Source organism: Mesorhizobium sp. AA23 (assembly GCF_001672435.1).
Classification (GTDB): Bacteria; Pseudomonadota; Alphaproteobacteria; order Rhizobiales; family Rhizobiaceae; genus Mesorhizobium.
Genome location: NZ_LYTP01000012.1, coordinates 670,198 through 727,631, shown reverse-complemented (window position 1 = coordinate 727,631; position 57,434 = coordinate 670,198). Strand labels below are relative to the sequence as shown.

Below are 57,434 nucleotides of genomic sequence, written 5' to 3'. Positions count from 1 at the left end.
CTATAAGTCGCATGGCGGTCTGAGAGGCCTGCAGAACGCGGTCGCCATGGCGCCGGCGGACGTCGTGAACCAGGTGACCGAGTCCGGCCTGCGCGGCCGCGGCGGCGCAGGCTTCCCGACCGGCATCAAGTGGAAGACGGTTCTCGATACGAATTCCGAACGCAAATACATCGTCTGCAATGCCGACGAGGGCGACAGCGCCACCTTCGCCGACCGCATGATCATGGAGGGCGATCCCTTCGTGCTGATCGAAGGCATGGCGATCGCCGGCATCGCCACCGGCGCGACCAAGGGCTTCGTCTATATCCGCTCGGAATATCCGCATGCGGTGGCGACGATGAACAAGGCCGTGGCGATCGCCCGCAAGGCAGGCGTGCTCGGCGTCAATGTGCTTGGCTCGCCCAACGCCTTCGACATGGAAATCCGCGTCGGGGCCGGCGCCTATGTCTGCGGCGAAGAAACCTCGTTGCTCAACAGCTTGGAAGGCAAGCGCGGCGTGGTGCGCGCCAAGCCGCCGCTGCCGGCGATCCAAGGGTTGTTCGGCAAGCCGACGGTGATCAACAACGTGATCAGCCTGGCCTCCGTGCCGATCATCATGGACAAGGGCGCCGCCTACTACAAGGATTTCGGCATGGGCCGTTCGCGCGGCACGATCCCGATCCAGATCGCCGGCAACGTCAAGCATGGCGGCCTGTTCGAGACGGCCTTCGGCCTGACGCTGGGCGAAATCGTCGACGAGATCGGCGGCGGCACGGCTTCGGGCCGTTCGGTGAAGGCGGTGCAGGTCGGCGGCCCGCTCGGCGCCTATTTCCCACGCGCGCTTTTCGACACGCCGTTCGACTACGAGGCTTTTGCTGCCAAGGACGGGCTGATCGGCCATGCCGGCATAACCGTGTTCGACGACAGCGCCGACATGATGAAGCAGGCGCGCTTTGCCATGGAGTTCTGCGCCATCGAAAGCTGCGGCAAGTGCACGCCCTGCCGCATCGGCTCGACGCGCGGCATGGAGGTTCTGGACAAGGTCGCCGCGGGCATCGAGGCGGAGAAGAACCTCGCTCTGGTCACCGACCTCTGCAACACGATGAAGTTCGGATCGCTCTGCGCCCTGGGCGGCTTCACGCCCTACCCGGTAATGAGCTCGATCACGCATTTCCCCGAGGATTTCAAGCCGGCGCCGACGCGCGTGGCTGCCGAATAGGAGCTGGCAGATGAACATCAAAGCCGACTTCCCGACACTCATCGAAGAGATCGACTACGGAACGCCGGAGTCGAGAGCGGCGAAGCAGGTGACGCTGACCGTTGACGGGCAAAGCATCACCGTGCCGGAAGGCACCTCGATCATGCGCGCGGCTATGGAAGGCGGGGTCGAGATCCCGAAGCTCTGCGCCACCGACATGCTGGACTCTTTCGGCTCGTGCCGCGTCTGCCTGGTCGAGATCGACGGCCGCGGCGGCACGCCCGCATCCTGCACGACGCCGGTCGGCGAGGGCATGGTGGTGCGCACGCAGTCCGAGCGGCTCGATGCCATCCGCCGTGGCGTCATGGAACTCTACGTCTCCGACCATCCGACCGGCTGGAACGAGAAGGCCGGAACCGGCGCCAGCGAGTTCGACGCGGTTGCGGAGTCGGTCGGTCTGACCGAGAACCGCTACGGCGTCGAAGGCCGCAACCACGTCAAGGAAGAAGGCGGCGTGGCGCCCGGCCATGGCTCGCTGGCGGTCGACTACATCGCCCGCGATGAGTCCAACCCCTACTTCACCTATGATCCGGCGCAGTGCATCGTCTGCTCACGCTGCGTGCGCGCCTGCGAAGAGGTGCAGGGCACCTTCGCGCTGACCATCGAGGGCCGCGGCTTCGAGTCCCGCATGGTCGCCGGCATGCATGAGGATTTCATCGCTTCCGAATGCGTGTCCTGCGGCGCCTGCGTGCAGGCCTGCCCGACCGACGCATTGCGCGAGAAGACCGTGCTCGAGAAGGGCATGCCGGAGCGCTCGGCCGTCACGACCTGCGCCTATTGCGGCGTCGGCTGCTCGTTCAAGGCGGAAGTGAAGGGTGACGAAGTCATCCGCATGATGCCCTACAAGGACGGCAAGGCGAACCACGGCCATTCCTGCGTCAAAGGCCGTTTTGCCTATGGCTATGCCACCCACAAGGATCGGATCCTGTCGCCGATGATCCGGGAGAAGATCACCGATCCGTGGCGCGAGGTGAGTTGGGAAGAGGCGATCGCCCATACGGCAAAGGAATTCCGCCGCATCCAGTACCAGTACGGACGCGGCTCGATCGGCGGCATCACCTCCTCGCGCTGCACGAACGAGGAGACCTATCTCGTCCAGAAGCTGGTGCGGCAGGGCTTCCGCAACAACAATGTCGACACCTGCGCGCGCGTCTGCCATTCGCCGACCGGCTACGGCCTCGGCCAGACCTACGGCACCTCGGCCGGCACGCAGGACTTCGACTCGGTCGAATACACCGACGTTGCCGTCATCATCGGTGCCAATCCCGCTACGGCGCATCCGGTGTTCGCCTCGCGGCTGAAGAAGCGGCTGCGTGAGGGCGCCAAGCTGATCGTGCTCGACCCGCGCCGCACCGAGATGGTGAAGTCGGCGCATGTCGAGGCGGACTACCACCTGCCGCTGAAGCCCGGCACCAACGTCGCGGTGCTGACGGCGCTGGCCCACGTCATCGTCACCGAGGGCCTGTTCGACGAAGCCTTTATCCGCGAGCGCTGCGACTGGGCCGAGTTCCAGGACTGGGCGTCCTTCGTCGCCCTGCCGGATAACAGCCCCGAGACGGTCGGCAAGCTGTCCGGCGTCGATCCTGAAGCGATCCGGGGTGCCGCGCGCCTTTACGCCAAGGGCGGCAACGGCGCGATCTATTACGGCCTCGGCGTCACCGAGCACAGCCAAGGCTCGACCACGGTGATGGCGATCGCCAACCTCGCCATGGCCACCGGCAATATCGGCCGTCCGGGCGTCGGCGTGAACCCGCTGCGCGGCCAGAACAATGTCCAGGGCTCCTGCGACATGGGTTCCTTCCCGCATGAGCTGCCGGGCTATCGCCATATCTCCGGCGAAGCCGTGCGCGACATCTATGAGAGCCTGTGGGGCGTGAAGCTGGACGAGGAGCCCGGCCTGCGCATCCCCAACATGCTGGATGCCGCCGTCGACGGCTCATTCAAGGGCATCTACATCCAGGGCGAGGACATCCTGCAGTCCGACCCCGATACCAAGCATGTCGCCGCAGGGCTGGCCGCGATGGAATGCGTGGTGGTGCACGACCTCTTCCTCAATGAGACGGCAAACTACGCGCATGTCTTCCTGCCGGGCTCGACCTTCCTGGAGAAGGACGGCACCTTCACCAATGCCGAGCGCCGCATCAACATGGTGCGCAAGGTGCTGGAGCCGAAGGCGCGCTACGCCGACTGGGAGGCGACGCAGGAGCTCGCCCGCGCCATTGGGCTGGACTGGAACTACACGCACCCGTCTGAGATCATGGACGAGATCGCCAAGACCACGCCGAGCTTCGCCGGCGTCTCCTTCGAGCTGCTCGACCGTGTCGGATCGGTGCAGTGGCCCTGCAACCAGAAGGCACCGCTCGGCACGCCGATCATGCATGTCGACGGCTTCGTGCGCGGCAAGGGCAAGTTCATCCGCACCGAATATGTCGCGACGGACGAACGGACCGGCCCGCGCTACCCGCTGCTGCTCACCACCGGGCGTATCCTGTCGCAGTACAATGTCGGTGCGCAGACCAGGCGTACCGAAAACGTCGCCTGGCATGCCGAAGATCGGCTGGAGATCCATCCGCACGACGCCGAGAACCGCGGCATCCGCGAGGGCGACTGGGTGCGGCTGGCGAGCCGTTCGGGCGAGACCACCCTGCGCGCGCTGATCACCGACCGCGTGTCGCCCGGCGTCGTCTACACGACCTTCCACCACCCGGACACGCAAGCCAATGTGATCACGACCGACTTCTCGGACTGGGCGACCAATTGTCCGGAATACAAGGTCACCGCCGTGCAGGTGGCGCCATCCAACGGCCCGACCGAGTGGCAGAGGGACTATAACGAGCAGGCCAAGCAGAGCCGCCGCATCGCCCCGCTGGAAGCGGCGGAGTAGTCTTGGCCGCGCGCCGCAAAGCCACGACGCAAATCTCGCGGCTGGCGCGTCGTGCCGGCGGCACGGCGGTTGCGAACCGCATGGTGCCGGAGGAGACGCCGGTCGCGTTCTCCTATGCCGGCACCACCCATGCGGTGATGATGGCGAGCCCGGCCGATTTCGAGGATTTCGCGCTCGGCTTCTCGCTCACCGAAGGCATCGTTGCCGACCCGGCAGAGATCGAGGCGATCGAAGTCGAGGATCTCGGCGCCGGCATCGACATCCAGATCAAGCTGAAGGACCGGGCCAACACGCGCTTCCAGGCGCGACGGCGCCGGCTTGCCGGGCCGGTCGGCTGCGGCCTGTGCGGCATCGAATCCATCGAGGAAGCGATGCGGTCGGTCGACGCGGTCGGTTCGTCGAAGCTTACGCTCGACGCCGAAGACGTCACGCGTTCGGTCAAGCTGCTGTCGAAGCAGCAGCCGCTGCACACCGAGACCGGGGCGGTGCATGCTGCCGGCTTCTACGTTCCCGGCAAAGGTATCGTGATGGCGCGCGAGGATGTCGGCCGCCACAATGCGCTGGACAAGCTCGCCGGCGCGCTGGCCAAAGCCGGCATCGACGGCGCGAGCGGCGCCGTCGTGGTGACCTCGCGCGTGTCGGTTGAGATGGTGCAGAAAACAGCCGCCATCGGTGCCCCGGTCATCATGGCGGTTTCGGCGCCGACCGCGCTTGCCATCCGGACCGCCGAGTCCGCCGGCATGACGCTGGTAGCGCTGGTGCGCGGCGACGATTTCGATATTTTCACCCACCCCGAACGGGTGGCTTCCGGAGTTGCAAAGCATGTCGCATGACGAGGATCACATCGCCAGCACCAAGGAAAAGCTGGTGCGCATGGCCAATCAGATCGCCACCTTCTTCCATTCGAAGCCGCGCGAGGAAGGCATTACCGGCGTTGCCGAGCACATCAACAAATTCTGGGAGCCCAGGATGCGGCGGCAGTTCTTCGAGCTGCTGGACGGCGAACCGGAAGATTTCGACGAGCTGGTGATCGCCGCCTCCGCCAAGATCAAGCGTCCGCTAACGGCGGAGCAGGCCGACAAGAGCCTCGGTTACAGCAAGCCTGCGGAGGCCGAGGGCGCCATTCCGCCTAAGTAGGGCCTCGGGGCCGCATCGGCGCCAAAGGTCTTAGTATTTCCGCTCTCTAAAGTTTCGCTGCCGCAAGCCGGCTGCCTCTGCTATGGTTGACGACAGGAGATCGTCTGGCCGGGCGGGGTAGTTGCGTGAGGCCGATCGAGACCAGATATGCCCGTAGCGGGGACGTGCGGATCGCCTATCAGGTGGTCGGCCAAGGCTCGTTCGATCTCGTCTTCGTCCCCGGCTTTATCTCCAATCTCGACCTACAATGGGAAGACGAGGGTTACAGCCGCCTGCTGAAGCGGCTTTCGGCTTTCTCACGCCTGATTCTGTTCGACAAACGCGGCACCGGGCTTTCGGACCGAGTGGACAACCGTCATCTGCCCGGCCTGGAAACCCGCATGGATGACGTGCGCGCGGTGATGGACGCCACCGGCAGCGGCCGCGCGGCGATCCTCGGCGCTTCGGAAGGCGCACCGATGGCGATGCTGTTTGCCGCGACCTATCCGGAGCGGACGCGGGCACTCGTGCTCTATGGCGGTTATGCGCATTTCCACAAATGGGTAATGCCGCAGGAGCGCCTGGAAGCCTTCATCGAAATTGCCGAGACTTGCTGGGGCACCGGCGCGACCTTGCCCAATTTCGCGCCAGGCCGCGTGGATGACACGCATTTCGCCCGGTGGTGGGCACGGTTCGAACGGCTGTCGGCCGGCCCGACGGCCGCGGCAGCCCTTGCCCGCATGAATGCAGACATCGACGTGCGCGGCATTCTGTCCGCGATCAGCGCGCCGACGCTGCTGATCCATCGCTGCAATGACGCGCGCGTCGATCCGGAGGCCAGCCGCTTCCTTGCCAGGAAGATTCGCGGCGCCCGGCTTGCTGAGATACCCGGCCGCGACCATCCGATCTGGACCGGGGACGTCGACCGGGTGGCCGACCTGATCGAGGAGTGCCTGACCGGCCAGCCGGCGGTGGCCCACACCGAGCGGGTGCTTGCCGCGCTGCTGGTGACGCGCATCTTCGACACCGCCAAGCTGGGCGACCGCATGTGGAGCGAGCGCAGCCAACGCTTCCAGGAAACATGGCGGCTGCTGGTGGGCCGCCATGGTGGGCGGATTGCCGGCACGCATGGCGAATTGATGATCTCTCGTTTCGACGGGCCGGCGCGCGCCATACGCTGCGCTGCGGCGCTGCGCGATGCGGCGCAGCAGATCGGCGTGGCAAGCGGGCAAGGCGTGCATGTCGGCGAGATCGAAATGCGCGGCCAGCCGGTCGGCCTCACGGCGCGGGTGACCATGCAGCTCGCCACCCATGCCGGACCCGGCGACATCCTCGCCTCGCGGCTGGTCGCCGAACTGGCGATAGGCTCCGGCCTGCGTTTCATCGACGCCGGACTTGTCAGTCTCGACGAGCTGAGCGAGCCGCTGCCGGTGGTCCAGGCCACGTCTGAACAACATCTGGAACCGGCCTGCCGCTCCAGGCCCAGGGCCCTGCAGCCAGCAACACTGACGGCGCGGGAAAGCGAGGTGGTGAACCTGATTGCCGACGGCATGAGCAATGCGGCGATCGCCGCCGAGCTGAGGCTCAGCGAGCATACGGTCAAGCGGCACGTCGCCAACATATTGCTCAAGCTGGACCTGCCTTCGCGCGCTGCTGCGGCGGCCTTCTCGGCAAGGCACACTGGCCCGGACGGGCCATGAGTGCCATGGCGCTTTCGGGCGAAGCGAAAGGGGTGTCTCTAGGACTATGAATTCGTCCCATGCAGGCCAAGCGTCAGGTGGGCTCGTCAAGAAGCAGACCGACGACCTGTTCGCAGCCGCCATGGCCAGTTCGCAGTGAGAAGTCCCTGCCCGGCAGTAATCGTCGGACAGCGCTTCGGACATCTACCACCCAAGACGATGGGCACATGGAGGATGAAATGCTGACCAAGACAGTGGACGGCGCGGCGATCAAGAAAGCGATCGAGAGCCGTGACGGCAAGATGCTGGCGAGCTTCTACAATGACGATGCGCTGGTGCGGGTGATCGACCGCAACAACCCGCCGAGCAAGCCGCGCGAAATCCGCGGCCGCGCGGCGATCAGCACCTTCTGGGACGACATCTGCAGCCGAGCGATGACCCACAAGGTCGACGCCACGATCGCCGAGGGCGACAAAGTCGCCTTCACCCAGGCCTGCGCCTATCCCGACGGCACCAAGGTGTTCTGCGCCGCGATGCTCGAATTGAAGAACGGCCGCATCGCGCGGCAGACGGTCGTGCAGGCCTGGGACGAGTAGCTCAAGAACGGATTCATCTGCAAGACAGGGAGGAGAACCAAGATGTTCAGCGCCAGATGGCAGATCGACGCCAAGTTCGGTCACAAGCAGACCGCGCTCGAGCTGATGCGGAAATGGGAGCGCGAGATCGGCTCGCAGGTCGGGCTCGCCGACCTGAAATTCCAGCTCATGACCGGTTCAGTCGGCGCACGCGAAGCGACGATCGAGACCCACCACCAGGTCGAGAGCCTGGCCCAGTTGGAGGAGTTCTTCGCCAAGATCGCCAAGATCGAGGCGCACGCCAAATGGGGCAAGGAGCTGGAGCCCTATGTGGTGTCGGGCACCAGCCTGTGGAACATCTACCGCATCGTCGAGTAGCGGCCTGCGTGGCCGACCTCGCCCGTTGTGGGAGAGGTAGAGGGCTTACCCGTGCGCCACCATCACATGGCGGACGGCGGTGTAGTCCTCCAGCGCGTAGAGCGACATGTCCTTGCCGTAACCGGACTGCTTCAGGCCGCCATGCGGCATCTCGTTGGTGAGCATGAAGTGGGTGTTGATCCAGGTGCAGCCATATTGCAGCCGGGCCGCGGTCGTCATGGCGCGCGAGACGTCCCTGGTCCACACCGACGATGCGAGGCCGTAGTCGCTGTCATTCGCCCAGTTCACCGCCTCGTCGACCTCGGAGAACCGGGTGACCGAGACGACCGGGCCGAACACCTCGCGGCGCACGATCTCGTCTTCCTGCAACGCTCCGGCGACGACCGTCGGCTGGTAGTAGAAGCCGGAGCCCGCGCCCGGCTTGCCGCCGGTGGTGATCTCGATGTGCTTCAATTCCGAAGCGCGCTCGACGAAGCTCGACACGCGGTCGCGCTGGCGGCGCGAGATCAGCGGCCCGATCTCGTTCTCGGTGTCGTCGGGCAGATTGTATTTGATGGTCGACGCCGCCGAGGAGAGGTCGGCGACGAGCTTGTCGTAGATCTTCTTGCCGGCATAGATGCGGCAGGCGGCGGTGCAGTCCTGGCCGGCATTGTAGTAGCCGAAGGCGCGCAGGCCGTTGACGACTGCGCCGAGATCGGCATCGTCGAAGACGACGACCGGCGCCTTGCCGCCGAGCTCGAGATGCGTGCGCTTGACCGACTTGGCGGCCGCCTGCAGCACTTTCTTGCCGGTGGCGACGTCGCCGGTGATCGAGATCATGTTGACCTTGGGATGATTGATCAGCGTGTTGCCGACGCTGTCGCCGCGGCCGAGGACGACATTGACGACGCCCTCGGGCAGGATCTCCGACAGGATCCTCGCCAGCTTCAGCGCCGTCAGCGGCGTCTGCTCCGATGGCTTGAAGACGACGGTGTTGCCGCCGCCGATCGCCGGCGCCAGCTTCCAGGCCATCATCATCAGCGGATAGTTCCAGGGCGCGATGGAGGCGACAATGCCGATCGGATCGCGCCGCACCATCGAGGTGTGGCCGGGCAGATACTCGCCCGCGACCTGGCCTGGCATCGAGCGCACCGCGCCGGCGAAGAAGCGGTAGCAATCGACGATCGCCGGGATCTCGTCATTGAGCACGGCGTTGATCGGCTTGCCGCAATTCAGCGCCTCGAGCGCGGCGAACTCATTCGCTTCGGCCTCGACGCGATCGGCGATCTTCAGCAGATAGCCGGAGCGCTGCGCCGGCGTGGTGCGCGACCAATTGACGAACGCTTGTTCGGCGGCACTGACAGCCGCCTCGATCTGCGCCGGACTTGCTTCCGGCAGGTTGAGGATGGTCGCGCCGGTCTTCGGATTGAGGATCGGCTCCTCGATTTCGGTGCCCTTGTCGAATTTCGAGCCGATCAGCATCTGGGTGTCCATGGGGGTTTCTCCCTTCGCAGTAGCGAGTATGCGTGCAGCGAGTTGCGAATGGCGGGCAGGGTTCGCGATCGATTTTCCCTATTCGCTATTGGCTAATCCCTATTCGCTGTTTTCATTTGCCCGAGCCGGCGATCTGGTCGCCGTCGCGGGTCAGGTAATAGGCAAAGAGGATCGGCAGCAGCGTCACCAGCACGACGACCATGGCGACGACATTGGTGACCGGACGCTGCCGCGGTCGGATCAGCTCCTCCAGCATCCAGATCGGCACGGTCTGCTGCTGGCCGGCGGTGAAGGTGGTGACGATGACCTCGTCGAAGGACAGCGCGAAGGCCAACATGCCGCCGGCAAGCAGCGCGGTTGCGATGTTGGGCAGCACGATATGCCTAAACGTCTGAAAACCGTCGGCGCCGAGATCCATCGAGGCCTCGATCATCGAGCCTGAGGTGCGGCGAAAACGGGCGACGGCATTGTTGTAGACGACGACCACGCAGAAAGTGGCGTGGCCGAGCACGATCGTCCAGAACGAGAACGGGATGTCGGCGAGCGCAAAAGCCGAGCGCAGCGCGATGCCGGTGATGATGCCGGGCAGCGCGATCGGCAGGATGACGAGCAATGAAATCGCCTCGCGGCCGAAGAAGCGCGTCCGCGAAACCGCAGCGGCGCAGAGCGTGCCAAGAACCAGTGCGATTGCGGTCGAAATGGCGGCGACGCGGATCGACAGCGACAGCGCCTCCCAGACATCCGGCCTGTTCCAGGTGACGGCGAACCATTGCGTGGTCAAGCCGGGCGGCGGCCACACAAAACTCTTCTCTTCGGTGGTGAAGGCATAGACGAAGATCAAAAGGATCGGCAGGTGCAGGAAGAGCAGGCCGCAGGCGGCGGCGATCTTCAGCCCGAGCGGAGCGGATTGGCCGCGATCAGAGCGCATCGAAAGCTCCCATGCGCTTGGCGCCCCACAGATAGAAGCCCATGATGACGACGGGCACCACGGTGAAGGCGGCGGCTAAAGGAATATTGCCGGCGGTGCCTTGCTGCGAATAGACGGCCTGGCCGATGAACAGGCGCGAGGTGCCGATGATCTGCGGGATGATGTAGTCGCCCAATGTCAGCGAGAAGGTGAAGATCGAGCCAGCGACGATGCCCGGCAGCGCCAGCGGGAAGAGCACGTTGCGGAAGGTTTGGCCGGGCGAGGCGCCGAGATCGGACGAGGCCTCGACGAGGTTGCCGGGAACGCGTTCCAGCGCCGCCTGCACAGGCAGGATCATGAACGGCAGCCAGACATAGACGAAGACGATGAAGGTCCCGGTGAAGGAGACCGACAGCGAGTTGCCGCCGACGATCGGCAACGACAGCCAGGCATCGAGCAGCCACAGCAGGCCGAGCTTGCCTAACAGCCAGGTGAGAATGCCTTCCTTGGCGAGGATCAGCTTCCAGGCGTAGATCTTGACCAGATAGCTCGACCAGAGCGGCAGCATGACGCCGAGATAGAACAGCGCCTTCCAGCGGCCGCGCGCATAGCGCGCCGCGTAATAGGCGATGGGGAACGCGATGACCGCGGAGGCGAGCGTCACGAGCGCCGCCATCGTCACCGTGCGCAGGATGATGTCGAGATTGGCGCCCTGGAACAGGTCGCCATAGGTCTTCAGCGTGAACTCGCGGTTGATCAGGCCGGAGAACTCGTCGATCGAGAAAAAGCTCTGCAAAAGCAGCGCGAAAAGCGAGCCTATATAGACGATGCCCAGCCACAGAAGCGGCGGCAGCAGCATGAGCAGCAAGAGAAGTATCGGCCGGCGCCATAAGAGGTCGGAGAGCGCCCCGCGCATGCCGCCGTTGCCGGGCAGGATGGCGGGCACAGGCTTGGATTGAAGAGCGGCGATTGTCATCGAGCCGCACCGACGATCAGATCAACGGCGGCAAGGCCGAGATCCTTCACACCCAGCTCTGACCCGGCCATCTCCCCCGCGAGGAGGGAGGTCAGCAGCTCGTCTGCCCCGCCAGTTCTGCAACGCCGAAGATTGGCGAAGCGAGTGGCGACAGCCAATCTCCCCCCTTGCGCGGGAGATGTCCGGCAGGACAGAGGAGGGTGCTTTGCACAAACCGCAATCATGCCGACTCGTCCATCAGATGCAGGTGCTCGCGGTTGAAGGTGAGCATCACCGCCTCGCCTTCGGCAGGGAGCGCGGTCCCCGCGGGCACCATGGCATGCAGCCTCAGCCCATCGGCATCGAGCGCCAGCCTTGTGGTGGCGCCGAGATAGTTGGTCCCGACCAGACGCGCGGCAACGCCATCGCCGCTCGTGGCGCCCGATACGCGGATGGATTCAGGCCTGAGGCTGCCCCAGCGATGCTGGCCGGAATAGCGCTGCACGAAATCCGGCGGCAGCACGTTGGACGAGCCGACGAAATCGGCGACGAAGCGCGTCCTCGGCCGCTGGTAAATGTCCTCCGGCGTGCCGACCTGCATGATTCTGCCGTCGTTGAAGACGGCAACACGGTCGGCCATGGAAAGCGCTTCGCCCTGGTCGTGAGTGACGAAGACGAAGGTGATGCCGAGCACCTTCTGCAGCGACTTCAGTTCCTCCTGCATGTTCTCGCGCAGCTTGAGGTCAAGCGCGCCGAGCGGCTCGTCGAGCAGCAGCACCTTGGGCTGGTTGACGAGCGCCCGGGCAAGCGCGACGCGCTGTCGTTGGCCGCCGGAGAGTTGGCCGGGGCGCCGGGCCCCATAGCCCGGCAGGCGTACCAGCGAGAGCGCCTCTTCCGCCGCCTTCAGCCGTTCGACCCTGCCGACGCCCTTGACCATCAGCCCGTAAGCGACGTTGTCGAGCACGTTCAGATGCGGGAACAGCGCGTAGTCCTGGAATACGGTGTTGACGTTGCGGCGATAGGGCGGAACGCCTTCGGCCCGCTCGCCGAAGATGGAGATCGAGCCGGCCGTCGGCTGCTCGAAGCCGGCGATCAAACGCAGGCAGGTCGTCTTGCCGGAACCGGACGGCCCGAGCATGGCGAAGAACTCGCCCGGCGCGATGTCGAGATCGACCGCATCGACGGCGCGCACGCTGCCGAAATGGCGCGAGACTTGTTTGAAGGAAACGGCGGAGGTCATGATCTGTCCTGAAGGTTCAGGCTCTCAAATTCGGGCGTCTGTGCTGCCCCTCGTCCGCCTGCCGGCACCTTCTCCGCGTGAAAGACGGGAGAAGGGACAAACTCCAGCGCTGGCGCCCCCCTCTCCCCGTTCTTTACGGGGAGAGGGTAAGGGTGAGGGGCAGCGCCAACTTCTAAAGGCCAGGCGAACTCACCGCCCGCCGATGACGCCGATATAGTCCGACACCCAGCGGTAATAGGGCACGCACTTGTCATTCTGGCTGGCGCATTTCGAGATCGGCGTCTTCCAGAACTTGATCTTCTCGAAATTGTCGTAACCGTTGGTCTTGCAGCCCTCGTCGCCGAGCAGTTCATTGCCCTTGCAGGCGGCGGGCACGACCGGCAGCGAGCCGAACCAGGACGACACATCGCCCTGGACCTTGGGCGAGAGCGAGTGCTCGAGCCACATATAGGCGCAGTTCGGATGGGCGGCGTCGGCTTCCATCATGGTGGTGTCGGCCCAGCCGGTCACGCCCTCCTCCGGCACGGTCGAGGCGACCGGCTTCTTGGCGGCGATCAGCGTGTTCACCTGATACGGCCACGAGCCGGAGGCGACGACGCCTTCGTTCTGGAAATCGTCGACCTGGATCGCGGCGTCATGCCAGTAGCGGCCGACCAGGGTGCGCTGGGTGCGCAGCAGATCGAGCGCCGCCTTGTACTGGTCTTCGCTGAGCTCGTACGGATCCTTGATGCCCAGTTCCGGCTTGTGGAACATCAGATAGTTGGCGGCATCGGCAATATGGATCGGGCCGTCATAGGCCTGGACACGACCCTTGTTCGACTTGCCGTCGGGCAGCTTCATCTCCTCGAAAACGACGTTCCAGCTCTTGGGCGCTTCCTTGAAGACGGTGGTGTTGTACATCAAGATGTTCGGGCCCCACTGGTAGGGGACGCCGTAATGCACCTTGTCGACGGTGAACCAGGGCGCGTCCTTGAGACGGTCGTCGATCGTCTTCCAGCTCTTGATGAGGTCGGTGTTGATCGGCTGCACGCGCTTGCCGGCGACGAGGCGCAGCGAAGCATCACCAGAAGCCGTCACCAGGTCGAAGCCGCCCTCGTTCATCAGCGAGACCATCTCGTCCGACGTATTGGCGGTCTTGACGTTGACCTTGCAGCCGGTCTCCTTCTCGAAGGCAGACACCCAGTCGTAGTTCTTGTCGGTCTCGCCACGCTCGATATAGCCCGGCCAGGCGACGATATTCAGCTCGCCCTCGCCCTTGCCGACTTCCTTGACCTGGGCGATCGCCTGACCCGAGAAGGTCAGCGCAACCGTCAACGCCGTGCATGACTTCAGGAATGCATTCATCATCGATCTCCCATTTTGGCGCATGACCCCGAAACCGATCCGGTTTTCAACAAGGATCACACGCAAACCTGAACGCCAGAGTTCCCATCACCCCGGCAGCCGCGCTCCCGAGCGGCTTTGTTCCCTGAGCGAAAAGTGCTGTGAAAATTCCGGTTTCGCAAATCCATTTATCAGAAAGCCGATATCGGATTTTCCGATACTCTTTCCGACGCCATTCCGGACGGAAGGTTGCGGCGAAGTGGCCGAGCCCAACCGTTCACACTTTGCTGGAATCGCTCTGATCAGAGCCGCTGCCGGACCATGCGCTGCGACTGGGCAAGTCCGATAAAGTCGCGGGCAGCCTGCGGCAGGCTGGAACCGCGGCGCCAAACCATGCCGACCTGGACGACCGGAAGCGAGCCGGAGATATCGCGGGATTCGATGCGGTCGCCTTCCAGCGACCAGGGACGATAGACGAGATCTGGCAGCAGCGCCACGCCGGCGCCGGTGGCGACGAGGCTGCGCACGGCCTCGACGGAGCGGGTGCGGAAGGCGACATGCGGTCTCGCACCGAGCGCCGACAGCAGCTTGCCGGTGTTCTCCTCGATCTCGTCGACGGTCAGCATGATCAGCGGTTCGGAAGCGATGTCGCCGATCGAGATAATGTCGGCGCTGGCGAGCTTGTGGCTGAGCGGCAGCCAGAGCCGATAGGCCGAGACTTCGAGGATTTCCGACTGCAGCGCGGTGCGATCGCGCAAATTCGACGTGACCATGACGGCGATGTCGAGCTTGCCGCCGACCAGCAGATGCTCGAGATAGTCGCCATTGTCCTCGATCGCCGAGACTTCGACGCTTGGATAGGCGCGGCGGTAGCGAGCCAGCAGATCGGAGAGCACGTAGCCGGCAACAAGCGAGGTGACCCCGAGCTGCAGCCGCCCGCCCGCGGTGAGTTGATCGCCTAGGAAGGCGCGGCGCGCATCGGAAACGTCGGCCAGGATTTTCGTCGCGTGGCGCAGGAACTGGTGCCCCTTATGGGTGATGTTGAGGCCGCGCGGGTGGCGGTCGAACAGCTCGACGCCGAGATCGCTCTCCAGCTCCTTGATCGCTTCGGTGACCGAGGATTGCGAGATGGAGAGGTTCTGCGCGGCGCCCGAGACCGTGCCCTGCTCGGCGACGGCGACGAAGAACAGGAGCTGGCGGATGGTGAAGGCCATGTCCGACTAAACACCGGCGCGGCCGGGAAGGAAAGCCATTGGCCCTCCGGCGCTAGGCCGTCGCAATGCTGAGACGCGCGCCGGCCCGGCTGAGCGCGGCGGCGATGTCGCGCGGCGGCGGCTGGTCGGTGGCAAGCTCGGAAAAACCGTCGAAGCCGCAGACCTGAACCAGGCCCTGCCGGCCGAACTTGGTATGGTCGGTGACGACCAGCGAGCGTTGCCCGCGCGACAACACCATGCGGGCGAGTTCCGCCTCCTCCAGCTCGTAGTCGGTCAGGCCGGCGACGGCGTCGACCGCGCCGATGGAGATCACAGCGTGGCTGACCGAGAAGCGGCTTACGAATTCGATCGCCGCGACTCCGAGGGCCGCGCCTGAATCGCTGCGCAGCTCGCCGCCGGCCATATAGACCTTGTTGCCGTTCACCGTCGCCAGCGTACGGGCGATGTCGGACGAATTGGTGACCACCGTCAGGCGGCGATGGCCGAGCAGTTCGCGCGCCAGGAAGGACGTGGTGGTGCCGGTGTCGAGCATGATCGACTCGCCGTCGCGGATGGTGGCCGCGACCATGCGGGCAATCAGACGCTTTGCCTCGGCATTCTCGCGCATGCGGCGCTCGAACGGCGCCTCGCCTGTCATCGACGGCAGGCTGACGGCGCCATGCATCTTGAGCAATGCCCCGTCATCGGTCAGCGGTTTCACGTCGCGCCTGACCGTCTCCAGCGACACGCCCAGGCGCTCGGCCAGGCTGGCGATGGTGATCGTGCCCTCCTCACCGAGGAGCCGCAGGATCTCGCCGTGCCGTTTCGAGTGGATCATCTGGATGTCCGGGATTTTGACCGATTCTACGGCATTCCTAATGCTTTTAAAGGAATTGCTCATATTTTCGGGCAAAACACCCAAAAAAGGTCACAGCTTTTTATTGACAGCAACATCACGCTGGCGTGAGATTGAGGTCGTGACAGGCTCGGAACTGCCACAGGAGGGTGATGGCAGAGCCGCAAACGACTGACCAGATTTTCTGGAACGTGCCTGACGCGAGCTTTTTTCGAATCCGCGGGGGCGGATGCCGGGATCCTAAGCCTGGCCAAGGGGCTCGTCGGTGTGGTGAGGGATATCAATCCCGGCATCCCGCACCGACGAGGCCTTTCTTTTTTCTCTCATCGCTTTGTGAGAGACCGGCGCTTTGTCGAAAGCCGGCCGAAGCAGGACCGAACCCGTGAGCGCCGCCGCAACCACCGAAGACCGCATCCGCGCCCTGCCCTGCTGGAGCGGCGGCATCGAGATCGAGCCGCTGCCCGGCGGCCTCAGCAACGCCAACTATGTCGTTACCGACGCCGCCGGCCGGCACGTGGTGCGCTTCGGCCAGGACTTCCCGTTCCACCATGTCTTTCGCGAGCGCGAGGTGATGACGGCGCGGGCGGCGCATGCGGCCGGTTTCGCGCCAGCCGTCCACTACGCCGAGCCCGGAATTCTGGTGACCCAGTTTCTCGGCGCCAGGACCTTCCTCGCCGAGGATGTACGCGCCGATCTCAGCCGCGTGGCGGCGCTGCTGCGGCGCTTTCACCGCGAGATGCCGAACCACGTCTCCGGCGCCGGTTTCATGTTCTGGGTCTTTCATGTCATCCGCGACTATGCGCGCACGCTCGAGGAAGGTGGCAGCCGCAAGAAGGACGAGCTGCCGCGCTATCTCGCTTTAGCCGACGAGCTCGAACGGGCGCAGAAGCTTTTGCCGATCGTCTTCGGCCACAATGATCTTTTGCCGGCCAACATCCTCGACGACGGCAAGCGGCTGTGGCTGATCGATTTCGAATATGCCGGCTTCAACACGGCCATGTTCGATCTGGCCGGCGCCGCCTCGAATGCGGGCATGAGCGACGAGGAATCCTTCGCCTTCCTGACCGCCTATTTCATGAAGGAGCCGGACAGCGAGATCCGCCGCTCGCACGCGGCCATGCAATGCGCCTCACTGCTGCGCGAGGCAATGTGGAGCATGGTCTCCGAGCTTTATCTCGACGCGCCCGGCATCGACTACGTCGCCTATACCGAAGAAAACCTGGTGCGGCTCGACGCTGCACTGGAAAACTACCGGACGAGATACGGGACAAGATCATGACTTTGCCCAGCCATGCCGGGATCGTGGTCATCGGCGGCGGCATCATCGGCTGCTCGACCGCCTATCATTTGGCGCGCGACCACAAGGCCGACGTGGTGCTGCTGGAGCAAGGCAAGCTGACCTCGGGCTCGACCTGGCACGCGGCCGGACTGGTCGGGCAGCTGCGCTCGTCGGCCTCGATAACCCGCGTGCTCAAATATTCCGTCGAGCTCTATAAGGGGCTCGAGGCCGAAACGGGACTGGCGACCGGCTGGAAAATGACCGGGTGCCTCAGGCTCGCCACCAACGCCGATCGCTGGACCGAGTTCAAGCGATTGGCGACGACGGCAAAAAGCTTCGGCATGGACATGCACCTGCTGTCGCCCGCCGAGGTGAAGCGCATGTGGCCGCTGATGGAAACCGGCGACCTCGTCGGCGCCTCCTGGCTGCCGACCGACGGTCAGGCCAGCCCCTCCGATATCACGCAATCGCTCGCCAAGGGCGCGCGCATGCATGGCGCAAAACTGTTCGAGGACGCGCGCGTCACCGGATTCGAGATGACGGGCGGACGCATCACCGCGGTGAAGACCGAAAAGGGCGACATTGCCTGCGACAGAGTGGTGAACTGCGCTGGGCAATGGGCAAGGCAGGTCGGCGCGATGGCCGGCATCAACGTGCCGCTGCAGCCGGTCAAGCACCAGTACATCATCACCGAGAAGATCGAAGGGCTGGCCAACGGCGCGCCGACAATCCGCGACCCCGACCGCCGCACCTATTTCAAGGAAGAGGTCGGCGGGCTGGTGATGGGCGGCTATGAGCCGAACCCGCAGGCCTGGACGACTGAGCTCCCCGGGGGCGACGTGCCCAACGACTGGGAGTTCCGCCTGTTCGATGATGATTACGACCACTTCGAGCAGCATATGGCGCAGGCGATCGAGCGGATGCCGGCGCTGGCCAATGTCGGCGTGAAGCAAATGATCAACGGGCCGGAGAGCTTTACCCCGGACGGCAATTTCATCCTTGGTGTCGCGCCCGAATGCGCCAACATGTTCGTCGGCGCCGGCTTCAACGCCTTCGGCATCGCGTCCGGCGGCGGCGCCGGCTGGGTGCTGGCGCAATGGGTGGTCGACGGCGAGGCGCCGCTCGACCTCTGGGTGGTCGACATCAGGCGTTTTTCTAACCTGCACCGCGACCGGCAATGGGTCTGCGACCGCACGCTCGAGGCCTATGGCAAGCACTACACCATCGGCTTCCCGCATGAGGAATATCTCTCGGGCCGGCCGCGCATCGTCTCGCCGCTCTATGAGCGGCTGAGAGAGCACCGTGCCGTGTTCGGCTCCAAGCTCGGCTGGGAGCGGCCGAACTGGTTCGCGCCCGACGGCGTAGAGCCGGAAGACGTCTATTCAATGGGCCGGCAGAACTGGTTCGAGGCGGTCGGCGAGGAACATCGGCATGTGCGCGAGAAAGTCGGCATCTTCGACCAATCCTCCTTTGCCAAATATGAGATGACCGGGGCCGATGCGCTGAAGGCGCTCGACTGGATCTGCGCCAACGACATCAACAAGCCGGTCGGCCGGCTGACGTATACGCAGCTTCTCAACACGCGCGGCGGCATCGAAGCAGACCTCACGGTGGCACGGCTCGGCGAGGACAGGTTCTACATCGTCACCGGCACCGGTTTCCGCACGCATGATTTTTCGTGGATCGGCGACCATCTCGGCCAGGGACTCGACGCGGCGCTGAAAGACGTCACCGAGGATTTCGGCACGCTGTCGCTGATGGGGCCGCGCGCCCGCGACGTGCTGTCGGCGGTAATGGGTGCGGATGTCTCCAACGCCGCCTTCCCCTTCGGCCACGCGCGCGAGATCGACATCGCCGGCCACACCGTGCGGGCGCTGCGGGTGACCTATGTCGGCGAGCTCGGCTGGGAGTTGCATGTGCCGATCGCCGCGACGGGCGAGATTTTTGATGGCCTCATGGCAGCCGGGAAACAGCATGGCATCCGCCCGGTCGGCTACCGGGCGCTGGAATCGCTGCGGCTGGAAAAGGGCTATCGCGCCTGGGGGGCGGACATCACGCCGAACGACACGCCGCAGGAAGCGGGCCTCGGCTGGGCGGTGAAGCTCAGGAAGAACAACGACTTCATCGGGCGGCGGGCGCTGGAGAAAGCGGCCGGCCAGCCGCTGACAAAACGTTTTGCCGGCTTCACGGTCGACGATCCGGACGTCGTCCTGGCCGGACGCGAGACGATCCTGCGCAACGGCCAACCGGTGGGCTATCTCACCAGCGGCGGCTATGGCTATACGGTGGAGAAGAACATCGGCTATGGCTATGTGCGCAACGGCGATGGCGTCAGCGACGACTTCCTCGCCTCCGGCGCCTATGAACTGGTGGTGGCGATGGAGCGCACGCCGGCAAAGATCCATCTCGAGCCGATGTACGATCCGGCCGGAGAAAAGATAAAGGCTTAAGTAGGGAAAGCGGTCAGCCGACGCGCAGCACGAGGCCTCTGCTTGGCACCGCGTCGCCCTCGCCGGGCATCGACGCGTAAGGCCGTGTCTCTTCAAGCCGGGTTATGACGTCCTCCGCTTCGAGCACGGCGATCCGCTCGGCAAAGCCGGCCTGCCAGAGCGTGTTCTTGATCGTCAGCACGATGATGCCGCCTGGACGGCAGATGCGGATCAGTTCGTCCAGCCCCTCGACGCCGACATGGCCGGAGGTGAAGACGCCCGCCGAAACGATGCCGGCATAGGCGCCGTCCGCGAAAGGCAGGGCGCCGCCCAGCGCCAGACGATGCAGCGCCGTGTAGACGCCCTTGGCGCCGGCCTTGTCCAGCATGCCTTGCGAGATGTCGAGCGCCTCGACACGAGGATAGCCGGTGATTGCGAGCCATTCGCCGATCAGCCCGGTGCCGGCGCCTGCGTCGAGCACAGGTTCCGCGCCGCGCGGCAGATGGCGGGCCAGCAGGGCCAGGCAGATGGTCGGATGGCGATAGCCGGCCGCCGACATATCGGCGTCGTAAGTTTCGGCCCAGCTGTCGTAGATTGCGGCCACCTCGTCCGGCCGTGTTGCGGCATAGGCCGCGCTTAGCGCGCTGTTGTGCTTGCCGTCCGCCATTGCCGCTCCCGCCGCCGATTCGTGTCGGCCATGGTAGCCAAGCGGCAAAAACTGTGGAACCGTTCCGCCATAAACATGGCGTGATGGTTAAGGGGGTGACGATGGAAGAGGCGCGCGCGGCGCTGGCCGCCATTCCGGCGCTTGCCGGATACAAGGGGCCGCTGGAGCGGCTGGGCGGCCTTACCAACCGTGTCTACAAGGCCGGCGAGGTCTGCCTGCGCATTCCCGGCAAGGGCACGGAGGAATATATCAACCGCGCCAACGAGGCGGTGGCGGCGCGCGAGGCGGCCAAGGCCGGCGTCAGCCCGGAGGTGCTTTTTGCCGACCCCGCATCCGGCTTGATGGCAACGCGCTTCGTCGCCGACGCCGAGACCATGTCGCCGGAAAAGTTCAAGGCCAGGCAGGGAAGTCCGGCGCGCGCGGGCGCAGCCTTCCGAAAGCTGCATTCGTCCGGCGCGGTCTTCCCCTTCCGCTTCGAGCTGTTTGCGATGATCGACGACTATCTGAAAGTGCTGTCGACCAAGGATGTGGTCCTGCCGCCCGGCTACCACGACGTGGTGCGCGAGGCGGGCAGCGTGCGCGAAGCATTGGTCACGCACCCGATCCAGCTTGCTGCCTGCCACTGCGATCCGCTCTGCGAAAACTTTCTCGATACCGGGGAGCGGATGTGGATCGTCGACTGGGAGTACTCCGGCATGAACGATCCGTTGTGGGATCTCGGCGACCTCTCGGTCGAAGGCAAGTTCGACGCCGGCCAGGATGAAGAGCTGATGCGCGCCTATTTCGGCGGCGAAGCAAGGCCGGCCGAGCGCGGCCGCGTCGTCATCTACAAGGCCATGTGCGACCTGCTCTGGACGTTGTGGGGGCTGATCCAGCTCGCCAACAACAACCCGGTCGACGATTTCCGCGCCTATGCGGACGGACGCTTCGCCCGCTGCAAGGCGCTGATGGAGACGCCCGAGTTTTCACGCCACCTCGCTGCTGTGCGAGAGGGGTGAGCGCAGGCCTGGATCCTAGTTGACGCCTTTCGGCACGTTTTCCGGCGGCACGACGGTCTCGACCACCTTCTGGCGATGGAAGATGAAGATGCCGGCGAGCACAACGATGGCCGAGCCGGCGAGTATCCGCGGGCTCGGCACATCGCCGAAGAAGACCAGGCCGAAGACAATGGCCCACAGCAGCAGGCTGTAATGCAGCGGCGCAAGCGTTGACGCCGGCGCCAGTTTCAGCGCCCGGGTGATCATCAGATGGGCGGCGCAGGAAACGATGCCGAGCAAAAGCATGGCGCCGAAATCGAGCGCCGACGGCGTGCGCCAGGCGCCGATCGCCAGCGCGCCGCCGACAATCAACGTGCCGATGGTCTGCCAGGTGACCAGCGTCGTGTCACTCGTTCCGCGCAAACGCCGGCCGAGAATGATGGCGAAGCCGAAGGCAATGCTGCCGATCAGCGCATAGGCCGATGACAACGAAAACGCGGCCGACGATGGCTTCAGGATGATCAGCACACCGCAGAAGCCGACCAGGATCGCCAGCCAGCGCCGCCAGCCGACCTTCTCGCCGAGCAGGAGATGCGAGAGCGCGGCGACATAGATCGGTCCGGCCATGTAGAAGCTCATCACGTCGGCGAGCGGCAGATAGACGACCGCGGCATAGAACAGCCCGGTATCGAGCGTGGTCGCCGCGACGCGCAGGACCTGCAGCACCGGCCTTTCCACCTGAAAAAGCTTGCCTGCGCCCTGGTTGGCGATCATCGGCCCAAGCACCAAGAAGGCGCCGATGGAGCGAACCAACACCACCTGACCGACCGAGAAGGAAGCGACCAGCCATTTGCCCATCGCGTCGTTGAGCGCGAACATGAAGTCGCCGGCCAGCATCAAGAGAATGCCGGCGAGCAGGACATTCTTGATCGTGAGATTGCGGGCGAGGAACTGGGCCATGCCCGGCTCCCTACTCGCAATCTGTCGCTTTGAGGAGGGAAATTCGGACGATCCGTAAGACCAGCGGCGGAAATCGGCTGGCGCTACGCGGATTTGTGCCTGCGGTTGACGTTCTCCGGCCGACCGGCGATCGACAGCCGCGTCTCCTGCCTGGTCCGTTCGGCCACCACCTTGCCCCTGGCGATGACACAGAGGCGCTCAGGGCGCAGGCGGACGGCCTCGATCGGATTGCCGGCGTCGAGCACGACAAGGCTCGCCCGCTTGCCGACGGTCAGACCCAGATGATCAAGCCCCATGATGGCGGCGTTGACGCTGGTGACCATGTCGAAGCAGCGCGCCATGTCGGCCGGGCTCGACATCTGCGCGACATGCAGGCCCATGAAGGCCACGTCGAGCATGTCCGCCGTGCCCAGCGAATACCATGGGTCGAGCACGCAGTCCTGGCCCCAGCCGACGCGGATGCCGAGCGCCAGCATCTCCTTCACCCGGGTGAGGCCGCGCCGCTTGGGGAAAGTATCGTGGCGCCCCTGCAGCATGATGTTGATCAGCGGATTGGGGATCGCAGAGACGCCGGCCTCGGCGATCAGCGGCAACAGCTTCGAGACGTAGTAATTGTCCATGGAATGCATCGAGGTGAGGTGCGAGCCCGCCACCCTGCCCTGCAAGCCGAGGCGCTGCGTTTCATAGGCAAGCTGCTCGATGTGGCGCGAAAGCGGGTCGTCTGTCTCGTCGCAATGCATGTCGACCATCAGGCCGCGCTTCGCCGCGATCTCGCAGAGCTCCGTCACTGAGCGCGCGCCATCGGCCATGCTGCGCTCGAAATGCGGGATGCCGCCGACGATGTCGACGCCCATATCCAGCGCCCGGATTGTGTTTTCGCGGGCCGTCGGCGAGCGATAAAACCCGTCCTGCGGAAAGGCGACAAGCTGCAGGTCGAGATAGGGCGCGACCGTTTTCTTCACGTCCAGCAGAGCTTCCACGGCAAGCAGCCGGTCGTCGCAGACATCGACATGGGTGCGGATGGCAAGCAGGCCCATCGACACCGCCCAGTCGCAATAGGCGAGCGCGCGGTCGCGCACCGCCTCATGCGTCAGGAGCGGCTTCAACTCGCCCCAGAGCGCAATGCCTTCGAGCAGCGTGCCCGAAGCGTTGATGCGCGGAATGCCATAGGAGAGCGTGGCGTCCATATGGAAATGCGGATCGACGAAGGGCGGCGAGACGAGATTGCCGCGCGCATCGACCTCGCTCCGAGCTGCGCCTTGCAACTGAGGCTCGATCGCGGCGATGGTTTCGCCAGCGATGCCGATATCGGCGATCCTGCCGTCCGGCAGCGTGCCGCCGCGCACGATGAGGTCGAAATCCATGTCGTCATCCCTTTGGTAGAAATCAGCGTTATCGTGATCGGAAAGGCGGCCCGCCGCAGCCGTTTCTTCCCTGCCGGCGTTTCCTCCGGCGCCAACTCGCTCTATAAGCCGCCTCTCGCCCCCGTGGCGAATCCGAAATTTGATAAGCCAGACACAGGATCGGCCGTTTGTTTCGCTTCTTCCGCTCGACGGAGAACCAGCGCCTTGTCGCAAGGCTGGTACGAGAATCTTTCCAGGAGCATAAATTCGGCTATGGCGCGGCCATTGTGTCGATGCTGGTGGTGGCCGCCATGACGGGGGCAAGCGCATGGATCCTGAAGGAGATCACCAACGAATTCGTGGTCTACAAGAGAGCGGATCGCGTCAACCTGATCGCGGCCGCGGTCGCCGCTATCTTCGTCCTCAAGGGCCTGGCGACCTTCGTTCAGGCCTATTTCATGAGCCGGGTCGGCAATGCCATCATCGCCGATAGGCAGCGAAAGATCTATGACCGGATCCTGGCGCAAGGCATCGAATTCTACCATTCGACCTCGTCGTCCGACCTGATCACCCGCATGACCAACAACGCCCAAGCCGCGCGCAGCGTGCTCGACCTCGTCGTCACGTCCTATGTGCGCGATCTGGTGACGTTGATCGTGCTGGTCGCAGTGATGGTCTGGGAGCAGCCGGCGCTGTCGCTGATCTGCTTCGTCGTCGGACCGGTGGCGATCTACGGCGTCAACAGCATTCTCAAGCGCGTGCGCCAGATCGCCAAGATGGAATTCCGCTCGCTCGGCCAGATCGTGCATGTGATGCAGGAAACGGCAATCGGCGTGCGCGTCGTCAAATCCTTCAATCTCGAAGGCGCGATGCGCAAGCGCATGTACAAGGCCGTGTCGGACGTCCAGAACCGCGCCAACAACATCGCGACGCTCGAGGCGGCCACCAGCCCGGTGATGGAAACGCTTGCCGGTCTGGCGATTGCCGGCGCAGTCTTCATCAGCGGCTTCCTGGTGCTGCAGGGCGGCCAGATGCCGGGCAACATCATGGCCTTTATCGGGGCGCTGCTGCTCGCTTATGAGCCGGCAAAGCGGCTGGCGCGCGTGCGCATCTCGCTGGAGACCGGCATCGTCGGCGTGCGCATGATGTTCCAGCTTGCCGACCGGCCGCTGACGCTGGCCGAAAAGCCCGGCGCCAAGCCGCTGCAGCCGGGCCCGGGCGAAATCCGCTTCGACAATGTCAGCTTCGCCTATCCCGAGAGCCCGCCGGTTTTCGAACAGCTCAACCTGACCCTGGCGGCCGGCAAGATGACGGCGCTGGTCGGACCTTCCGGCGGCGGCAAGTCGACGATCCTCAACCTGATCATGCGCATGTACGACCCGCAAAGCGGCAAGGTCATGTTCGACGGCCAGGACATCTCCTTCGCCACGCTCGATTCACTCAGGCAGAAGATTGCCTATGTCAGCCAGGACACGTTCCTGTTCGCCGGCACCATCATGCACAACATACGTCTCGGGCGTCAGGACGCGACCGACGAGGAGGTGATCGCCGCGGCCAAGGCCGCCAACGCGCATCACTTCATCAGCGCCATGGCCAAGGGCTACGAGACGGAGGTGGGCGAGAACGGCTCGTTGCTGTCCGGCGGCCAGCGCCAGCGCATCTCGATCGCGCGCGCCATGCTGCGCAATGCCGAGATCCTGCTGCTCGACGAGGCGACCAGCGCGCTGGACGCCGAGTCGGAAGCGCTGTTCCGCGACGCGCTGCAGGAACTCACGGTCGGACGCACGACCATCGTCATCGCGCATCGGCTGTCAACGGTGCATCAAGCCGACACGATCGTGGTGCTGGAAAACGGCAAGGTGCTGGAAAGCGGCCCGCACAAGTCCCTGCTCAAACAGGGCGGACTCTATCAGAAGCTTTATGAATATCAGCTGATGCCGTGACGCCGGCGCTTACCCTCCCCGTTATGGGGAGGGTCGCTGCGCAGCAGCGGGGTGGAGGTGCGGCGCCGACCGACCCGGACCTTCGGTCCGACCTCCCCACAGAGGGCCCACAAGGGGAGGTAGGGGGCGCTGCCCGACTTATTATTCCGGCACTTTCCTGACAGCACCTTTGTCGGCGCTGGTGGCGAAGGCGGCGTAGGCGCGCAGCGCCGTCGTCACCTTGCGCTTGCGCTTTTCCTCAGGCTTCCAGGCCTCCGCGCCCTTGGCCGCCATAGCCTTGCGGCGGGCGTCGAGCTCGGCTTCGCTGACGGCGAGATGGATCCTGCGGTTGGGGATGTCGATCTCGATCGTGTCGCCTTCCTGAACCAGGCCGATCAGCCCGCCCTCGGCGGCTTCCGGCGAGACGTGGCCGATCGACAGACCCGACGTGCCGCCGGAGAAGCGGCCGTCGGTGATCAGCGCGCAGGCCTTGCCGAGGCCCTTCGACTTAAGATAGCTGGTCGGGTAGAGCATCTCCTGCATGCCGGGGCCGCCGCGCGGCCCCTCATAGCGGATGACGACGATGTCGCCCGCCTTGATCTCGTTGCCGAGGATCGCCTTGACGGAAGCGTCCTGGCTTTCGAAGACGCGGGCCGGACCGGTGAATTTCAGGATCGACTCGTCGACGCCGGCCGTCTTCACGATGCAGCCGTCGAGCGCCAGATTGCCCTTCAACACGGCGAGGCCGCCATCCTTCGAGAACGGCGTCTTGGCCGAGCGAATGACGCCCGTCTCGCGGTTCGTGTCGAGATCCTCCCAGCGGCGATCCTGGCTGAAGGCGACCTGCGTCGGCACGCCGCCGGGCGCGGCGCGGAAGAACTCGCGCACATTCTCTGCGGAAGTGCGGGCGATGTCCCAATGGTCGAGCGCTTCGCCCAGCGTTGCGGTGTGGACTGTCGGCAGATCGCGGTTGATCAGCCCGGCCTGGTCGAGCTGGCCGAGGATCGCCATGATGCCGCCGGCGCGGTGAACATCCTCCATGTGCACGTCGGACTTGGCCGGCGCCACCTTGCAAAGCACCGGCACTTGGCGCGACAGCCGGTCGATATCCTCCATGGTGAAGTCGACCTCGCCCTCATGCGCGGCAGCCAGGATGTGCAGCACCGTGTTGGTCGAGCCGCCCATGGCGATGTCGAGGGCCATGGCATTCTCGAAGGCTCCCTTGGAGGCGATGCTGCGCGGCAGCGCACTGTCGTCCTCCTGCTCGTAATAGCGCTGCGCAAGATCGACGATCAGATGGCCTGCCTCGACGAACAGCCGCTTGCGATCGGCATGGGTGGCCAAAGTCGAGCCGTTGCCGGGCAGCGAGAGACCCAACGCTTCGGTCAGGCAGTTCATCGAGTTCGCCGTGAACATGCCCGAGCAGGAGCCGCAGGTCGGGCAGGCCGAGCGCTCGATCACCTTGACGTCCTCATCTGAAATTCGGTCGTCGGCCGCGGCCACCATGGCGTCGACGAGGTCGAGCGCCTGCGCCTTGCCGCCCAGCACCACCTTGCCGGCTTCCATCGGGCCGCCGGAGACGAAAACGGTCGGGATGTTGAGGCGTAGCGAGGCCATCAGCATGCCGGGCGTGATCTTGTCGCAGTTGGAGATGCAGACCATGGCGTCGGCGCAGTGCGCATTGACCATGTACTCGACGGAGTCGGCGATCAGCTCGCGCGACGGCAACGAATAGAGCATGCCGTCGTGACCCATGGCGATGCCGTCGTCGACGGCGATGGTGTTGAACTCCTTGGCGACGCCCCCGGCCTTCTCGATCTCGCGCGCGACGAGCTGGCCGAGATCCTTCAGGTGCACATGGCCCGGGACGAACTGGGTGAAGGAATTGACCACCGCAATGATCGGCTTGCCGAAATCACTGTCCTTCATGCCGGTGGCACGCCACAGGCCACGGGCGCCTGCCATGTTGCGGCCATGGGTGGTGGTGCGGGAACGGTAGGCGGGCATCGGTATTCCTTGCTGGCTGGCCGCGCTCAAGCGGGCGCGGCGGCGCTGTATTTCACTCGGCAGCGGTTATAGCGGCCAAGGTCCGGGCTTGCCACAATTTTGCGCTGCGCCACGATTCTTCAGGAAATTTGAAAAACGCTGTCGGATCGCGCCGCGCCGAGCCGTCCTTGAGGCAGACGGCACGGAAGCTGCACCAAATCGCCGGCGCGCCGTTGAAGATGGAGTCAACCTGAACAAGTCGGAGGAGCAAGACATGCAGAAGATCACCACCTTCCTTTGGTTCGATGGCCAGGCCGAGGAGGCCATGAACCACTACGTCGCCATCTTCAAGAATTCGAAGGTGCTTAGCGTCACGCGCTGGCCCAAGGGCCATCCCCAGGAAGGCCAGGTGCTGGTCGCCTCGTTCGAGCTCGACGGGGTACAGTTCCAAGCCCTCAACGGAGGACCGCAATACAAGTTCACCGAGGCGATGTCGCTGTCGATCGACTGCAAAACGCAGGAGGAAGTCGATTATTTCTGGGCCAGACTCACCGAAGGCGGCGGCGAACCGGGGCGCTGCAGCTGGCTGAAGGACAAGTTCGGCGTTTCCTGGCAGGTCGTGCCGGAGCAGCTGCCGCGCCTGCTTCAGGACCCCGACAGAGCGAAGGCCGGGCGCGTGATGTCGGCGATGATGCAGATGGGCAAGATCGACATCGCCACGATCGAGGAAGCGGCGAAGGGGTGATTACGCGTGAATAGTGAATGGTAAATGGTGAGGATGCCCGACTACTATTCACTATTCACTATTCACTATTCACTATTCACTATTCACCACAATCACGCCGCCTTGTCGCGGACCTGATAGTCCTTGACCGCGGCGAAGCGGATCGCTTTCCAGCGCTCGGCCTCGTAGTTGAGCGAGAAGGCGTGCTGGGCGAGGAAGACCGGATCGTTGTCGAGGTCGCGGGCGATGTCGCCGCGATGCGCCTCGATAAAGCGCTGGACATCCGTCCTGTCGTCGGCCGAGATCCAGCGGCAGACGGAGAAGCGCGACATCTCGAAATCCACCGGCAGCGTGTATTCGATGTTAAGCCGCTCCTTCAGCACATCGAGCTGCAGCGCGCCGACAACGCCGACGATGGCCGGCGAGCCGTCCTCAGGCGAGAACAGCTGCACGACGCCCTCCTCGGCCATCTGATGCAGCGCTTCCTTCAGCTTCTTGGCTTTCATCGCATCGCCGAGGCGGACACGGCGCAGGATTTCCGGCGCGAAGTTCGGCACGCCGCGGAACAGGATCTCCTCGCCCTCGGTCAGCGTGTCGCCGATGCGCAGCGTGCCGTGATTGGGTATGCCGACGACGTCGCCGGCGAAGGCCTCGTCGGCGGTGACGCGGGTGCGGGCGAAGAAGAATTGCGGCGCCGAGAGGCTCATCGGTTTGCCGGTGCGCACCAGCTTGGCCTTCATGCCGCGCTCCAGCTTGCCGGAGCAGACGCGGACGAACGCGATGCGATCGCGATGGTTGGGGTCCATGTTGGCCTGGATCTTGAAGACGAAGGAGGTCATCTTCCCCTCCGTCGCCTCGACCGTGCGTTCATCGGCTGCCTGGGCCCGCGGCGGCGGCCCGTAGGCGCCGAGCGCCTCGATCAGATCGCGCACGCCGTAATTGCGCAGCGCCGAGCCGAAATAGACCGGCGTCAGATGGCCTTCGCGGAAGGCGTCGATGTCGAGCGGTCTGCACGCTTCCCGCGCGAGCTCCAGTTCCTCGATGAAGTCGTTGCGCTCGTTTTCCGGCAAAAGCCCGGCGACGCGGTTTGAATCCGGGCCGTTGACGGGCGTGCGCTCCTTCTCGTCATCGCTCCGGCGCACCGCGTTCTGAGCCAGGTGATAGGTGCCCGAAAAGGTCTTGCCGCGGCCGATCGGCCAGGTAACCGGTGCTGTGTCCAGCGCCAGCTTCTGCTCGATCTCGTCGAGGATTTCGAACGGATCGCGGCTCTCGCGGTCCATCTTGTTGACAAAGGTGATGATCGGGATGTCGCGCAGCCGGCAGACCTCGAACAGTTTCAGCGTGCGCGGCTCGATGCCCTTGGCGGCGTCGATGACCATGACGGCCGAATCCACCGCAGAGAGCGTGCGGTAGGTGTCGTCGGCGAAATCCTCATGGCCGGGCGTGTCGAGCAGGTTGAAGACGTTGTCGTCATATTCGAAGGTCATCACCGAGGTGACGACCGAGATGCCGCGCTCGCGCTCGATCTTCATCCAGTCGGACCGGGTCTGGATGCGATCTTTCTTGGCCTTGACCTCGCCGGCAAGCTGGATGGCACCGCCGAACAGAAGCAGCTTTTCGGTGAGCGTGGTCTTGCCGGCATCGGGGTGGGCGATGATCGCGAAAGTGCGGCGGCGCGATACCGCCTGTTCGATGTCTTCTGCCAATTTTTGGAATCCTGTCTGTGGCGCGGGCTTCTAGCAGCGCATTTTGGGCGTGTCGACAGTTTCGGGCAGACTGGCACCGCCGAACAGCGTAGTCGATGTGGCCTGACAGGAACCTTAGGCCGTTCAGGTTCGCTCGCGATGACGGTCCTGGCGGCCCAACCGGGTAGCTAAACGTATCTCCGCCCCCTCGATGTCGATGTCGCGCAGCAGATAGTCCGGCAATTCGTCCAGCGTGGCCCGACCCCTGCGATTTCGCAGGATGCGCGCAAGCACGCCTCCGCCGGAACGGCAGATTTCGAAGATCGCAACGAGGAACCGTTGGAGCGCGGAGTGGTTGGCCGCAAGCTCCTGTCCAAGGATGGTCATGGTTTATCCTCCTCTGTTGGAATGATGAAATCGGGAGGGCCAGACTGGCCCTCCCGAAGGTTTGGCCGACAGAAGATCAGGATCGATCGTGCTCGCAACTCGCCTGCAAGGCACTTCACGATCGATCTCTCCATCAGGCGGCGGCGTATGCCGTCGTCGGATCGAACAGGCGCTTCACCTGCGTGATCTTGGTGGCCGGGAAGCCGCTCATCTTGGCGTGGCGCTGAATGATCGCCTCGTCCTTGGCGAGGTAGACGCAGAAGGTCTTGTCATCCGCGACGAAGGATTCGACCCACTGAATGTCCGGGCCGAGTTCGGCGAGAACGGCATTCGAGGCCTTGGAGGCGTCGCGAAGTTGCTCGCGCTCGAAGGTGCCGACCTTGGGAATTTCACGTTCGATGATGTATTTCTGCATTTCGCAATCTCCTTGATCTTAGGTTCAAATGCCTCCGGACGCTCGAAAAGATTCGGTGCCGGTGACATTCCCGGGGCCGCTGAGCTAAACTGCAGCTTGGCTCGCCGGGCAGACGGAGAATTGCGCAAGAGGCGGCCGACAGTCCTTACGCCGTCCTTATCTTCTTCCGATCCTTTGCCTACTGCCGTTACAGGATTGCTGCCGATGGGAACTTATTGCTTCGGCGACTTCGATCTTAACGAGGACGCTCGCGCCCTCCGTCTCGCCGGAAGCGAGATCGAGGTGCAGCCCCTGGTCTTCGATTTCCTCGCCATCCTGCTGCGGCACCGGGACCGGGCCATGAGCAAAGACGAATTGCTTGAAACGCTATGGCCGGGCGTGACGGTGACGGAAGCTTCGTTGCAGCGCGTGGCTAGCCTTGCCCGCGGCGTTCTTCGCCAGGGCGGCATGGAAACGGCGCTGCGCAACCTGCCCCGCTTCGGCTACCGGATTTGCCTCGACCTGCCGCCCATTTCGGCGAACGGGCCGGCCGGCGCGGGCGGCAAGCTTTCGAGCCCCGGTTCACCGGTTCTGTCGGCACGCGAAGCTGTTGCTGTCAGAAAATGGCACGAGGCCGCAGCCTGCTTCACCGAAGCGGATGCCGCTGGCGAGCTGCTGACGGCCGATCTCGAGGAATGGGCACTTGCGCTGGAGTGCATGGGGCGCCCGGCTGAAGCCATCCCGCTTCTGGCGCGCGCGGTGACTGCCTACGGCGTGGCCGGCGAGCGCTTGCGAGCGGCGTCCCCGGCAATCGGCCTGGCCAGGGTTCATCTGGAGAGAGGGGAACTTGCCGTCGCCAAGGGCTGGCACAAGCGGGCGGCGCAGCTGATCGATGGCGCAACCGACAGCAGGGAGCACGGCCTGTGGTGCTGGATGGGAGCGCGCATCATGGGCGCGGAAGCCGAGCCGGAGCAGGCGCTTGCGCTTGCCGAACAGGCTTTCGCGGTTGGCAGGGATCTCGAAGATCCGGTCGTGGAGTCGCTCGGGCTGATCTATCGCGGCTTTTTCAAGCTCTGCCTCGGTGAAACCAAATCCGGCCAGGAGGACCAGGATTTCGCCGCCGCGCTCGGCCTCTCCAGCGACGTGGACCCGGTCGTCGGCGGCATTCTCTACTGCAACATACTTTGGGCCTGCCGGAATTTTGGCGACTGGGCGAGGGCCAACCAATGGACCCTCGGCTATGAGGACTGGTGCAGGGGACATGGGCTTGAGGATCTGTCGGGCTCCTGCCGGCTGCATCGCGCCGAAGTGCTCGGCGTTCACGGCACGCTGAAGGAGGCTGAGGCGCTGGTACGCGCCGCGCTCGACCAGCTCGCCGTCGACGCCCCCTGGGCGACGGGCGATGCGCTGCGTGTCTTGGGTGACATTCATCTGGCTGCCGGAGATTTCACGGAGGCGGAAACAGCCTATCGGGCGTCCCATGCCGCCGGCTGGGATCCGCAGCCCGGCCTGGCGCTGCTGCAGCTGGAGCAAGGCCAGGCCGAGGCCGCCTTCAGCGCTCTCGAGCGCTCCCTGGTCGGAAACGGCTGGCCGACGCTGCAGCGGCGAGGCATGGTCCTTGCCACTCTCGCCAAGGTGGCGGCGCGCACCAATCGTCTCGAGCGCGCAAAAGAAGTTATCACCGAGCTGGAGAGCCAGCCGCAGCGCTGGCCGATGGCCTCCATCCGGGCGCTGTCCGCCGAGGCCAAGGCTGAACTTTTCATACGGGAAGACCGCCCCACCGAGGCTGTTCGGGAGCTGCAGACCGCATGCTCGCGCTGGAGCGAGGTCGGCTCGCCGGTCAATGTCGCCGATGCGAGGCTTGCGCTCGCGGCGCTGCTCATTCAGCTCGGCGATCGTTCCGGCGCGGAGCTGGAGCTCGGCACAGCGTTGGCGTTAGCGAAGAAGGTCGACTCTTCACGGCTCACGCGGCGCTGCGAAGAGCTGAAGGGCCTGGTTGTCGGGACGCATAAGATAGCGATGGGCGGCGCGTAGCCGCTTCTCGCTTGAGGTCTGGCCGGCGCGATGGCATGACGGTGAAATCTCCTCTGAAGGTCATGGCATGAGCAGCGCAAAACAAGTCATCGTCATCGGCGCCGGCATCATCGGCGCATCGATCGCCTGGCATCTGGCGAAGGCTGGAGCGAGGGTGACGGTCGTCTCGACAAGCGGCGCCGGCGGCGTCGCGACGCCCAATTCCTTCGCCTGGATTAACGCAAGCTGGGGCAATCCGGAGACCTATTTCCGGCTACGCATCCGGGCGATGAACGAGTGGAAACGCTTGGCGAATGATCTGCCGGGCCTGCCGCTTGCCTGGTGCGGCGGCCTGTGCTGGGACCTGCCGGCGGACAAGCTCAAAGCCTATGCGGCCGAGCATTCGTCCTGGGGCTACGGCATCGAGCAGGTCGGCCGCGAACAGGCGGCGCGGATCGAACCCAACCTGACCGAGCTTCCCGATTTCGCGCTTCATGTCGCCGAGGAAGGCGTGGCCGAGCCGGTGGCGACCGCAACGGCGCTGCTGGCGGACGCCGAACGGCGCGGCGCGCGGCTTATTACTGGGACTGTCGATACACTGACTCTATCCGGCGGCAGCCTGAGCGGCGTCGTCGTTGCGGGTGAAACCATCGCCGCCGACGAGGTGGTGATCGCCGCCGGCGCCGGCGCTCCGGCGATCGCCGCGACGGCAGGCGTCCAGTTGCCGATCAAGACGCCGCCCGGTCTGATCGTGCATTCGCGACCCTACAGGAAGCTCCTCAACGGCCTGGTGCTGGCCGAGAGGCTGCATATGCGGCAGACGGCCGATGGCCGGATCATCGCCGGCTCGGATTTTGGCGGCGGCGATCCGGGCGAGAACCCGGAGGCAACCGCGCTTGAGCTTTTCGAAGCGGTGAAAGCGATGCTGCGCGGCGCCGACGGGCTGGAGTACGATTTCCACACAGTCGGCTATCGTCCTACTCCGATCGATGGTTTCCCAATTGTTAGCCGCGCCGACGGCGTAGGCGGCGTCTATGCCGCCGTCACCCATTCCGGCATCACGCTGGCACCCGCCATCGGCCTGTTTGCGGCCCGCGAAATCGTCGATGGCGAGCGCGATCCATTGCTCGCGCCTTATGCGCTGTCGCGCTTCGCTCAGTAGCCCGGCGGCCGGCGAAACCCGTCGGTCAGCGGCGCGATCGCCGCAGCGACGCCGAGCAGTCTCGCCTCCGACCAGCGCTTGCCGACCAGTTGCAGGCCGATGGGCAACCCGTTGCTGTCCTGCCCGCCTGGTATCGCCAGCGCCGGATGGCCGGAATAATTGAAGACCGCGCCATAGGCCGGCAGCATCCAATAGCTCTCGTCCTTGCCGTCGACCTTCAGCGCGCTGCCTGGCTTGCAGTGCGGAAAGGCCGTTGTCATGGCGACCGGGCAAAGCAAGGCATCACAGCTTTCGAAGAACCGCTCCCAAGCAAGGATCGACCGGTCGCGGCGAGCGAGCGCCGCGAACCAGCGCGACACCGGCGCAGGCTGTTCCGGCGGTTCCGGTTGCGCTGCCTCCAGCATCATGCCGATCAACTTGCCGCCCTCGGCGAGATCATCATGCAGGTCGAGCTTCGGCAGTTTGGCTTCCTCGACGTGCGCGCCGGCGGAAGCCAGCCTAGCAGCCAATCTCTCGACCGCGGCGCCGATCTCGGCGGCCACCGGAAAGCCGCGGAAGGTGCCGGCGAAGGCGATGCGCAGCGATTTCAGCTCCAGCGTCGATATGGGATCAACGGGCACCGGCGCCAGATCGGTATCGCCGCCGTCCGGACCGGCAATGATCCGGTAAATCAGCGCCAGGTCCTCCAGATTGCGAGCAATCGGCCCGACACAGGACATCAAGCGGACACTGCGCGGAATGCCGCCCGGATCGGGAAAAGCGCCGGCCAGCGAGACGCGATGCTCGGTCGGCTTCAGGCCGTAGACGCCGCAAAAGGCGGCGGGCAAGCGGATGGAACTCTGCATGTCGGTGCCGACCTCGAAGGGCGTCATGCCCGCAGCAACCGCAGCGGCAGCGCCGCCGCTGGAGCCGCCCGCTGTGCGCGACGGATCCCAAGGGTTGCCGGTGCGGCCGAACAGCGGATTGTCAGACTGCCAGTCGCCCAGCATGGTGGCGACATTGGTTTTGCCGACCAGCACGCCGCCGGCTCTCTTTAGCCTGGCAACCACAGGGCTGTCCTGCTTGGGAACGTAGTCGGCAAATGGCGGGAAGCCGACCGTCGTCTTCATGCCAGCGGTCTCGTGCGCATCCTTCAGCGTGAACGGCACGCCGTGCAGCGGGCCGAGCGCGGCGCTGCGGGCCAGTGCCGCATCGGCTTCTCGGGCACGCTGAAGCGCGCCTTCCCGGTCGAGGAGGACGACGGCGTTCAGAGCTTCGTTATGCCGGTCGATCTGCGCCAGATGCGCGTCGAGCGCCTCCACGGCCGAGATTCTCCGGCGGGCAATTGCTGCCGCGAGTTCGGTAGTCGAGGAAAATCCGATGTCCATGGTGCTGCACTCCGGCTGCTTGCCGCGCTGCGCCTTGAACATGGCGGATGAGACCGCGGCTTCAAGCCGAATTCAGCATTGTTAGGACAGCGGTGCTTGATCGAAATTGCGCCCACCTGTGGTCAGGGCGGCGCTGTCCCGCGACCTTCGCTACGTTTGGAGCTAGACGGCCAACGCGAACTTAGCAACGGTCGGCGCGAACGGCCGGATGTTTGTGCCGTCCCTTGTCATGGTGACAAAGCTCGACGGCGGGATCGCCTGCCATTCGCCGCCGTCGCGGTCGAACGGTTCGGAGACGATGCAGCGGCCGGCGCGGCTCGCGAATGCGCCGGTATAGAGCGTTGGCGCCTGGCCGTCGGTGGCGTAGCGCACGGCGTAGAGCGCCTCGCCATCGGAAAATGCCGCTGTCAGCTTCAGGGAGGGTTCGAGACCGGCGTGGCGCGAAGCCTCGAGAACGCGGCTGGTGGCGCGGGCTACCGCGCCTTGCGGGTCGGCGGACAGCCCTTCGTCGAGCATCAGCAGGAAGAACAGTTCGGAATCAGTCGTCCCTTCGCGCTGGTCGAAGACAGCATCCGACAGCGAATTCTCAAGCGCGCGGCGGATCTTCTCGAAGCCGCCGATCTGGCCGTTGTGCATGAACGACCAGCGGCCGGAGACGAAGGGATGGCAGTTCATGCGGCTGGTCGCGCCGCCGGTGGAGGCGCGCACATGAGCGAGGAACAGGCCTGATTTGATCTGCCGGCAGAGGCTTTTCAGATTGGGGTCCGACCAGGCCGGCAGGATGTCGCGGTAAAGGCCGGGCTCGGGACGGTCGCCATACCAGGCGAGGCCAAAACCGTCGCCATTGGTCGGCGACTTGGCCTCCTGGGCGCAGTGGCTCTGGGCAATCAGCGAGTGGCAGGGCGCGGTGACGATGTCTTCGAGGAAGACCGCTTCACCGAGATAAGCCGCCCACCGGCACATCGCATTCCACCACTTATCAGGCGCGATCCATCAGAGCCCGAGGCTCCTTCACCGCGTGTGAGCCTCTGTTATTCGTGCGCTCATAGAGCTCACGGACGATTCGGCTGGCGGTAGTCTCGAACAGAAATGGCAAGAAAGCGTGAACGAGGGCGGCGCCCGCGGCCATCGACAGGCGGGAGCAGAACCAGGCGGCGAAGGCCATGTGGCCGAAATAGGTTTCGCCAACCTTGGCCGGGTGAGACGTAAAGAGCGCCGAAAACCGCGTCGTCATGGTGATCCCTCCTGCCGGGATGAGCCCCGATATTGTGTATCCTGCCACGAGTTGAAGGTTCATCGATCCCAAATTGTCCTTGTGTCTAGCCCTATTTTGGGACATTTATCCCAAGAATGGCATATGATATCGACGAAACTGATCGGAGATTGCTGGCCGAACTGCAGCGCGACGGCACGCTTTCCGTCGACCAGTTGTCGGAGCGCGTGGCCTTGTCCCGCAACGCCTGCTGGCGGCGCGTGAAGCGGCTGGAGGAGGAGGGCGTCATTACTGGGCGCGTGGCGCTGGTCGATGCCGACAAGCTTGGACTCGGGCTTTCGGTGTTCATCCTGATCCGCACGTCGAACCACGACCCGGACTGGCTGCAAAAGTTCCGGGCGGCGGTGACGGGCTTTGCCGAGATCACCGGCGTCTACCGCATGTCGGGCGACCTCGACTATGTGCTGAGAGCCCGCGTCGCCGACGTGAAAGCCTATGACAGGCTCTATCAGCGGCTGATCGCCAAGGTGCCGCTGTCGGACGTCTCCGCTTCCTTCGTCATGGAGGAGATCAAGGAGACGACCGTCGTTCCGGTGGAGTTGCGCTGACGCGGAACCGCATTGAAAGAAAGGCGTTGATAGCGTCGCGGCCGGGTTGACCGAATCGGCAGCCGCGCCGATAGGAATGGGCTCATGCGCACGGCTGTCTATCCTTCCTCCGTCATCGGCCCCACCGTCGGTTTCGTCAGGCTTCCGCATGGCGAGGGCTTGCCGCTGCCGACCTATGAAAGCGCGGGCGCGGCCGGGATGGACCTGCGAGCCGCGGTGCCGGAAGACCGGCCGCTGCTTATCCTGCCCGGAAAACGCGCGCTGGTGCCGACCGGGCTGATCGTGGAAATCCCGGAAGGCATGGAAGGCCAGGTGCGGCCGCGCTCCGGCCTCGCCTTCAAACATGGGCTGACCGTGCTCAACACGCCCGGCACCATCGACAGCGATTACCGCGGCGAGGTGAAAGTGCTGCTCGTCAATCTTGGCGATGAGGACTTCGCGGTGACGCGCGGCATGCGGATCGCGCAGATCGTGTTTGCGGCAGTCACGCAGGTGGCCAGCGAAGAACGGGCGCTCGCCGGCGGCACGGCGCGCGGCGCCGGCGGTTTCGGATCGACCGGCACCGCCTAGATGCACGTCCCAAAACTGGTCATCTTCGATTGCGACGGGGTTCTGGTCGACACCGAGAACCTTGCCAATCGGCGCCTCGCCGACTGGCTTTGTGAAGCGGGCTTTCAAACCACATTCGAATATTGCCGCAAGACCTTCTCGGGCCGCAGCATGGCCTCGGTGCAGAAAGAGATCGAAGAGGCGACCGAGGCCCGGCTCGGCGCCGACTTCGTCGAACGCTGGAACGCCGGCCTGCCGGATCTATTCGCGCATGGCGTCGAGGCGATCCCTCACGTGCGCGATTTCATCGAAAAGGTGCGCGCCGCCGGTATTGCCTATTGCGTCGCCTCGTCGGCGCGGGTTTCGAAGATGCATATCACGCTCGGGCAGACCGGCTTGTTGCCGCTGTTCGAGCACGCTATGTTTTCCTCGACCATGGTCGGGCGCGGCAAGCCGTTCCCGGACCTTTTCCTGCATGCGGCAAAGACGATGGGCTTCGCGCCGGCCGACTGCATCGTCATCGAGGACAGCGTCGCCGGCACCCAGGCCGGCATTGCCGCCGGCATGCGCGTGTTTTCCTATCACGCCGATCCATTCTCGGATCGCGACGGGCTGGCGGAAGCCGGCGGCGTCCTGTTCGACGACATGCGCGACCTCGCAGGACTGGTGCCGATCCTTTGATCGGACATTGGAGCGGTTCCGCTTTCGTCGAATTGCCGACCCGCTCCAGCTACTTGTTTTTACGCAATTCCGGACGGAAAACTGTTTCAAATTCTTCCTGGAATTGCTCCGGGCTGTTCGGCGAAATCTTCCGTGCTAGCGTGCAGCCGTCAAACAGCCGGCGGCTCCCACCCCATGAAATTCACCCTGCTTCGCCTCGCCCTCGCTCTTGTGCTTCTGTCATGGCTTTGGGGCCCGGCGAGCGCGGAGAATGTCAGCTTTCCGGACTTTGCCAGCGCCATCCCCGGCCACAAGGACGTCACCTATCTCGACCTCGCCAGGATGGTCATCCCCGATCTGGCGTTGAACGCCGACGGCTTCTACCACGGCGGCTTGCCGATCGAAATGCGCCACGTCGCCGGTCCGGACAGCGGTGGCTCGCCGCCTGAAACGTCAAGCCTGCCCAATGCTGCGGTGCTTGCCATCAAGGCCGGCGGCAAGGACCGGCTGACCATGCTGTTCGATCTCGGCGACTCTCCCGACAGCGCCGAGGGCTATGCGGTGCTGGCGCTCTACGATCTGACCGGCGGCAAGCCGGCGCTGCTCGACGCGGTCAATGTCGCCGTCGATCGCAGCACCTATTTTCGCGAACCGAACAAACTGTCGGTCGGCGCCGGTGACGATATCCTCATCACCATGAGCACGCATTTCAATTCCAGCCAGGGCTATGTGATCACGCCGCTGATCATGGTGCGCAACGACAAGTTCGAACTGATCGACATGATCTACACGTTCGATGAAAGGCTATGCACCTACAGCCGCAAGCAGGACATCGCTTTTAAGGTTATTGCCGACGGCCGGCCGCATGCAGCGATCAAGGTGACGGTGACCGATGCCACGATCCCAAGCGGCGAAAGCTGCGACGATGCGGCGCCCGAGGCGTCCTCGAAGGACATTTCAGCCATCTATCATTGGGATAAGAAAACGTCGCGCTACGTGGCGGGTTCAGACGCCCTCAAACGGTTGTCAGCAGAGAACGAGAAACGCTTCTGAGCCGAGCGCATTCGTTTGCCCGAGCGGGGCGACCGCGATAAATTCCCGGCACGACCCATGATTGAGGACCCGCCATGGACAAGGGCAAGATTTTTCGCGATCTGCACGCCTCGACCTTCGTCATGCCCAATCCCTGGGATGTCGGCACGACTAAGCTTTTGGCTTCCTTCGGCTTCAAGGCGCTGGCCACGACCAGCGCCGGCTTCGCCTTCTCGCGCGGCCTGCCCGACGGCGCGGTGACGTTCGAGGCCATGATCCACCATTGCCGCGAAGTGACGGCGGCAACCGACCTGCCGGTTTCGGCCGATCTCGAGCGCGGCAAGGGCGACAGCGCCGAGCAGGCCGCAGAAACCATCTTCGCGGCGGAAGCCGCGGGCCTTGCCGGCTGCTCGATCGAGGACCATACGGGCGATCTAGAGTATCCAATTTACGAGTTCTCGCATGCAGTCGAACGCGTCGCCGCGGCCGCCGAGGCGGCGCGCGCCCTGAAGCACGATTTCGTCTTCACCGCGCGGGCCGAGAATTTCCTTTGGGGCAAGACCGATCTCGACGACACGATCAAGCGTCTGCAGGCTTTCGAGAAAGCCGGCGCCGACGTGCTCTACGCGCCGGGCCTGAGCGACATCGACACCGTGCGGACGGTCTGCTCCGCGGTCAGCAAGCCGGTCAATGTCATGGCGCGGCCGGGCTTCACCGTGGCCGACCTTGCCGCGGCCGGCGTAAAACGCGTCTCGCTCGGGCCATGGCTGACGAATTTCGCCTTTGGCATGCTGGAAACCGCTGCGCGGGAAATCCAGCAGGACGGCACCTTCGGCTTCACCCGTTCGGCGATGCCGTTCGGCAAGCTGCAGGCGCTGTTCCGCGGGGGCGGTACCGAGCAGGATTAGAGCGTTCAGCGTTTCACGGAAACACCGAACCGCTCTATCCCCTTGTTGCGCATTTCCGGACGGAAAACCGCTACGCACTTTTCCGGGAATTGGGCTGGACCGGGTCCCGCGCCGAAACCGCCTTGTGCAGACGCACCATCATGGCGGCGGCAAAGAGCGGGGTCAAAAGGTTGAGCAGCGGCACGGCAAGGAAGACCGCGATCAGCAGTCCGGCCAGGAATACCGTGCCCGCATACTTCCGGCGCAGCGCCTTGGCTTCGGCCTCGGGGCGGAAGCGCATGGCGGCGAACTCGAAGAATTCGCGGCCCAGCAGATATCCATTGACGATGAAGAAGGCGGCGAGGTTGATGCCTGGCACGAGGAGCAGCAGTAGGGCGACGATGTTGCCGAGGATCACGACGCCAAAGAATTTTATCGCCAGCGCCAGCGACTGGAGCACCGGCACGGCGCGGCCGGGCGGATCGCCGGGATAGTCGGTGCGCTCGACCACCTCGGCGATATCGTCGAGGAACAACCCGGCGACGATTGCCGTCACGGGTGCCACGAGCAGCGCCATGCCCATTGCCAACAGGATGCCGGCGATGATGCCGCTCAGCCATCCTGCCCAGGACGGCAGGCCGGGCACAAATGTCTGCAGCCACGGCCATGCCAGCCATTCGAGCAGGCTCTCGATGCCGGACCAAAGCGCCACCAAGGCGAGCAGCGTCAGGCCCAGCGTCTTCAGGAAGACGGAGCGGAATTCAGGTGAGAACAGCCGGCTGGCGGCGGCGCGGGCGGCATCGAGGATCACGGCAGGTCCAAGCCCTTACAGAGGAGCGACGATCCCGAGATAGGCGGGCTTGCTAAGCGGCGCAATTAAAGCGCGTCGCGTCGACGCGCCTTAGGTTTGTCTCGATGCATGTCGTCCTCCCAAAACCGCCATGCACTTTTGGGCGACATGCATTATTGCGCAAGCTTGGCCTGTCTGGCCGGAATGGTCATCGCCGCGACGCCAACGACGACGAAGCCCATGCCGAACCAGGCGCTCGGCCCGAGGCTTTCGCCCAGAAAGACGGCGCCGATGCCGACGCCGATCGGCACGCGCAGATAGGCCTGCGAAGTGGTGCCGACCGAGCCCAGCGTGTGGATAAGCCGGAAGAAGATCGAAAAGGCGAGCGCGGTGGAGAAGACCGAAAGCCCGAAGAGCGCCAGGATCGATTCCGTCGACGGCGTCAACGTCCAGGGCCGGTCGAAGACGAGGCTCAAGGGGATCAGGATCGCGGCGCCGCAGACCATCGAGCCGGCGGCCGGCACCATAGGATCCAGACCTCTGAAGTTTCGGCCAAAGATGGCGGCACCGGCATAGCAGACGGTGGCTGCGACGACCGCAAGCTGCGCCCAGAGCTGATGGCCGATGCCGCCAAGCGCCTCGGTGCCGACGATCAGGCAAATGCCGGCGATGCCGGCGCCGACGCCGACCAGCTTGCGCAATGTCACCGGCTCGTGGCGGGTGATCAGCGCCGTCAGCAGAAAGGTGAAGATCGGCGACGTCGCGTTGAGGATCGTGGCAAGGCCGGCGTCGATCGAACGTTCGGCGGCGGCGATCAGCGTGAACGGGATGACGCTGTTGAGGCAGGCCTGGAACATGAAGCGGCGCCACATGACCACCTCCCGCGGCATGACAAGGCCGCGCCAGCGGATGAGGCCAAGCAGAATGCCGCCGGCGATCAGCGTGCGCCCGGCGATGAAGGTCACTGGCGGGATCGTCTCGACGCCGATCTTGATGAAGGTGTAGGAGGCACCCCACAACACCGCCAGCAGGCCAAGCAGCGCCAGCTCGGTCGTCATCTCGGTCTTATCGGACATGGGATTTCGCGCCTTCAGCCTGTTTCGACGGTCCGTTCTAGCTCACACCGCGGCTTAGATGTTTCGATGACGCTCCAACCATAGCCGCCGTCGCCTCTAACGATATGGTCCAGTTCGGCGCGACGGCTGCCGCAGCAACCGGCCGGAAGTCGGCGAAGCGGAAACCGGTGCCGATTTTCGGGGTAGGCAAAGCGGCTGCGAGCCGCTAGACCCGCGCGCGGCCGGCGTGGCAGAAAGCCGGACAGTCGTTGGCGGAGACATTGATGCCGGAATATGACGTGCTTTGCATCGGCAATGCCATTGTCGACATCATCGCGCAATGCGACGAGGCCTTTCTGGAAACCAACGGCATCATCAAGGGCGCGATGAACCTCATCGACACTAGGCGCGCCGAGCTGCTCTACAGCCGCATGGGACCGGCGATCGAAGCTTCAGGCGGTAGCGCTGGCAACACGGCGGCGGGCGTGGCGAGCTTCGGCGGCCGCGCCGCTTTTTTCGGCAAGGTGTCGAACGATGCGCTCGGCGACATCTACAGCCATGATATCCGCGCCCAGGGCGTGGCCTTCGACACCAAGCCACTGCAAGGCGAGCCGCCGACGGCTCGCTCGATGATCTTCGTCACGCCGGACGGCGAGCGCTCGATGAACACCTATCTCGGCGCCTGCGTCGAGCTGGGGCCGGAGGACGTCGAGGCCGACAAGGCGGCCGGCGCCAAGGTCACCTATTTCGAGGGTTATCTGTGGGATCCGCCGCGCGCCAAGGAAGCGATCCGGCAGACCGCGAGGCTGGCGCATGCGGCGGGGCGCGAAGTGTCGATGACGCTGTCGGATTCTTTCTGCGTCGACCGCTACCGCGACGAGTTCCTCGATCTGATGCGCTCCGGCACGGTCGACATCGTCTTCGCCAACAGCCACGAGATCAAGTCGCTCTACCAGACCGCTTCCTTCGAGGACGCGCTGGCGGCGATACGCAAAGATTGCAAGATCGCCGCCGTTACTCGCTCGGAAAAGGGCTCGGTGATCGTGCGCGGCGACGAGACCGTCACTATTCATGCGACCACGATCAAGGAACTGGTCGACACGACCGGCGCGGGCGACCTTTATGCCGCCGGTTTCCTCTATGGATACACGACCGGACGCAGCCTCCAGGACTGCGGCGACCTCGGCTCACTGGCGGCCGGGCTGGTGATCCAGCAGATCGGCCCGCGACCGCGCCAGAATCTGCGCCGCGAAGCGGAACAGGCGGGCCTGCTTTAGTTCCGCCGCGTCATCCCGGTCGGGCGCCAAATGAACCCGGCTGTCGCGCCGCTGTCATAGATCGCTCCTAGAGGCACATTGGGCGTTCCGCGACTGACATTTCAGGACGGCCGCAGCAGTTGGGGTGTCAAAAATGCAAGACAGCAACCTTCACGGTCGCTGCGTCCGTCACCATTGCGATAGCCGCTTTCCGCTGTAGCCGTTCAACGACGGCCCAGTTTGGGAGAAGCGCGGCCCCGCAAGACAGATGCATGACCAGGTTTCAGAATCCGCCTGAAGGAACTTCGCAAGACGCCTTGGCCGGACTTGTGGCCGAGGCTGTGCGACAGGCTTTGATGCAGCATGGCGTCCTAATGGACGCGGAGGCGCTGATCTGCGCCACCGCGATGGCCGGCGGTGTTGCCGCCGCCCTTCCGTTCCAGGCGCAGCGGCTTGCCATCACCTCCTTCAAGGGCAGCTGGACCGGGCTCGCCTCCGAATTCTTCCGCGCGATGGCGGAGAAGATCGCGCGCGCCGAGCCGCGCGACGCAGGCAGCAGGGACGAAAATCCGAAGATCGGGGCCGGCAAGCCCATCCCGCGGCCCTTTGCCGAGCGGGTCTCCGAGCTGCAGTCGATGCTGATCGAAGACTGGGCCGGCGAGGTCGCCGGGTCGACCTATCTGGAAGAGAAGTTCCGTATACCTCGCTCGACGCTGCACCGCTGGCAAAGGCGCGCTGAGGTCGTCGCGCTGCGCAAAGGCGGCCGCAAGCATGTCTTCCCGCTCGCCCAGTTCATCGACGGCAGGCCGGCCCGCGGCATAAGCGAGGTGTTGGCGGCCATCACCAATCCGAGATTGGCCTGGTTCTGGCTCGCTCATCCCTGCCCCGAACTCGATGGCCGCGTCCCCATCGAAATGCTGCGCGAGAGGTCGGCACGTTGAAGACCTACACCGAAACGCGCTTCAACTTCGGTGACAAGAACCTGGTCACCTCCAACGGTGAGGTTGACACCAACCCCGCTGCCAACAAGGCGCCCGACCTGCATTTCGCCTGGATCCAGCTCGGCGGCCTGCGCGTCGGTAAGGACGAAACGCCTTATGACCAGTTCATCGGTTACGCGGGCAATGTCATCCAGGACACGATCATTCCGTACGGCGTCAAGGACACCAACGTCGTCAGCTACTACTTCGATGTGGACGGCGGCTTCTCGGGCGTCATCTCGCTCGAAGAGGGCTCCGGCGTGACCGGCACGATCGACAGCTATGTTCCGCATGTCGTCGGCGGCGTGAAGTACAAGGGCGACTGCGGTGCGGTCACCGGCGTCGTCGCCTATGACAGCAATTACGAGGAAGTCGCCGGCAAGGTTCGCTTGGACGTCAATGTCAGCAAGGAACTGTCGCTGTTCGTCATGGCCGGCTACGGCACCAACGACAACCTGAGCGACGATGCCGGCAACGCCATCGACGCCATGGCCGCGGCTTCTACAAGCCGTGGGCGGCAATTGGGCCGTCTGGGGCGGCGGCACCTACAAGTTCAACGACAAGACGGCGTTCAATCTCCAGGCTTCGGCCGACGACGACAAGAACTACGCTTTGGCGGCGAACGTCGCCTACACCATCGTGCCGGGCTACACGATCAAACCGAAGTCGACTGGAACCACTTCGGCCACTTCTACGACGGCACTCCGTTCGGCAACTGGACCAAGGCCGACAAGAAGGACAGCGTCGGCGGCATCGTCCGCTTCCAGCGCAATTTCTGATCGAAAGCTGCGACCCAAACAGAAAGGCCCGCGGCATCGCCACGGGCCTTTTTGCTTTTGAGTTCGGCAAAGGGCGGGGCGCGGCGGCCGCCCGTCAATTCCCCGCCGTATAGGCCGCGATCGCCGCCATGTTGACGATGTCTGAGTCCTTGGCGTTGAGCGAGACGATCTGCACCGGCTTGTTCAAACCGACCAGCAGCGGGCCGATGACGGTCGAGCCGCCGAGTTCCTGCAGCATCTTGGTCGAGATCGAGGCCGAGTGGAAGGCGGGCATGACCAGCACATTGGCCGAACCGGTCAGCCTGATGAACGGGTACTGCGCCATGGCGCGCGGGTTCAGCGCCACGTCGGCGGCCATCTCGCCGTCATATTCGAAGTCGACGCGGCGCTTGTCGAGGATGCGCACCGCCTCCTGCACCCGCTCGGAGCGCTCGCCCTGCGGATGACCGAAGGTGGAGTAGGCGAGCATCGCAATCCTCGGCTCGTAGCCCATGCGGCGGGCAAACCCGGCCGCCTCCTCGGCGATGTCGGCGATCTGCTCGGCATTCGGCATGTCGTGCACGGCGGTGTCGGCAACCAGCACGGTGCGACCCCTTGCCAGCACGATCGAAACGCCGATCACGCGGTGGCCTGGCTTGGCGTCGATGACGCGGCGCACGTCGTCGAGCGCGGTGGAATAGTTGCGGGTCACGCCGGTGACGATGCCGTCGGCGTCGCCCAGCGCCACCATGCAGGCGGCGAAATGGTTGCGGTCGTTGTTGATCAGGCGCTGACAGTCGCGGAACAGGTAGCCCTTGCGCTGCATGCGTTCGTAGAGATAGTCGGTGTAGATCCCATTGCGGCGCGACAGCCTGGCATTGATGATCTCGAGGCCTTGCTTGTTGAGTTCGATACCGGCGTTGCGGGCATTCTCCTTGATGACGTCGTCGCGGCCGAGCAGGATCGCCGTGCCCAGCCTCTGGTTCACATAGGAGACGGCGGCGCGCATCACCTGCTCCTCCTCCCCTTCGGCGAAGACGATGCGCTTGGGCTGGCGGCGGACGCGGTCGTAGATGCGCTGCAAGGTCGAGGCGATCGGATCTCGGCGGGCGGAGAGCTCATGCGCGTAGCGGTCGAGATCGAGGATCGGCTTGCGGGCGACGCCGGACTCCATCGCGGCCCTGGCCACGGCAAGCGGGATCGCCGAGATCAGGCGCGGATCGAAGGGCACCGGGATGATGTAGTTGGGGCCGAATTTCGGCCGGTTGCCCTGATAGGCGGCGGCGACGTCGTCGGGCACGTCCTGGCGCGCCAGCTCGGCGAGGGCGCGTGCGGCGGCGATTTTCATCTCGTCATTGATGGTGGTGGCCCTGACATCCAGCGCGCCGCGGAAGATGTAGGGAAAGCCCAGCACATTGTTGACCTGGTTCGGGTAATCCGAGCGGCCGGTGGCCATGATGGCGTCGGTGCGGATCTCGCCCACTTCCTCGGGCGTGATCTCCGGATCCGGATTGGCCATCGCGAAGATAATCGGGTTCTTGGCCATCGACTGCACCATGGCGGGGGTCAGCGCGCCCTTGGCGGAAAGCCCGAGAAAGACGTCGCAGCCGTCAAGCGCCTCGGCGAGCGAGCGCGCCTCGGTCTTGACCGCATGCGCCGACTTCCACTGGTTCATGCCTTCGGTGCGGCCCTGGAAGACCACGCCCTTGGTGTCGCACAGGATGATATTTTCCGGCGAAAAACCCATCGCCTTCATCAATTCGATACAGGCGATGCCCGCTGCACCCGCGCCGTTGCAGACCATTTTCGTGGTCTTCATGTCGCGGCCGGTGATCTCCAGCGCGTTGATCAGCCCGGCGGCCGAGATGATGGCGGTACCGTGCTGGTCGTCGTGGAAGACGGGGATGTCCATCAGCTCGCGGAGCCGCTGCTCGATGATGAAGCATTCCGGCGCTTTGATGTCCTCGAGATTGATGCCGCCGAAGGATGGTCCGAGGAAGCGCACGCAGTTGATGAATTCGTCGGCGTCCTCGGTCGCCACTTCGAGGTCGATCGAATCGACATCGGCGAAGCGCTTGAACAGCACCGACTTGCCTTCCATGACCGGCTTCGAAGCCAGGGCGCCGAGATTGCCAAGACCGAGAATTGCGGTGCCATTGGAGATGACGGCGACCATGTTGCCGCGCGTCGTGTAGTCGAAGGCGCGGCTTGGATCCTCCGCAATTGCGCGCACAGGAACGGCGACGCCCGGCGAATAGGCGAGGCTCAGATCGCGTTGCGTGGCCATCGGCTTGGTGGCGACGATCTCCAGCTTGCCCGGCCGACCCATGGCGTGGAATTCGAGCGCCTCCTGCGCGCTGACGGAGGGCCCGCTGCTTTCGGTTTTCCTGGCCATGATGCTTTTGATTTCCTCGCCTGTGCGGCACCGCTTGGGACGGCTGCTTGCTTATGGTTCCCACCGATTAAGGCTACACGCGGCGACTGTAAACCGACAAGCCGGGCGAAGCTGCTTCAACGCAGAAGGCCGGCAATGCGGCGGACCGATTGACGGCGAGCTGGCAGCATGGCTCGCGCTTTCCCCTGCTTTTCGAGCCTCCGGCATTAAACCGCCCTGCCACATCTGCTAGCGTTCGGGCATGAACATGCACATGCCGACCGATACCGATGCCCAGGAAACGACGACGCCGGCGCCCACCATGGGCGGCGTTACGCCGATGATGGAGCAGTATATCGAGATCAAGGCGGCGAACCCGGATTCGCTTCTGTTCTACCGCATGGGCGATTTCTACGAGCTGTTCTTCGACGACGCCGAAAAGGCGAGCCAGGCGCTCGGCATCGTGCTCACCCGGCGCGGCAAGCACCAGGGCCACGACATCCCGATGTGCGGCGTGCCGGTGCATGCGGCGGACGACTATCTGCAGAAGCTGATCGCGCAAGGCTTCCGCGTTGCCGTGTGCGAGCAGATCGAGGACCCGGCGGAAGCCAAGAAGCGTGGCTCGAAATCGGTGGTGCGCCGCGACGTGGTGCGGCTGGTCACGCCGGGCACCATCACCGAGGACAAGCTGCTTGCACCCTCGGAGTCGAGCTTCCTGATGGCGCTGGGGCGAGTGAAGGGTGGCAATGCAGCCAGCCAAGGCAGTTTCGCGCTTGCCTGGATCGACATCTCGACGGGCGCGTTTCGGGTGGCTGAAACCTCGGCCGAACGGCTGCTTGCCGACATTTTCCGCGTCGATCCGCGCGAGCTGATCGTCGCCGAGCCGGTGTTCCATGACGCGGAGCTGCGGCCGGTCTTCGACGTGCTCGGCCGGGTCGCCAACCCGCAGCCGCCGTCGCTGTTCGATTCGGCGTCGGCCACGGGCCGCATCGCCCGCTTCTTCGAGGTGGCGACCCCGGACAGTTTCGGCAGTTTTTCGCGTGCCGAGCTGTCGGCGATCTCGGGCGCCATCGCCTACGTCGAGAAGACGCAGAAGGTCGAGCGGCCGCCGCTGTCGCGGCCGGAGCGCGAGGAGAACGGCTCGACGCTTTTCATCGACCCGGCGACGCGCGCCAATCTGGAACTCCTGCGCACGCTATCCGGCAGCCGCGAGGGCTCGCTGTTCAAGGCGATCGACCGGACCGTGACCGGGGGCGGGGCGAGACTGCTCGCCGACCGGCTGATGGCGCCGCTGACCGACCCGGCATTGATTTCCGCTAGGCTGGATTCGGTGTCGTTCTTTCGCGCCGAAGCGCGGCTTTGCCAGGGATTGCGAACGAGCCTGAAAAGTGTCGCCGACATGCCGAGGGCGCTCTCCAGGCTGGCGCTCCACCGCGGCGGCCCGCGCGACCTTGGCGCGCTCAGCGCCGGCTTCGAGGCCGCGGGCGCGATCGCCGCACTGTTTGCGACGACGGCGCTCCCCGCCGAACTCGCCGCGGCGCTCGCGGCGATCCATGGCTTGCCCAAGGCGCTCGCCCGCCATCTCGGCGAGGCGCTCGACGACGAATTGCCGCTCATCAGGCGCGACGGCGGCTTCGTGCGATCAGGCTACAATGCCGAACTCGACGAGATGCGGGCGTTGCGCGATGAGTCGCGAAAGGTGATCGCCGGGCTGGAGCGCTCATTGATCGAAGAGACCGGCATCCGCTCGCTGAAGATCCGGCACAACAATGTGCTCGGCTACTATATCGAGGTGACGGCCAACCATCATTCGATCATGACCGGCAGCGACGCTGCGAAGGCGCGCTTCATCCATCGCCAGACCATGGCCAACGCCATGCGCTTCACCACGACGGAACTGGCGGAGCTGGAATCGAAGATCGCCAATGCCGCCGATAAGGCGCTGAGCATCGAGCTTGCCACCTTCGACCGGCTGACGGCGGAAGTGGTGAGCGAGGCCGACAGCATCCGCGCCGGGGCCGAGGCACTTGCAGTCCTCGACGTATCGTCGGCCTTGGCGCTGCTTTCCGAAAGGGAGGGCTGGTGCCGGCCGGTCGTGGATTCCAGCCTCGCCTTCGAGATTGCCGGCGGCCGCCACCCGGTGGTCGAACAGGCGCTCAGGCGATCAGGCGAAGGTCCGTTCGTCGCCAATGACTGCGACCTCTCGCCTGAAAACGGGGCAAAGGCCGGCGCCATCTGGCTGCTCACCGGCCCGAACATGGGCGGCAAGTCGACCTTCCTGAGGCAGAACGCGCTGATCGCCATCCTTGCCCAGACCGGCTCCTTCGTGCCGGCCGAAAGCACCCATATCGGTGTCGTCGACCGGCTGTTCTCGCGCGTCGGCGCCTCGGACGATCTCGCTCGCGGCCGCTCGACCTTCATGGTCGAGATGGTCGAGACCGCGGCGATCCTAAACCAGGCCGGGGAGCGGGCACTGGTCATCCTTGACGAGATCGGCCGCGGCACCGCGACCTTCGACGGTCTGTCGATCGCCTGGGCGGCGGTCGAATATCTGCATGAGAAGAACCGTTGTCGTGCGATCTTCGCCACACATTTCCACGAGATGACGGCGCTGGCCGGCAAGCTTTCGCGGCTCTCCAACGTCACCATGCGGGTCAAGGAATGGGAAGGCGACGTCGTCTTCCTGCACGAGGTCGGCAAGGGTGCCGCCGACCGTTCGTACGGCGTGCAGGTAGCTCGGCTCGCCGGACTGCCGGAAGCGGTGGTGGCGCGCGCCAAGGAAGTGCTGCACCAGCTCGAGGAAGGCGAAGTTTCCGGCAAGACCAACCGGCTGGTCGACGATCTGCCGCTGTTTTCGGTGGCGGTGAAGCGCGAAGCGCCGAAGCCGGCGAAGAACGATGTCCTGGGCGAAGCACTGGGCGCGATCAATCCGGACGAGATGACGCCAAGGGAGGCGCTGGAGGCGCTCTACAGGCTGAAGGGGCTGGCGGCGAAATAAGGCTTTCCAGCGTCATTGCGAGCGCGCCTAGATCATCTCCAGCCCGCGCTTGCGCGTCGGCGGCGGGAAGGCGCGGTCAAGTTCGGCAAGGTCTTCCGCCGTCAGGACGATGTCGAGCGCCGCAGCATTCTGGCGGACGTGCTCCTGCCGGCTGGCCTTCGGGATGGCAACGACGCCTTTCTGCGTCATTACCCAGGCAAGCGCGATCTGCGCGGCGGTGGCGTTGTGGCGGGCGGCAACGGCGTCGAGTCTGGCGTTGCGCGCCAGCGCGCCCTGCTCGACCGGCGAATAGGCCATCAGCGGGATGCCGCGCTCAAGGCTCCAGGGCGCGAGGTCGAATTCCGGACCGCGCCGAGAGAGATTGTAGAGGACCTGGTTGGTTTGGACGTGGGCGCCGGAGGGTAGGCCGACCAGTTCCTCCATCTCGTCGGTATCGAAATTGCTGACGCCCCAATGGCGGATCTTGCCGGCCGCCTTCAAGGCCTCGAAGGCTCCGATCGTTTCCGACAGCGGCACGCTGCCCGGCCAGTGCAGCAGATAGAGGTCGATGCGGTCGGTGGCGAGCCGTTTCAGACTGTTCTCGCAGGCCCGCTTGACGCCGGCGCGCGAGGCGTTGGACGGCAGTACCTTGGAAACCAGAAAAGTCTCGTCGCGGCGTCCGGCGATGGCTTCCGCCACCACCTCCTCGGCGCCGCCGCCGGCATACATTTCCGCCGTATCGATAAGCGTGATGCCGAGATCCAGCCCAAGCCTCAGCGCCGCGACCTCGTCGGCGCGGCGCCGGCCGTCCTCACCCATCTTCCACGTGCCTTGACCCAGCACCGGAACGGCTTCGCCTGACGGCAGGAAAGTGGTTCTGATTTTAGAAGACATGGCCCGCTCCGCGTGAGGCTGGATCGCAGCACAAGCATGGCCGAAAATCCAGGCCGAAGTCCTCGCCTTCGTCCGGGATTTCCGGCGCGGGGAACTAGTTCACCGGATGCTTGGCAAGCCAATCCTGCATTTTTTTGATCTCGGCTTCCTGCGCCTTGACGACGTTCTCGGCGAGCTTGCGGATTTCCGGGTCCTTGCCGTTGGCGATCACCACCTTGGCCATGTCGATGGCTCCCTGGTGATGCGGGATCATGCCGCGGACGAAATCGACATCGGCATTGCCGGTGTAGTTGAGCATCATGTCCTTGTGCATCTTGTCCATGGCCGCCTTGTAGCCAGCGGTTGCGGGGCTGTCCGCGCCCATGGCCATCCCGGACATGTCGTGCTTCATTTCGTCCGATTGCGCGGGCACGCTTTCGAGGAACACCGCGATCAGCATTCCCGCCGCCATCAGCAGCAGCACAATCTTCTTGGCCAAGGTCATCCAATATCTCCTGTTGAATGGAATGTCGTATTTGGGGGCGTCGCTCAGAGTTTCAACGTTCTCAGCCGCAGCGCGTTGCCGATCACCGAGACCGACGACAGGCTCATCGCCGCCGCTGCGATCATCGGCGACAGAAGCATACCGGTGAGCGGGTAGAGCACTCCGGCGGCGACCGGCACGCCGAGCACGTTGTAGAGGAAGGCGAAGAACAGGTTCTGGCGAATGTTGCGGATCGTCGCCTGGGCCAGTGTGCGGGCTCTGACGATGCCGTTGAGATCGCCCTTGACCAGCGTGATGCCGGCGCTTTCGACCGCGACGTCGGCGCCGGTGCCCATGGCGATGCCGACATCGGCTCCGGCAAGCGCCGGCGCATCGTTGACGCCGTCGCCGGCCATGGCGATGCCGGCGCCCCTGGCGCGCAGTTCGTCGACAAGTGCCGCCTTCTGATCCGGCAGCAGCCCGGCGCGGACCTCGTCGATGCCGAGCCTGCCGGCGATCGCTTTTGCCGTGCGCTCGTTGTCGCCGGTCGCCATGATGATCCTCAAGCCCTTGTCGTGCAGCGCCTTGATCGCCTCGGCCGTGGTTGCCTTGACCGGATCGGCGACGGCAACCAGGCCGGCAAGCTTGCCGCCGACGGCAACGAACATCGCCGTCTTGCCTTCGGCCTGCAGCGCTTCCGCGCTGGCGGAAACGGGCGCGGTGTCGACGCCGAGGTCGGCCATCATCGCCGCATTGCCGAGCGCAACCTTCCTGCCGGACACGGTGCCGGCAACGCCCTTGCCGGTTATCGCCTCGAAGTTCTCGGCACCTGCAAGCTTGGCGCCGCGTTCGGCGGCACCCTCGACGATCGCCTCGGCGAGCGGGTGTTCCGAGCCCTTTTCGAGCGTCGCGGCGAGCGCCAGCAATTCATTCTCCGCAATGCCTTCGGCGGCGACGACATCGGTCAGCCGCGGCCGGCCCTCGGTCAAGGTGCCGGTCTTGTCGACGATCAGTGTGTCGACGGAGGCGAAGCGCTCCAACGCCGCCGCTTCCTTGATCAGCACGCCGGCATGCGCGCCGCGGCCGGTCGCGGTCATGATCGACATCGGCGTGGCCAAGCCGAGCGCGCAGGGACAGGCGATGATCAGCACCGACACCGCCGACACGATGGCGAAGGCCAGGCTGGGCTCGGGGCCGAAGAGCGACCATACAATGAAGGCGATGATCGCCACCAGCACGACAGCCGGCACGAAGTAAAAGGAAACTCGATCTGCCAGCCCCTGGATCGGCGCGCGCGAGCGCTGCGCCTTGGCGACCATTTCGACGATGCGCGAAAGCGTGGTCTCGGCGCCGACCTTTTCGGCACGCATGATGAGGGAGCCGTTCTTGTTGAGCGTCCCGCCGGTGAGCGAATCGCCCTCCGACTTCTCGATCGGCAGCGGCTCGCCGGTGATCATCGATTCGTCGATGGCCGAGCGCCCCTCGTGCACGATGCCGTCGACCGGCACGGCGTCACCAGGGCGGATACGGAGCCTGTCCCCGGTCTTGACGCTGTCGAGCGGCACGTCCTTTTCGGTCCCGTCAGCGCCGATCAGGCGCGCCGTCTTCGGCGCGAGGTCGAGCAAGGCGCGAATGGCCGAGCCCGTGCGCTCGCGGGCTCTGAGTTCCAGCACCTGGCCGAGGAACACCAGCGCGACGATGACCGCGGCCGCCTCGAAATAAACCGGCACGCTGCCGTCATGGCCGCGAAATTGGTGCGGGAAGACATCCGGGAACAGCGTCGCGACAAGGCTGAAGAGATAGGCAGCGCCGACGCCGAGCGAAATCAGCGTCCACATATTGGGACTGCGGTTGAGCAGCGATTCCCAGCCACGATGGAAGAACGGAAACGCCGCCCACAGCACCACCGGACTCGCCAGCGCCAGTTCTGCCCATGTCTTCGTGCGGCCGTCGACGAAACTTTCGAAGCTGACGCCCAGCATCGGCGCCATTGCGATGATCAGAAGCGGCAGCGAAAGCACGGCGCTGACCCGGAAGCGGCGGGTGAAATCGACAAGCTCCGGATTCGGGCCTTCGTCGCCGGAGGGCACGCCCATCGGCTCCAGCGCCATGCCGCAGATCGGGCAGGAGCCGGGCCTGTCGCGGATGATCTCGGGATGCATCGGACAGGTGTATTGCGTGCCCTTAGGCATCGGCTGCGGCGCAGGCCGGCCGGCAAGGTACTTTGCCGGCTCGGCTTCGAACTCGTCCTTGCATCCGGCCGAACAGAAATAGAAACCCTGCCCCTCGTGTCGGACAAAATGCCTGGCGCTCGCGCGGTCGACATTCATGCCGCAGACGGGATCGGTGGCCGTCAGATATTTGTCCGGCTCGGCCTGGAACTTCGTGCGGCAGCGCTCGCTGCAGAAATGAAAGGTCCTGCCGCCATGCTCGGCCGCCGGCTTGCCGGCCGCCGGATCGACCGCCATGCCGCAGACGGGGTCGCGAATCACCGCTTCGGTCGCAGGCCGAGCATTCTTCCCCGAACAGCAGGATGCGCCGTGCGCATGATGATGGTTATGGTCGGAATGGGTCATCAGCAAATGCCTCGGAACTCTCGGATTGAGGCGGAGGTAGTCCTTCCAGTAACTGGAAGGTCAAGGGTCAATTTCGATTTTTTAGTCTATAAAGTTGATCGGCTGAGCGTCGAACGCACCTTCCGCGTGATGGAATTCGGCCTGTCGCACGCCCCATACACAGCGCGAAGAAAACGCGCTATAGACGCCGCCGAATGGCCAAGATCTCCCTCAAACTCGACGAAATCATCGATGGCGACGCTTTGCGCCGCGACATGACTGCGCTGACGGCGCCGAGCGCAGGCGACGGCTCCGGCAAGGCTGCCCGCACAGCGGTTCTCCAACTGCTCAAGGGCAAGCTCGCGGAAGGGCGAACGATCGCCGAGGCGATGCTGAAGCAGGATGGCGGCGGCCATGCCTGCGCCGAGCGGCTGTCGCATCTGATGGACGAGCTGATCCGGGCGCTTTACGACTTCGCGGCCACCCACGTCTACCAGGTCAAGAACCGCTCCGCCGCCGAGCGCATGGCGGTGGTCGCGGTCGGCGGCTACGGCCGCGGCACGCTGGCGCCGGGCTCCGACATCGACCTGTTGTTCCTGCTCCCTTACAAGCAGACGCCGTGGGGCGAGCAGATCGTCGAATACATGCTCTACATGCTGTGGGACATGGGGCTGAAGGTCGGCCACGCCACCCGCAACATCGAAGAGTGTCTGAGGCTCTCGCGCACCGACATCACCATCCGCACCTCGATCCTGGAAGCGCGCTTCCTGTGGGGCGAACGCAAGCTCTATGACGAACTGCTTACCCGCTTCGACCACGAAGTGGTGCGCACCACCGGACCCGAATATGTGCAGGCCAAGCTCGCCGAACGCGACGAGCGCCACGCCAAGGCGGGCGAGAGCCGCTATCTCGTCGAGCCCAATGTCAAGGACGGCAAGGGCGGTCTGCGCGATCTGCAGACGCTGTTCTGGATCGGCAAATACTTCTATCGCGTGCGTACCGGCCAGGAACTGGTCGAGAAAGGCGTCTTCACCGAAGCCGAGTATCGCGAATTCCAGAAGGCCGAGGACTTCCTGTGGGCGGTGCGCTGCCATATGCATTTCCTCACCGGCAAGGCGGAAGAGCGGCTGCATTTCGACATCCAGCGCGAGATCGCCGAGCGGCTGGGCTATACGACACATCCCGGGCTGTCGGCTGTCGAGCGCTTCATGAAGCACTACTTCCTGGTCGCCAAGGATGTCGGGGATCTCACCCGCATCTTCTGCGCCGCGCTCGAGGAAGAGCAGGCCAAGCATGTGCCCGGCTTCAACCGCATCTTCCTCACCTTCTCGCGGCGCAAGCGCAAGCTTGCCGGCACGTCCGATTTCATTGTCGACAACCACCGCATCAACATTGCCGACGACAGCGTGTTCGAACGCGATCCGGTCAACCTGCTCCGGCTGTTCTGGTTCGCCGACAAGCACGGGCTGGAGTTCCATCCCGACGCGCTGAAGCTGCTTACCCGGTCGCTCGGCCTGGCCAACAAGTCGCTCAGGCGCGACGAGGAGGCCAACCGGTTGTTCCTCGATATCCTGACCTCGGACCGCAATGCCGAGCTCAACCTCAGGCGCATGAACGAGGCGGGGCTGCTCGGCAAGCTGATCCCCGACTTCGGCAAGATCGTCGCCATGATGCAGTTCTCGATGTACCACCATTATACGGTGGACGAGCATCTCATCCGCTGCATTGGCGTGTTGGCCGAGATCGAGCGCGGCGACGGCGCCAAGGTGCATCCGCTGTCGCACTCGCTGATGCCGGGGTTGAAGAAAAGCCGCGAGGCGCTCTATGTCGCGGTGCTCCTGCACGACATCGCCAAGGGCCGGCCGGAGGACCATTCGGAGGCCGGCGCCAGGATCGCGCGGCGCATCTGTCCGCATATGGGGCTGTCGGCCGCCGACACCGAGACCGTCGCCTGGCTGGTCGAAAACCATCTCGTGATGTCGATGACGGCGCAGACGCGCGACCTCAACGACCGCAAGACGATCGAGGATTTTGCCTCGATCGTGCAATCGGTGGAGCGGCTGAAGCTGCTTCTGATCCTGACCGTCTGCGACATTCGGGGCGTCGGACCCGGCGTGTGGAACGGCTGGAAGGGACAATTGCTGCGCACGCTCTATTTCGAGACCGAGTTGCTCTTGACCGGGGGCTTCTCCGAAGTGTCGCGCGCCGAGCGCACCTCCGCCGCGCGCGAGCGGCTCGCCGAGGCGCTTTCCGCATGGCCGGCGAAGGAGCGCAAGCGCTATGTCGCCCAGCACTACGAAAACTATCTGCTGACCGTCGACCTGCCCGACCAGTTGCGCCACGCCGAATTCGTCCGCGAGGCGGATGTGGCCGGCAGGAAGCTCGCCACCATTGTGAAGACGCATGAGTTCGAAGCGGTAACCGAGATCACCGTGCTGGCGCCGGACCATCCGCGCCTGCTGTCGGTGATCGCCGGCGCCTGTGCCGCGGCCGGCGGCAACATCGTCGATGCGCAGATCTTCACCACCTCTGACGGGCGGGCGCTGGACACCATTTTGATCTCCAGAGAATTCGATCGCGACGAGGACGAGCGGCGGCGGGCCGAACGCGTCGGCAAGCTGATCGAGGACGTGCTGTCCGGCAAGAGCTGGCTGCCCGAGATGATCGAGAAGCGGGCCAAGCCGAAGCGCGGCGCCAAGGCCTTCCGCATTCCGCCGCGCGCCGAAATCCGCAACACGCTGTCGAACCGTTTTTCCGTGATCGAAATCGAGGGGCTGGACCGGCCCGGCCTGCTCTCAGAGGTCACCGGCGCGCTGTCGGACCTTTCGCTCGATATCGCCTCGGCCCACATTACCACTTTCGGCGAAAAGGTCATCGACACCTTCTATGTCACCGACCTTACCGGCCAGAAGATCGACAGCCCGACGCGCACGGCCACGATCCACAAGCGGCTGATCGACACACTCGAAGGCAACGCGCCCGAACGCAACGGCAAGGCCAAGGCGGCGGCCGCCGAGTGATCATCACCATCCATTTGACGCAATTCCGCAGGCACTCATCCTCCGCATGAGCCTTGTCAAAAAATTCGCCACCGTCGCCTCCGGCACGCTGATGAGCCGCGCGCTGGGTTTCGGCCGCGAGATGCTGATGGCGGCGGCCCTCGGCACCGGACCGGTCGCCGACGCCTTCAACGCCGCCTTCCAGTTTCCCAACACCTTCCGCCGGCTGTTCGCCGAAGGCGCCTTCAACGCCGCCTTCGTGCCGCTGTTCGC

The 57,434-nt window shown here is 64.6% G+C and carries 48 protein-coding genes and 1 pseudogene (2 of these 49 only partly in view); 26 read left to right on the top strand and 23 right to left on the bottom strand.

The genetic code is table 11. The annotated features are described in order from the left end of the window. From A9K66_RS14085 to A9K66_RS14055, 7 genes are all read left to right on the top strand, one after another. On the top strand, positions 1 to 1,198 hold the 3' portion of the coding sequence (locus A9K66_RS14085; RefSeq protein WP_067324378.1) for an NADH-quinone oxidoreductase subunit NuoF. 359 nt of this gene lie to the left of the window's left edge; the window shows 1,198 of its 1,557 coding nt (coding positions 360-1,557); its start codon lies off the left edge, out of view; it ends in the stop codon at positions 1,196 to 1,198. Positions 1,199 to 1,208: 10 nt separating this feature from the next. Then, entirely contained in the window at positions 1,209 to 4,121 is a 2,913-nt protein-coding gene (gene fdhF, locus A9K66_RS14080) for a formate dehydrogenase subunit alpha (protein ID WP_067324376.1), read from the top strand. Between the two features lie 2 nt (positions 4,122 to 4,123). Continuing rightward, positions 4,124 to 4,954 (top strand): formate dehydrogenase accessory sulfurtransferase FdhD, encoded by an 831-nt coding sequence (fdhD, locus tag A9K66_RS14075; protein ID WP_067324374.1) that lies wholly within the window; start codon positions 4,124 to 4,126, stop codon positions 4,952 to 4,954. Next, complete coding sequence (locus tag A9K66_RS14070) at positions 4,944 to 5,258, top strand: formate dehydrogenase subunit delta (RefSeq protein WP_067324372.1); 315 nt, start codon at positions 4,944 to 4,946, stop codon at positions 5,256 to 5,258. The genes fdhD and A9K66_RS14070 overlap by 11 nt, the downstream gene beginning before the upstream one ends. 125 nt (positions 5,259 to 5,383) lie before the next feature. Further along, positions 5,384 to 6,937, top strand: a complete 1,554-nt coding sequence (locus A9K66_RS14065) for an alpha/beta fold hydrolase (RefSeq protein WP_067324369.1) — start codon at positions 5,384 to 5,386, stop codon at positions 6,935 to 6,937. A 218-nt stretch (positions 6,938 to 7,155) separates the two neighbouring features. After that, on the top strand, positions 7,156 to 7,512 hold the full coding sequence (locus A9K66_RS14060) for a nuclear transport factor 2 family protein (protein WP_067324742.1): 357 nt from the start codon (positions 7,156 to 7,158) through the stop codon (positions 7,510 to 7,512). A gap of 42 nt (positions 7,513 to 7,554) precedes the next feature. Further along, entirely contained in the window at positions 7,555 to 7,869 is a 315-nt protein-coding gene (locus A9K66_RS14055; protein ID WP_067003605.1) for a hypothetical protein, read from the top strand. Positions 7,870 to 7,914: 45 nt separating this feature from the next. Here the strand turns inward: A9K66_RS14055 and A9K66_RS14050 are convergent, their stop codons facing one another. The 7 genes from A9K66_RS14050 to A9K66_RS14020 form a co-directional block, all read right to left on the bottom strand. Beyond that, entirely contained in the window at positions 7,915 to 9,342 is a 1,428-nt protein-coding gene (locus tag A9K66_RS14050) for a gamma-aminobutyraldehyde dehydrogenase (RefSeq protein WP_067324367.1), read from the bottom strand. A gap of 112 nt (positions 9,343 to 9,454) precedes the next feature. Beyond that, the gene (locus A9K66_RS14045) at positions 9,455 to 10,270 is read right to left on the bottom strand and encodes an ABC transporter permease (protein ID WP_067324365.1); all 816 of its coding nucleotides are present in this window, start codon (positions 10,268 to 10,270) and stop codon (positions 9,455 to 9,457) included. Then, on the bottom strand, positions 10,260 to 11,165 hold the full coding sequence (locus A9K66_RS14040) for an ABC transporter permease (protein ID WP_197507471.1): 906 nt from the start codon (positions 11,163 to 11,165) through the stop codon (positions 10,260 to 10,262). The genes A9K66_RS14045 and A9K66_RS14040 overlap by 11 nt, the downstream gene beginning before the upstream one ends. 280 nt (positions 11,166 to 11,445) lie before the next feature. Next, a complete protein-coding gene (locus A9K66_RS14035; protein WP_067003595.1) occupies positions 11,446 to 12,444 on the bottom strand; it encodes an ABC transporter ATP-binding protein in 999 nt (332 codons plus the stop codon). Positions 12,445 to 12,633: 189 nt separating this feature from the next. Continuing rightward, positions 12,634 to 13,788, bottom strand: coding sequence for an ABC transporter substrate-binding protein (locus tag A9K66_RS14030; protein WP_067324740.1), 1,155 nt, complete (start codon positions 13,786 to 13,788; stop codon positions 12,634 to 12,636). A gap of 281 nt (positions 13,789 to 14,069) precedes the next feature. Continuing rightward, a complete protein-coding gene (locus A9K66_RS14025) occupies positions 14,070 to 14,981 on the bottom strand; it encodes a LysR substrate-binding domain-containing protein (RefSeq protein WP_067324360.1) in 912 nt (303 codons plus the stop codon). Between the two features lie 52 nt (positions 14,982 to 15,033). Continuing rightward, the gene (locus A9K66_RS14020) at positions 15,034 to 15,798 is read right to left on the bottom strand and encodes a DeoR/GlpR family DNA-binding transcription regulator (protein ID WP_067324358.1); all 765 of its coding nucleotides are present in this window, start codon (positions 15,796 to 15,798) and stop codon (positions 15,034 to 15,036) included. A gap of 4 nt (positions 15,799 to 15,802) precedes the next feature. Between A9K66_RS14020 and A9K66_RS30265 the strand changes: the two genes are divergently transcribed. The 3 genes from A9K66_RS30265 to A9K66_RS14010 all read left to right on the top strand — a co-directional run bounded on the left by A9K66_RS30265 (position 15,803) and on the right by A9K66_RS14010 (position 19,545). Beyond that, the gene (locus A9K66_RS30265) at positions 15,803 to 15,991 is read left to right on the top strand and encodes a hypothetical protein (protein ID WP_156751063.1); all 189 of its coding nucleotides are present in this window, start codon (positions 15,803 to 15,805) and stop codon (positions 15,989 to 15,991) included. A gap of 207 nt (positions 15,992 to 16,198) precedes the next feature. After that, complete coding sequence (locus tag A9K66_RS14015) at positions 16,199 to 17,095, top strand: phosphotransferase family protein (RefSeq protein ID WP_067324738.1); 897 nt, start codon at positions 16,199 to 16,201, stop codon at positions 17,093 to 17,095. After that, positions 17,092 to 19,545 (top strand): FAD-dependent oxidoreductase, encoded by a 2,454-nt coding sequence (locus tag A9K66_RS14010; RefSeq protein WP_067324356.1) that lies wholly within the window; start codon positions 17,092 to 17,094, stop codon positions 19,543 to 19,545. The genes A9K66_RS14015 and A9K66_RS14010 overlap by 4 nt, the downstream gene beginning before the upstream one ends. Before the next feature lie 13 nt (positions 19,546 to 19,558). Here A9K66_RS14010 and A9K66_RS14005 read toward each other — a convergent pair whose 3' ends face one another. Beyond that, positions 19,559 to 20,191: a class I SAM-dependent methyltransferase gene (locus A9K66_RS14005; RefSeq protein WP_067324354.1), complete on the bottom strand. Its 633-nt coding sequence runs from the start codon at positions 20,189 to 20,191 to the stop codon at positions 19,559 to 19,561. Positions 20,192 to 20,286: 95 nt separating this feature from the next. Between A9K66_RS14005 and A9K66_RS14000 the strand changes: the two genes are divergently transcribed. Next, on the top strand, positions 20,287 to 21,189 hold the full coding sequence (locus A9K66_RS14000; RefSeq protein ID WP_156751062.1) for a phosphotransferase family protein: 903 nt from the start codon (positions 20,287 to 20,289) through the stop codon (positions 21,187 to 21,189). A 15-nt stretch (positions 21,190 to 21,204) separates the two neighbouring features. Here A9K66_RS14000 and A9K66_RS13995 read toward each other — a convergent pair whose 3' ends face one another. Both A9K66_RS13995 and A9K66_RS13990 read right to left on the bottom strand, forming a co-directional pair. Continuing rightward, positions 21,205 to 22,128: a DMT family transporter gene (locus A9K66_RS13995; protein WP_067324352.1), complete on the bottom strand. Its 924-nt coding sequence runs from the start codon at positions 22,126 to 22,128 to the stop codon at positions 21,205 to 21,207. Between the two features lie 83 nt (positions 22,129 to 22,211). Continuing rightward, on the bottom strand, positions 22,212 to 23,492 hold the full coding sequence (locus A9K66_RS13990) for an amidohydrolase family protein (protein WP_067324350.1): 1,281 nt from the start codon (positions 23,490 to 23,492) through the stop codon (positions 22,212 to 22,214). Positions 23,493 to 23,659: 167 nt separating this feature from the next. On the opposite strand from A9K66_RS13990, the gene A9K66_RS13985 reads away from it, so the two are divergent. Beyond that, complete coding sequence (locus A9K66_RS13985; protein ID WP_067324348.1) at positions 23,660 to 25,414, top strand: ABC transporter ATP-binding protein; 1,755 nt, start codon at positions 23,660 to 23,662, stop codon at positions 25,412 to 25,414. Between the two features lie 141 nt (positions 25,415 to 25,555). Here the strand turns inward: A9K66_RS13985 and ilvD are convergent, their stop codons facing one another. Beyond that, positions 25,556 to 27,400: a dihydroxy-acid dehydratase gene (ilvD, locus tag A9K66_RS13980; protein ID WP_067324346.1), complete on the bottom strand. Its 1,845-nt coding sequence runs from the start codon at positions 27,398 to 27,400 to the stop codon at positions 25,556 to 25,558. Between the two features lie 253 nt (positions 27,401 to 27,653). Here ilvD and A9K66_RS13975 point away from each other — a divergent pair, with 253 nt between their 5' ends. Next, the gene (locus A9K66_RS13975; RefSeq protein WP_067324344.1) at positions 27,654 to 28,124 is read left to right on the top strand and encodes a VOC family protein; all 471 of its coding nucleotides are present in this window, start codon (positions 27,654 to 27,656) and stop codon (positions 28,122 to 28,124) included. Between the two features lie 92 nt (positions 28,125 to 28,216). Here the strand turns inward: A9K66_RS13975 and A9K66_RS13970 are convergent, their stop codons facing one another. The 3 genes from A9K66_RS13970 to A9K66_RS13960 all read right to left on the bottom strand — a co-directional run bounded on the left by A9K66_RS13970 (position 28,217) and on the right by A9K66_RS13960 (position 30,590). Further along, positions 28,217 to 29,809 (bottom strand): peptide chain release factor 3, encoded by a 1,593-nt coding sequence (locus tag A9K66_RS13970; protein WP_067324342.1) that lies wholly within the window; start codon positions 29,807 to 29,809, stop codon positions 28,217 to 28,219. Between the two features lie 123 nt (positions 29,810 to 29,932). Next, positions 29,933 to 30,175 (bottom strand): DUF1127 domain-containing protein, encoded by a 243-nt coding sequence (locus tag A9K66_RS13965; protein WP_067324340.1) that lies wholly within the window; start codon positions 30,173 to 30,175, stop codon positions 29,933 to 29,935. Between the two features lie 133 nt (positions 30,176 to 30,308). After that, entirely contained in the window at positions 30,309 to 30,590 is a 282-nt protein-coding gene (locus A9K66_RS13960) for a DUF4242 domain-containing protein (protein ID WP_067003570.1), read from the bottom strand. 204 nt (positions 30,591 to 30,794) lie between these two features. On the opposite strand from A9K66_RS13960, the gene A9K66_RS13955 reads away from it, so the two are divergent. Next, positions 30,795 to 32,603 (top strand): winged helix-turn-helix domain-containing protein, encoded by a 1,809-nt coding sequence (locus A9K66_RS13955; RefSeq protein ID WP_067324338.1) that lies wholly within the window; start codon positions 30,795 to 30,797, stop codon positions 32,601 to 32,603. Between the two features lie 67 nt (positions 32,604 to 32,670). Next, entirely contained in the window at positions 32,671 to 33,744 is a 1,074-nt protein-coding gene (locus tag A9K66_RS13950; RefSeq protein WP_067324336.1) for an FAD-binding oxidoreductase, read from the top strand. Here the strand turns inward: A9K66_RS13950 and A9K66_RS13945 are convergent. The 3 genes from A9K66_RS13945 to A9K66_RS13935 all read right to left on the bottom strand — a co-directional run bounded on the left by A9K66_RS13945 (position 33,738) and on the right by A9K66_RS13935 (position 36,345). Next, a complete protein-coding gene (locus A9K66_RS13945; protein ID WP_067324734.1) occupies positions 33,738 to 35,111 on the bottom strand; it encodes an amidase in 1,374 nt (457 codons plus the stop codon). The genes A9K66_RS13950 and A9K66_RS13945 overlap by 7 nt on opposite strands. A gap of 162 nt (positions 35,112 to 35,273) precedes the next feature. Then, positions 35,274 to 36,074: a class II glutamine amidotransferase gene (locus A9K66_RS13940; RefSeq protein WP_067324334.1), complete on the bottom strand. Its 801-nt coding sequence runs from the start codon at positions 36,072 to 36,074 to the stop codon at positions 35,274 to 35,276. Between the two features lie 16 nt (positions 36,075 to 36,090). Further along, entirely contained in the window at positions 36,091 to 36,345 is a 255-nt protein-coding gene (locus tag A9K66_RS13935) for a DUF6356 family protein (RefSeq protein WP_067324732.1), read from the bottom strand. Positions 36,346 to 36,461: 116 nt separating this feature from the next. On the opposite strand from A9K66_RS13935, the gene A9K66_RS13930 reads away from it, so the two are divergent. From A9K66_RS13930 to A9K66_RS13910, 5 genes are all read left to right on the top strand, one after another. Continuing rightward, entirely contained in the window at positions 36,462 to 36,932 is a 471-nt protein-coding gene (locus A9K66_RS13930; protein ID WP_067003562.1) for an Lrp/AsnC family transcriptional regulator, read from the top strand. 84 nt (positions 36,933 to 37,016) lie between these two features. After that, entirely contained in the window at positions 37,017 to 37,502 is a 486-nt protein-coding gene (gene dut, locus A9K66_RS13925; protein WP_067324332.1) for a dUTP diphosphatase, read from the top strand. Next, positions 37,503 to 38,162: an HAD family phosphatase gene (locus tag A9K66_RS13920; RefSeq protein WP_067324330.1), complete on the top strand. Its 660-nt coding sequence runs from the start codon at positions 37,503 to 37,505 to the stop codon at positions 38,160 to 38,162. Positions 38,163 to 38,336: 174 nt separating this feature from the next. Then, positions 38,337 to 39,194, top strand: a complete 858-nt coding sequence (locus A9K66_RS13915; protein ID WP_067324328.1) for a hypothetical protein — start codon at positions 38,337 to 38,339, stop codon at positions 39,192 to 39,194. Positions 39,195 to 39,268: 74 nt separating this feature from the next. Continuing rightward, on the top strand, positions 39,269 to 40,081 hold the full coding sequence (locus A9K66_RS13910; RefSeq protein WP_067324326.1) for an oxaloacetate decarboxylase: 813 nt from the start codon (positions 39,269 to 39,271) through the stop codon (positions 40,079 to 40,081). A gap of 70 nt (positions 40,082 to 40,151) precedes the next feature. Here the strand turns inward: A9K66_RS13910 and A9K66_RS13905 are convergent, their stop codons facing one another. Together A9K66_RS13905 and A9K66_RS13900 are read right to left on the bottom strand one after the other, a co-directional pair. Further along, complete coding sequence (locus A9K66_RS13905) at positions 40,152 to 40,871, bottom strand: sulfate transporter family protein (RefSeq protein ID WP_067324324.1); 720 nt, start codon at positions 40,869 to 40,871, stop codon at positions 40,152 to 40,154. Between the two features lie 152 nt (positions 40,872 to 41,023). Next, positions 41,024 to 41,926 (bottom strand): EamA family transporter, encoded by a 903-nt coding sequence (locus tag A9K66_RS13900; protein ID WP_067324322.1) that lies wholly within the window; start codon positions 41,924 to 41,926, stop codon positions 41,024 to 41,026. Positions 41,927 to 42,189: 263 nt separating this feature from the next. On the opposite strand from A9K66_RS13900, the gene A9K66_RS13895 reads away from it, so the two are divergent. From A9K66_RS13895 to A9K66_RS13885, 3 genes and pseudogenes are all read left to right on the top strand, one after another. Beyond that, positions 42,190 to 43,182 (top strand): adenosine kinase, encoded by a 993-nt coding sequence (locus A9K66_RS13895; protein WP_067324320.1) that lies wholly within the window; start codon positions 42,190 to 42,192, stop codon positions 43,180 to 43,182. A 251-nt stretch (positions 43,183 to 43,433) separates the two neighbouring features. After that, positions 43,434 to 44,102 carry a hypothetical protein gene (locus A9K66_RS13890; protein WP_067324318.1) on the top strand — a complete coding sequence of 223 codons (669 nt, stop codon included), beginning with the start codon at positions 43,434 to 43,436 and terminating at the stop codon, positions 44,100 to 44,102. Next, a pseudogene (locus A9K66_RS13885) lies at positions 44,087 to 44,920 on the top strand (porin); the annotation flags it as partial. The gene A9K66_RS13890 and the pseudogene A9K66_RS13885, both read left to right, overlap by 16 nt. Before the next feature lie 94 nt (positions 44,921 to 45,014). Here A9K66_RS13885 and A9K66_RS13880 read toward each other — a convergent pair. Beyond that, a complete protein-coding gene (locus tag A9K66_RS13880; RefSeq protein WP_067324316.1) occupies positions 45,015 to 47,294 on the bottom strand; it encodes an NADP-dependent malic enzyme in 2,280 nt (759 codons plus the stop codon). A gap of 253 nt (positions 47,295 to 47,547) precedes the next feature. Between A9K66_RS13880 and mutS the strand changes: the two genes are divergently transcribed. Next, positions 47,548 to 50,271: a DNA mismatch repair protein MutS gene (gene mutS / locus A9K66_RS13875; protein ID WP_245307506.1), complete on the top strand. Its 2,724-nt coding sequence runs from the start codon at positions 47,548 to 47,550 to the stop codon at positions 50,269 to 50,271. 27 nt (positions 50,272 to 50,298) lie between these two features. Here the strand turns inward: mutS and A9K66_RS13870 are convergent, their stop codons facing one another. From A9K66_RS13870 to A9K66_RS13860, 3 genes are all read right to left on the bottom strand, one after another. Beyond that, on the bottom strand, positions 50,299 to 51,144 hold the full coding sequence (locus tag A9K66_RS13870) for an aldo/keto reductase (RefSeq protein WP_067324312.1): 846 nt from the start codon (positions 51,142 to 51,144) through the stop codon (positions 50,299 to 50,301). A 94-nt stretch (positions 51,145 to 51,238) separates the two neighbouring features. Continuing rightward, positions 51,239 to 51,628 (bottom strand): DUF305 domain-containing protein, encoded by a 390-nt coding sequence (locus A9K66_RS13865; RefSeq protein ID WP_067324310.1) that lies wholly within the window; start codon positions 51,626 to 51,628, stop codon positions 51,239 to 51,241. Between the two features lie 44 nt (positions 51,629 to 51,672). Further along, positions 51,673 to 54,183, bottom strand: a complete 2,511-nt coding sequence (locus A9K66_RS13860) for a heavy metal translocating P-type ATPase (RefSeq protein WP_067324308.1) — start codon at positions 54,181 to 54,183, stop codon at positions 51,673 to 51,675. Positions 54,184 to 54,377: 194 nt separating this feature from the next. Between A9K66_RS13860 and A9K66_RS13855 the strand changes: the two genes are divergently transcribed. Both A9K66_RS13855 and murJ read left to right on the top strand, forming a co-directional pair. Beyond that, the gene (locus A9K66_RS13855; RefSeq protein ID WP_067324306.1) at positions 54,378 to 57,182 is read left to right on the top strand and encodes a [protein-PII] uridylyltransferase; all 2,805 of its coding nucleotides are present in this window, start codon (positions 54,378 to 54,380) and stop codon (positions 57,180 to 57,182) included. Between the two features lie 46 nt (positions 57,183 to 57,228). After that, a protein-coding gene (murJ, locus tag A9K66_RS13850) for a murein biosynthesis integral membrane protein MurJ (RefSeq protein WP_067324304.1) crosses the window boundary here: on the top strand, positions 57,229 to 57,434 show its beginning. The gene runs 1,402 nt beyond the window's last position; 206 of the gene's 1,608 nt are visible here — the first part of the coding sequence; it begins with the start codon at positions 57,229 to 57,231; the stop codon falls past the right edge of the window.

Excerpts from the sequence above, each read along its gene's own strand:
- fdhF (WP_067324376.1), top strand. The coding sequence starts at position 1,209 with ATGAACATCAAAGCCGACTTCCCGACACTCATCGAAGAGATCGACTAC.
- A9K66_RS14070 (WP_067324372.1), top strand. The coding sequence starts at position 4,944 with ATGTCGCATGACGAGGATCACATCGCCAGCACCAAGGAAAAGCTGGTG.
- A9K66_RS14060 (WP_067324742.1), top strand. The coding sequence starts at position 7,156 with ATGCTGACCAAGACAGTGGACGGCGCGGCGATCAAGAAAGCGATCGAG.
- A9K66_RS14055 (WP_067003605.1), top strand. The coding sequence starts at position 7,555 with ATGTTCAGCGCCAGATGGCAGATCGACGCCAAGTTCGGTCACAAGCAG.
- A9K66_RS14050 (WP_067324367.1), bottom strand. The coding sequence starts at position 9,342 with ATGGACACCCAGATGCTGATCGGCTCGAAATTCGACAAGGGCACCGAA.
- A9K66_RS14045 (WP_067324365.1), bottom strand. The coding sequence starts at position 10,270 with ATGCGCTCTGATCGCGGCCAATCCGCTCCGCTCGGGCTGAAGATCGCC.
- A9K66_RS14040 (WP_197507471.1), bottom strand. The coding sequence starts at position 11,165 with ATGCGCGGGGCGCTCTCCGACCTCTTATGGCGCCGGCCGATACTTCTC.
- A9K66_RS14035 (WP_067003595.1), bottom strand. The coding sequence starts at position 12,444 with ATGACCTCCGCCGTTTCCTTCAAACAAGTCTCGCGCCATTTCGGCAGC.
- A9K66_RS14030 (WP_067324740.1), bottom strand. The coding sequence starts at position 13,788 with ATGAATGCATTCCTGAAGTCATGCACGGCGTTGACGGTTGCGCTGACC.
- A9K66_RS14025 (WP_067324360.1), bottom strand. The coding sequence starts at position 14,981 with ATGGCCTTCACCATCCGCCAGCTCCTGTTCTTCGTCGCCGTCGCCGAG.
- A9K66_RS14020 (WP_067324358.1), bottom strand. The coding sequence starts at position 15,798 with ATGATCCACTCGAAACGGCACGGCGAGATCCTGCGGCTCCTCGGTGAG.
- A9K66_RS30265 (WP_156751063.1), top strand. The coding sequence starts at position 15,803 with ATGTCCGGGATTTTGACCGATTCTACGGCATTCCTAATGCTTTTAAAG.
- A9K66_RS14010 (WP_067324356.1), top strand. The coding sequence starts at position 17,092 with ATGACTTTGCCCAGCCATGCCGGGATCGTGGTCATCGGCGGCGGCATC.
- A9K66_RS14005 (WP_067324354.1), bottom strand. The coding sequence starts at position 20,191 with ATGGCGGACGGCAAGCACAACAGCGCGCTAAGCGCGGCCTATGCCGCA.
- A9K66_RS13995 (WP_067324352.1), bottom strand. The coding sequence starts at position 22,128 with ATGGCCCAGTTCCTCGCCCGCAATCTCACGATCAAGAATGTCCTGCTC.
- A9K66_RS13990 (WP_067324350.1), bottom strand. The coding sequence starts at position 23,492 with ATGGATTTCGACCTCATCGTGCGCGGCGGCACGCTGCCGGACGGCAGG.
- ilvD (WP_067324346.1), bottom strand. The coding sequence starts at position 27,400 with ATGCCCGCCTACCGTTCCCGCACCACCACCCATGGCCGCAACATGGCA.
- A9K66_RS13975 (WP_067324344.1), top strand. The coding sequence starts at position 27,654 with ATGCAGAAGATCACCACCTTCCTTTGGTTCGATGGCCAGGCCGAGGAG.
- A9K66_RS13965 (WP_067324340.1), bottom strand. The coding sequence starts at position 30,175 with ATGACCATCCTTGGACAGGAGCTTGCGGCCAACCACTCCGCGCTCCAA.
- A9K66_RS13960 (WP_067003570.1), bottom strand. The coding sequence starts at position 30,590 with ATGCAGAAATACATCATCGAACGTGAAATTCCCAAGGTCGGCACCTTC.
- A9K66_RS13955 (WP_067324338.1), top strand. The coding sequence starts at position 30,795 with ATGGGAACTTATTGCTTCGGCGACTTCGATCTTAACGAGGACGCTCGC.
- A9K66_RS13950 (WP_067324336.1), top strand. The coding sequence starts at position 32,671 with ATGAGCAGCGCAAAACAAGTCATCGTCATCGGCGCCGGCATCATCGGC.
- A9K66_RS13945 (WP_067324734.1), bottom strand. The coding sequence starts at position 35,111 with ATGGACATCGGATTTTCCTCGACTACCGAACTCGCGGCAGCAATTGCC.
- A9K66_RS13940 (WP_067324334.1), bottom strand. The coding sequence starts at position 36,074 with ATGTGCCGGTGGGCGGCTTATCTCGGTGAAGCGGTCTTCCTCGAAGAC.
- A9K66_RS13935 (WP_067324732.1), bottom strand. The coding sequence starts at position 36,345 with ATGACGACGCGGTTTTCGGCGCTCTTTACGTCTCACCCGGCCAAGGTT.
- A9K66_RS13930 (WP_067003562.1), top strand. The coding sequence starts at position 36,462 with ATGGCATATGATATCGACGAAACTGATCGGAGATTGCTGGCCGAACTG.
- dut (WP_067324332.1), top strand. The coding sequence starts at position 37,017 with ATGCGCACGGCTGTCTATCCTTCCTCCGTCATCGGCCCCACCGTCGGT.
- A9K66_RS13920 (WP_067324330.1), top strand. The coding sequence starts at position 37,503 with ATGCACGTCCCAAAACTGGTCATCTTCGATTGCGACGGGGTTCTGGTC.
- A9K66_RS13915 (WP_067324328.1), top strand. The coding sequence starts at position 38,337 with ATGAAATTCACCCTGCTTCGCCTCGCCCTCGCTCTTGTGCTTCTGTCA.
- A9K66_RS13910 (WP_067324326.1), top strand. The coding sequence starts at position 39,269 with ATGGACAAGGGCAAGATTTTTCGCGATCTGCACGCCTCGACCTTCGTC.
- A9K66_RS13900 (WP_067324322.1), bottom strand. The coding sequence starts at position 41,926 with ATGTCCGATAAGACCGAGATGACGACCGAGCTGGCGCTGCTTGGCCTG.
- A9K66_RS13895 (WP_067324320.1), top strand. The coding sequence starts at position 42,190 with ATGCCGGAATATGACGTGCTTTGCATCGGCAATGCCATTGTCGACATC.
- A9K66_RS13890 (WP_067324318.1), top strand. The coding sequence starts at position 43,434 with ATGACCAGGTTTCAGAATCCGCCTGAAGGAACTTCGCAAGACGCCTTG.
- A9K66_RS13880 (WP_067324316.1), bottom strand. The coding sequence starts at position 47,294 with ATGGCCAGGAAAACCGAAAGCAGCGGGCCCTCCGTCAGCGCGCAGGAG.
- mutS (WP_245307506.1), top strand. The coding sequence starts at position 47,548 with ATGCCGACCGATACCGATGCCCAGGAAACGACGACGCCGGCGCCCACC.
- A9K66_RS13870 (WP_067324312.1), bottom strand. The coding sequence starts at position 51,144 with ATGTCTTCTAAAATCAGAACCACTTTCCTGCCGTCAGGCGAAGCCGTT.
- A9K66_RS13865 (WP_067324310.1), bottom strand. The coding sequence starts at position 51,628 with ATGACCTTGGCCAAGAAGATTGTGCTGCTGCTGATGGCGGCGGGAATG.
- A9K66_RS13860 (WP_067324308.1), bottom strand. The coding sequence starts at position 54,183 with ATGACCCATTCCGACCATAACCATCATCATGCGCACGGCGCATCCTGC.
- A9K66_RS13855 (WP_067324306.1), top strand. The coding sequence starts at position 54,378 with ATGGCCAAGATCTCCCTCAAACTCGACGAAATCATCGATGGCGACGCT.